The following is a 57,671-nucleotide window of genomic DNA, read 5'->3' on the forward strand; positions in this document are numbered from 1 at the left end:
CATGTAAATCGTCAGTGATTGCCCCGCATGGAAATACCACATTTCATCAGCTGTCAGACGATGGAAATGGGAAACCTCTCCCGTACGCAGCAAAAAATAGATACTGCTCCATAATGCCCGAGTCTGATCAAATGCCGTTTCTGAACGATAGGATGAGCGGTAATAACCGCCTTCAACATGCTGCTCTAGCGCTAAATGTTCAATAAAATCATCTGCAGTATGCATTATAAATCCCTGTGTAAAATTAAAACCACAATTAAGGCCCTAGATTCTACTCGAAAATCATCTGTCCACTAAACACCGCAATGAAGCTTTTTGAACATAAGCACAAACGCTAAAGTTCAAGACATCACGACTGACTTGATACGATCGCAGGACTTAGATTTTAAGCCTCAACAGGGATACAACTCTGCGCCATCGAACGCTCTGATGCCTTGGTAAAATCGCGACGACAAATAAATTGTACGGCATATTGTTATGGTTTGTTGTTACCCACAAAAGCGGCTAAATTGTAATGAGTTCGCAGGATGCATTCGCGGCTAAAGCGCCAAAGAGTAGTTTATCTATGATAACTTGGACACGCGGACTTAAGGTTGGGTGATTTTCCACAGGGATTTTAATCGATGATCAAAATAGAAGAAATGGCTTTAGTCCTTGATGCACTTCCTGATCCTACTTTTGTTCTGTCAAAAAGTGGTAAATACATTGCCGTCTTCGGTGGTAAAGATGACCGTTATTACCACGATGGTAGTGGCCTAATCGGCTTGTATCTTAGCGATGTGTTAAAGGCTGATAAACTCAATTACTTTTTACAGGTTATCGAAAGTGCATTAACCAGCCGAAAATTACTGATCGAAGAATATGAATTGAGCAATAAAGATGTCAAAGGCTTACCCGATATAGGCCCTGAACAACCCATTTGGTTTGAGGGACGCATTCAAGCACTAGACTTTCTGGTTGATGATGAGCCTGTGGTGCTTTGGGTCGCCAGTAATATTTCCAAGCGGCATGAACTTGAACTGCAACTACGTCAACTAAGCGATACCGATCAGCTGACAGGGCTGTATAACCGTCGCCGCTTAGAACGTGATTTAACCTTTCAATTCGATATATTTCAGCGCCACCGTATTCCCACCTCAATCTTGATCCTCGATTTAGACCATTTAAAGTCCATCAATGATCAGTTGGGTCACTATGCTGGCGATCAAATCATCATCGCAGTTGCCGAAACCTGCCGAACTCAATTTAGAAAAACCGATAGCGCGTATCGTTTTGGTGGCGATGAATTTGTGATTGCCCTACCTGGGGTAGAGCATTCGCAAGCGGTTGAATTTGCAGAATACCTCTGCGATTGCTTTTACACTGAACTGCAAAAATATGCGGTCAATGGCTTGTTTGCTACCGTAAGCATTGGAGTCGCTTCTATCGAACCATTGGATAAGTCCTATGAAGAAACGCTTAAGCGGGCCGATGCGGCCTTGTATCAAGCTAAACGTAACGGTAAAAATCGAGTTATATCAAATACAGCCTAAGCGGGCTGAACATTTCAAACCACACATAGCAATAACAAGCATCCTTAATAAGTGATAGCCACAAGTGCTCATAAGAAGCGCGAATCAAAAGAGCAACAAACAAAAAAGCGAACCAAAGGGTTCGCTTTTAAACACATTAAGCTAATGCCAACTAACAGAATTAATTCAGATTTTTCGCAGCTCTACGGGCTTGATGCAGCTTCTTATAGCTTTCAATCAATCTTAAATGCGGCTCAATACCTTCAAGCTGCATGCTGGTCTTAGTTAAGCCATAAAAACGCACTTTACCTGTGACTGAACCGACAACATTGTCCATCACATCTTTACCGAACATACGGTTGAAGTTATGGATAAAATCATCAAGTTCTAACTCTTCATCTAAAGTCACTTCCAGCACAGCATTCATGGCTTGGTAGAACAGGCCACGTTTAACGGTATTGTCGTTAAACTGTAGGAACTCACCGACCAGCTCAATCGCGTCTTCGTGTGCACCGAGTGCTAAATAAATCAGGATCTTAAGCTCAATAATCGTCAGTTTTCCCCACACGGTATTTTCATCAAATACAATGCCGATTAAGGTGCGAATATCCGTGTAGTTATCGAGTTGGCTTTCTTCTAAACGGTTGACCAAATTAGCCAATTGCTTAGTGCTTAACGAATGCAGATTTAAGATATCTTCACGGAACGCCAGCGCTTTGTTGGTGTTATCCCAAATCAAGTCATCAACTGGATAAATTTCAGAGTAATCAGGTACTAAAATACGACACGCCGATGCGCCTAAATCGGTAAACTCGGCGATATACACCTCTTTACCTAACGCTTCTAAGATCCCAAACAGGCCGTCGGCTTCTTCTTCGCTGGTGCCAGAAAAATCCCATTCGCAGAATTCATAATCAAATTTACTGCTGAAGAAGCGCCATGAAATCACTCCTGTTGAATCAATAAAGTGCTCAACAAAGTTTTCTGGCTCGCTGACCGCCATGCTGTTAAAGGTCGGTTTTGGCACATCATTTAAGCCTTCAAAGCTACGGCCTTGCAGCAATTCAGTTAAGCTACGCTCTAACGCCACTTCAAAGCTTGGGTGCGCGCCAAAGGAGGCGAATACACCGCCAGTTTTCGGGTTCATCAGGGTGACGCACATCACTGGGAACTGGCCGCCGAGTGAGGCATCTTTAACCACAACTGGGAAGCCTTGCTCTTCTAAACCGTTAATGCCCGCGAGGATGCTTGGGTACTTTTCTAGTACAGACATAGGCACATCGGGCAGGACAATTTCTTGCTCAATAATTTGGCGTTTTACAGCGCGCTCAAAAATCTCTGACAAGCACTGCACATGGGCTTCTTGCAGGTTATTACCCGCACTCATACCATTGCTTAAGAATAAGTTTTCAATCAGGTTCGACGGGAAGTAAACCGTTTCACCGTCAGATTTACGGGTGTAAGGAATCGCACAGATACCGCGCTTAACATTACCCGAATTAGTATCAATCAAGTGCGAGCCACACAGCTCGTCGTCTGGGTTATAAATCTCTAAGCAATAGTCATCGAGAATACCCGCTGGCAGCGCATCGTCTTCCTCTAACGCAAACCACTTTTCATTGGGATAATGCACAAATTCGCTATTGGCGATTTCAGTCCCAAAGAATTGATCATTATAGAAAAAGTTGTTATTCAGACGCTCAATAAACTCGCCGAGTGCCGAGCACAGCGCGCTTTCTTTGGTCGCGCCTTTACCATTGGTGAAACACATTGGCGAAGCGGCGTCACGAATGTGCAGTGACCACACGTTCGGCACGATATTGCGCCATGATGAGATCTCTATCTTCATTCCAAGATCGGCGAGCATGCCCGTCATATTGGCAATGGTTTGCTCCAGCGGCAGATCTTTACCCAGAATAAAGGTGCTCGATACGCCATTAGGCTGGCCCATCAACATGGCATTGGCGTCTGAATCTAGGTTCTCAACGGTTTCAATTTTAAATTCTGGGCCCGTTTGCACCACTTTTTTAACCGTACAACGGTCAATCGAGCGCAGAATACCTTCGCGATCTTTCTCCGAAATATCTTCGGGTAACTCAACTTGAATTTGGAAAATCTGGTTGTAGCGATCTTCTGGATCGACAATATTGTTCTGCGACAGTCTAATGTTATCCGTTGGAATATCACGGGCTTTGCAATATACCTTCACGAAATAGGCCGCACACAGGGCTGACGATGCTAAGAAATAGTCAAACGGACTAGGGGCAGAACCATCCCCTTTGTAGCGGATTGGCTGATCGGCGGTCACGGTAAAATCATCAAACTTGGCTTCAAGTCTAAGATTGTCGAGAAAATTAACTTTGATTTCCATTGAATATGATTTCCACTAAATATGCGAGTCTGTAGCAGCCCATCGACCAAGTCGCGTCATTGGTAATGAGTCATTAAGGGTGAATTATCGGTGTTTTTGGCCCATTAGTCTTGGGTTAATTATGTTAAAAACCATAATCAGGGCATTTACGGCTGAGCTTGACGGTTTGAATAGCAGGGTTAAGCGAGTACTTAGATTGAGTCTCAAGAAGGCGAGGAAACCAATGAGTCGCAGAGTAACACTCTGCGCAAAAACGCATTATGGATGTTTTTCAGTTTCTCGCTTAACCAACAGAAAGGTTAAATACATCTTAGTCGGTAATGACAAGGCCATGCCAAAGGCGACACACATAGCGCTGATAATAATCCCTTGCACGCCCATCGCCTCAACAGTTTCATTAAAGTTATGCAAGTAGATGCCCAACGCAATAAGACAAATGCCTACAGTAATGCAGATTTTCAGCGTTAGGATCAACTTTTCATTCGTCACAACCCTGCCCTTACTGTTCGCCACTATCTACACCAGGCTGCACCAGCTCTAGCTAATTTTGCATCAATTTTAGCTAATATAGTGAACTCATTGGGCCCATATAGTGTTGATAAAGATCAAAAGAAAGGCCTAGATTCACAGCATAGTTAACAATTTTGGAATAAATCAACAGCGCGCATTTTATCGATTTCCATTACATTTTTGTTAACTTAAACACTTAAGAATGCGGGAAATTAGCTATACTGCCCTGCAATAAAAGAGATGTTCATCATGGAGTCGTCAAGCATGTCTAATTTCAGCCTACGTAATAAATTACTGCTGTTGTCGTTATTCCCTTTAATTTTTACTTTGTTCGTACTCATGACAGTTTCTTACTATGTCGAAAAAGACGCCCTTGCAGATGAAGTGACGACCTTTAGAACTAAGCTCATAGGTGAACGTAAAACACAAATAAAAGAAGCCACCGAAATTGCCGCAGGAATAGTGCAGTATCAGTTGTCTTTAAAAGAAAATGGCAATGTAAACCAAGCGCTACGTGATATCCGTTTTGGCAGTTCTGGTTACTTCTTTATTTACGACTCCCAAGGTAAAAACCTGTTCCATGCCGTCATGCCCAACCTCGAAGGGCAAAATAAAATTGATATGACAGATCCCCGCGGCACTAAAATCATTGTCGGTTTACTCGATGCCGCTAAAAAAGGGGACGGTAACTTCTCGTTCTACTTTCAAAAACCCAATACCAATGAGCAAATTGAAAAAATCGGTTACTCCATGATGATCCCTGGCACAGACTGGATGCTAGGCACGGGAGTCTATATCGATGATATCGACACTGTCGTTGAGGATTATCGTGCGACGGTCACTGAGCAGATGATCGAAAAATCCTATGCCATTCTGTTAATTGCGCTGTTACTCGCCGCGATTACTGTCGCTGTTATTCTGATCACCGCCCAACGTATGGTCGCGCCAATTAAAAATATGGCGAATAACTTAAACGATATAGCTAAAGGCGAAGGCGATTTAACCAAACGTCTTATTGTGAAAGGTGAAGATGAAATTGCACAACTCGGCCAATCCTTTAACCTGTTTGTCGATAAACTCCAAACCATCATAGGCGATGTGGCAAACGCGACGGCTAAAGTTAAAACCGCCGCCAACGCGATTCACGATCAAACCAAAGTCATGTCGAGCCAACTCATCAGTCATAACAATGAAACTGATCAAGTGGTTACCGCTATTACTGAAATGTCAGCCACCGCCAGCGAAGTAGCGCAAAATACCACGCAAGTGGCTGAAGCGACTCACGCTGCCACTGGCGATGTAGCCAATGCTCAGCGCTGCGTCGATGCTTCTTTAGAAGAAATTTCGGCACTCATGGCGCAAATCAACAATGCGGCGGGCAGTATTCAATCCTTGAGCGAACAGTCTAAAAAAATCAACAACGTGCTGTCAGTGATTGGCGGTATTGCTGAGCAAACTAACCTATTGGCATTAAATGCAGCCATCGAAGCGGCCCGCGCCGGAGAACAGGGCCGAGGCTTTGCCGTGGTGGTCGATGAAGTGCGTAACTTAGCGAGCCGAACGCAATCAAGCACTTTAGAAATCAATGAGATGCTATCTGAACTGCACAAGCTTGTCGCATTGGCAGTAAAAACGATGGAAGAAAGTCAGCAAAGCTGCGTGCGCTCGGTAGATTCATCTCGCGCAATCTCAGAAAGCCTAGGCTCAGTGACATCGGCGGTCACGGCAATTAACGACATGAGCACCCAAATTGCGACGGCGGCCACGGAACAAAGCTCTGTGACCGAAGAAATCAACCGTAATGTGTTCGCCATCCAAGAGATAGTGAATGAGTTACTCCATTCCAGCGAAGATGCTGCCAGAGTCAGCCAGACCGTGTCGCAGGAAGGAATTAACTTAGGTAAGCTCGTCGGTCAGTTTAAGATTTAAAATATTTTCAATGGGTTGTAAGCTAAATAAGACATAGCAACCCATTAGTTTGCTGCAAATGTAAGATAAGGTCTCAGCCTTACTGAGGCCGATGGCTGTGGAATTGAGAATTGTGAGATTGTGGGATTTTTTAATTTCAAAAAGTAAAACTTAAATCCCATTGCCTACGTATATAAGTCCAAATACCCAATCCAATAGAAATGGCCATGTTCTCAATATTTAAGAAAAATCCCTTAAAAAAATTAACTCAGCAATATAACGCCAAGCTTGAACAAGCTATGCATGCCCAGAGAAAAGGCGATATTAGATCCTACTCACTGCTGACCGCTGAAGCCGAGCAAATTGAAAATCAAATAAAAGTGTTAGAAAAAGCAGCCCAGCAATAGAGGCGCATAGCGAGAGCGAGAACGCGAAACAAGCAAACTACCAAGAGTCGGCTTGAAAACGTGCCAATCTGGCCTCTGTGACTGTGCATTGGGTCAATTGCATCAACTCACCTAAGGTAATCGCAGGGTTGTCTGTGATAAGCCGAATCAGCTTAGCGTCTAATGGTTCAAGTTTGTCCGCATGTTGCAGCAAGGCTGACTCCAACTTTTTGATAAGATAACCAAACTGGCCATCTTTAGCTGTTAACTGCTGCGCCAGCAATGGCTCACTTTGTAAATGCGCACAGCAGGATTGGATCTTGAGCGCCGCGCCAACAATGCACCAATTCCTTGAACGCCGCACACGCTTAAGCTCGCAATCATATTGGATTGCAATCGCTTGAGCTTGTTTAACCGCCTCCCGCCCAATTCGATGAATAAGCGAGGGCAGCGAGATACTAATGTCGTCGTTCATAACGCTTGGTTCATCGCCGCTCTTTTATGCCTGCATGGTAAAAGCCTGCTCGACTTTACATTCAAATACAAAAATTCAATGCGCGGCAGTGTACTCTGCCTCACTTTATTCTAAAAGCTCCGCCCTCTGCCGGATAAGATTTGATGCGATGACGCTTTGATACCAATCGTATTAAATATCTGTTCATTCAGCGGGAGTTCAACGCGCTTTAGACAAGGCGAAGGCTTGAAGGCATAGTGGTGCTCTGTCGAAAGCCTTAAACGCAGTATAAAGCGTGTTGCCATGAATTTAACATCGGCCGCCCTTCGGGAGCCTCACAGGCATCCCACTCCCGTGTTGCATTGACTTAAAAGGGAATGACCATTTCTGCGTCAATGCGCCTTGGATTGAAATGCCTGTGAGGCTCTGAACTGATTAGATATTTAATGTGATTGGTATGACTCATTAACCCACATATTTTGAGTGAGTTTCGCACCAAGTTTGTAGCTTATGTTGTAAATCGCGCAGCTTCTTTGGGTAATGGCTCTGCTTGGCATAAACCATATACAACTCATGTGGATAGCATAGCCATTGGGGAACGAGCAAAGTGAGTTTGTGTTGAGCGATATCCTCCTCTACCAAATAATAAGGCAGGCTAGCGATACCTGTACCACTCAAAGTAAGCAGATGTGTAGTGGCATAGTTTGAACTACACAGTGCAGGCTCAAAAGTGAGTGTGAGACTGTCCCCTGCGAGCGGTTCAAACACCCACTGTGTTTCGCCCGAAGACAATAGACGATAATGGCGTAAATCATCAGGGTGACGAACTTCTGCGGCTGCGGGATGTGCAGGTGAAACCACTAAGACATGACGAATTCTGCCAAGATATCTGGCGACCAGATTATCGCTGTGCGCAATGCTTGTTCTTAAGGCGAGATCAAACTTGCCGAACTCAACATCTTGAATATTCTGCTCAAAACACAGTTCGAGTTTCACTTGAGGATACGCAGCAATAAACTGAAGCAGCATAGGACTCAGCAATTTTTTGCCCAGTTCCGTTGGAGCGGTGAATTTTAAAGTGCCACAGGAGTCCTGCATTAAATCCTGCACTAAACGTCCAGCTTCATTGGCTAGCCTCTCGATTTCGCAGGCTTTACCATATAACGCTTGCCCTGCTTCGGTCATTGATACTCGCCGAGTGGTTCGGTGGAGTAATTGACAACCCATTTCATCTTCAAGGGATTTAACATGGCGCGACACTAAGCCTTTAGATGCGCCGAGTTGTTCAGACGCAGCGCTAAAACTGTGCATTTTGGCAACCAGCATAAATGACTGCAGATGAGTGAGATTCATCAATTAAATCCATTAACGAAACAATGTGGTGATTATATGCGCTTTTTCTATTTAATTAACCAGACTATCCTCAATTCGTATTCAATTTAGGAGCATGTCATGAAAATAGTCGTAGTGGGTGCATCAGGCACAATCGGACAAGCCATAGTCCGCTTATTTCATTCAACTCAGCATGAAGTGATTCAGGTAGGGCGAACAACGGGGGATGTCCTGATAGACATTCGGGATGAACATTCACTCCATCAAGGGCTAGAAAAAATCGGTAAAGTCGATGCAATGATTTCGGCCATGGGTGACGTCGTGTTTAAACCCTTCAACGCTATGACCCAAGCAGACTGGTATACAGGGCTCCAAAGTAAGTTATTGGGGCAGATACAGTTAGTGCAAATAGGTAGCCAATACCTCAACACTGGGGGCAGTTTTACGCTAACCAGTGGCATTATTGCCGATGTCCCAGTAAAAGACGGCATCAGTGCCGCCACAATCAATGGCGCACTTGAGCATTTTGTTACCGCCGTCGCGGGTGAATTACCTGCGCAGCAGCGGATAAACATTGTCAGCCCAACAGTATTAAGCGAGTCGTTAGCGAGCTATCAGGACTATTTTCCCGGTTTTAGTGCAATCAATGCCGACACATTAGCCAAGGTTTACTTGCGCTCAGTCCTGGGCAGAGAAAACGGCCGAGTGCTGAAAGCCTTTTCCAGCTGCGGCACAGTGTCCTAACAGCAGTGTCCTAACAGGACAACCTAACCTTGTAACGCAAGGCGCGTAATCAGTCACAGTTAAAGTCTTGAGCGTTGCGCTGGGATTGCCTACAATAGCGCACGCTTTTTCACTATAGACAACGACAGATCACGACCATGACCGACACAACATCATTACCCGCTTTACCGGATCGCCTTTCCGTTAACCCACGCAGCCCACACCATGTGGCAGAAATTTTCGAGCACGATATCGGTATTAAGCTCAACGGCAAAGAGCGTTTTGATGTCGAAGAATATTGCATCAGTGAAGGTTGGGTAAAAGTGCCAAGCAAATCCTTAGACCGTCGCGGCCAACCTCTTTTGCTCACAGTAAAAGGCACAGTTGAAGCATTTTATCGTTAAGCTTTAGCGCAAAGAGCTGGATCATAACAACGGCCAATCTAATTGGCCGTTTTTGTATGCCCAGCAGCAAGTGATACTAACTCAATACTACTTGCTGAAACTGCACCAGTGTACTGGCCTACTATTCGGAACAGCTATTTAGTCGATTTTTGGCGAAATGGATTAAATCAAATAGCATTATGCATGCCTACTTATTTGAATATCATCAAGTTTATTTGGGGATTCGCTAGAGAAAGCGTTAGAGAGAGGAGAAATAGTTGATGTCTCGGTAACTCCAATATATAAAGGTCCTTCCAGAATACCGGCAGGTATAACAGTGAATGCTCAAGGTAGTGGTGGTTTCTTTGAAAACATTACTCTTCTTAATCCTCGTGGAATGTAGATCATGACCCTATCTGTATTAAATAGCATTTTAGTTCCCCCTAACATCCCTAATGAATCAGGGATTGGTAACGTTTGGCCTTCTATAGATGAAGGTCTTAGTTTTCCCAGTGATTACATTGCGTTTATTAATCGTTATGGCACAGGAAGAATTGCCGATTTTATTGCGATATTCAATCCATTTACTACAAATTATGACCTTGATTTTTTTGAGCAGAAGAAATCAATCATTGAGGATTTCAATTACCTTAATAATGAAGAACCAGAGTATTTTAAATATAACCTCTATCCAGAAATTAATGGCCTTTTACCAATAGGCGTAACGGATAATGGTGATTGCATATTTTGGGTTGTTTCCGATCTAAAAGACAGTGAGACATGGGGCACTGCAATAATCGCATCTAGATCGCCAGATGTAGAATATTTTGATGAAAATATAACCTCTCTATTGACTGGTTTATTGTTAAGAAAAATAAGATCAGGATCATTACCTAATAGTTTCCCTCCTAAAAATGTTACCTTTGAAAAAATTTAAACAAAAAATAAATGGTCATCCGCAATAAATCATGGACCGCCGCGGCCAACCTCTTTTGCTCACAATAAAAGGCACAGTTGAAGCCTTTTATCGTTAAGCTTGCAAAGAGCGAGATCATAAAATAAGTAAAAGGCTAGCGATGGGAACCCTAGCTAGCCTTAGATAACAAACACAGTCTTCCTTACGTTATTGTTTGCGCACTAGTTTATCCGCAAGATAGTCAGCTAATTCAGAAAGAGGGATGTGTGTCATCACACCGTCTTTGCGGCACTTAACTGACACACACTTCTCGGCCTCTTCTTTATCCCCAACCGTTAAGATATAAGGCACTTTTTGCTTGTGAAAGCGTTTCATTTTGCGGGCAACTGAGTGTTGACTGATATCAACCAACACTCGCATGTCTCGTGCTAAACATAGTGCGGCTAACTGACGGACAAATTGGCTGTTTGACTCATTTACAGAGGCAATAGCAACAGGTACAGGATGTAACCAATCCGGCAGGTTACCCTGTGAGACTTCCAAGAGAATCCCCAACCAACGCTCGATAGAGCCATACATAGCTTGGTGCATAATCACTGGCCGTTCGAATTCACCTTGCTCATTTGTGTACTGAACATCGAATCTTTCAGGCAAATTGAAATCAAACTGGATAGTGCCACACTGCCAGCGTCTTCCCATAGAATCTGTCAGTGACAATTCAATTTTGGGACCATAAAAAGCCCCTTCGCCAGCTTGATACTCGGCATCAAAGCCCTCAATCTGGCAGGCTGAATCCAATAGCTTTTGTGCTCGGCACCATTGCTCATCGCTGCCTAATGCCTTCTCAGGTTTAGTCGATATTTTTACGTCTAAATTATGGTAGCCGTAATCACCATAAACCTGCTTTGCACGCTGGAGAAAACCACATATCTCCTCCTCTGCCTGAGACCAACAGCAAAAAACATGGGCATCATCCTGAGTGAACTGGCGTGCGCGCAGGCAACCATTTAACGAGCCTGAGGATTCATTACGGTGCACCAAGCCAAACTCAAATAGTCGCAGTGGCAAATCTCTATGGCTATGTACCCCGCGCTTAAACAGCAAAATATGGGCAGGACAAGACATAGGTTTTAAAACATATTCATCCATGTTTTCCTTTCCGCCACCGAAAAACATGTTCTCTGCAAACATGTCCATATGCCCAGACGTTTGCCATAACTCCTTCTTCATAAAAACAGGCGTGTTCACTTCCTCAAAACCATTTCGGCGATACACGCGCCTCATGTGCTCTTGAATGTCTCGGAATAACGCCCAGCCATTCGGGTGCCAAAAAATCATACCCGGCGCCTGTGGTTCAGAGTGAAATAGGTCAAGTTGTTCTGCAATTTCGCGATGTGTTTTCATCATTCTCTCCTAAGTAAAATCTGAGCGAAATACAAAACCAAGGTATAAAAAAACCCTCTGGCGATGTCGCTCAGAGGGTTTTTTTAAAGACGCAAAAAACTACCCCCCGAGAATTCTCGTGGTGGTAGTGGTGGTGTTAATTGCGCTTACGTATATTTTTTTCATGCGCCAGTAATAACAAATCATCCCTATCGCAGCAAGCATTTTGTTTATAAAAAAAATAAATGGCAGACAAAATAAAGACAAAATAAATGGCCATCTATAATGAATTATTAGACCGCCACGGCCAACCTCTTTTGCTCACAGTAAAAGGCACAGTTGAAGCCTTTTATCGTTAAGCTTTAGCGCAAAGAGCGAGATCATAACAACGGCCAATCTGATTGGCCGTTTTTGTTTGCCTATTCTACTTCTGCGGCTAAACCATAGGCCTGGTAAATCTGTTTTACACGGCCCGATGCAGCCATATCAAGCAGCGCCCGATTAAGTTCATCGAAAATAGCAGCATGGGTAGAGTTACGGGACATACCAAAATAATGTTCGTTCCGATTCGACTGACGGTAATCGGCATAGCTAAAACGATCGTAACCGAGCTGCTTGAAGGCATTCTCAATGGCGGCACGATCGAGCACTACCATAGTGTCAAAACGCCCCATGATAAACATGCGAGCCATGTTTTCATCATCGGTAGACTCAATTTTACGTAGCGCGGGATCCGTATTAAAACGCTCAAAATAAACTGTGCCCCGTTTAACCCCTACAGTAACCTGATACAAATCCTCATAGGACTTAATCCGTCCTTCCTCGCCGGCTTTTACGAGAAACAAAATATCGCGAGTCTGAGTGCCGATAGGACCAAGAAACCGTACAAATGCCTCTCGCTCTTCGTCTCGTATCGTGCGCGGCACAATGTCGACCGTGCCTACCCGCAACTCATGAATGCTGCGTGCAAAAGGACGCGCGCTCCATTCGACGCGATAACCGACCTTAGCCGCCGCTTCCTCAAGAATATCCTTTAACGGACTCGTCATAGTATTAGTTCGCTCATCAAGCACCATCTCAGGAGGACGATGCCGAAAATCGGCACGCAACACGTTAGAAAAAGTAGCCGATTGCACCTCAGCGGCGACAATGATGCCCGCGAAAAAACCACAACCAAGTACACACAAAATTGCGTAAACAGAAGGCAACGAAACAAGGATACTTTTAAAATACATAGAGATACCCGCAAATTTATATGCTGCATTTAGCATAACTCAAAAAATCGAAAACTAAAGTGCATAAAACATTAAAATAAATGGCCATCCATAATGAATCCTTAGACCGTCGCGGCCAACCTCTTTTACTCGCAGTAAAAGGCACAGTTGAAGCGTTTTATCGTTAAGATGTATGCGTACTGATAATATCGGTACGACTGTTGATGTAGTGGCTAACAAGATGTAATCACTACACTCAAAGACTCATTATTTTTGGCATAAAAGTACTAGCAGCTAACGGATATGTACTTAGCAAGTTATAATGACAATACTAAACAAGGATGTAATGATGAATTCGAATCAATTAATACTTATCGGGCTGGGTTTGGCGATTATCATTTTCGTGCCGCTACTCTTACGCATTTTCACTAATCTGCTTATCCCATCTTCAGATAATAACTATCGCTACCGTAAACAAGACGCCCTATTTTCCAGTGCTGAACGCTCCTTTCTCGGGATATTAGATCAAGCTGTAGGCGAACAATTCCGAGTTCTGGGCAAAGTGCGTATCGCCGACGTTATCACCCCAGAAAAAGGCATGAACCGCAAACACTGGCAAATTGCCTTTAATAGAATTTCAGCCAAGCACTTCGATTACTTACTCTGCGACAAAAACACACTTAAAGTTATCGCCGCCATCGAACTCGACGATAAAAGCCATAAGCAAACACGTACTCAGCAACGCGACCTCCTCATCGAGCAAGCCTGCGAAAGCGCCAAACTGCCATTAATCCGCTTCGATGCCAAACGCAGCTATCAGCTAGAGCTTATTCGCAGCACTATACATGCAGCCTTACCAGCAAAAACTCACGCATCTGAAGAGTCGCCACTCATACTGACCGCGGACTAAACATAAACTAAATCCATGAACACTACACATCCTGAGTTTGAGGATGTTAAGCTTGACTCGATTTTTTACCCTTATGCTGCTTTTTGAATTCATGTACATCATGTAAGCTGGCAGCGCTTACTCGTCTAACAGCGCTTGAGATTTAAAGCGGCCTTCCCCAAACGCATCTTTAATACTTGTCTTAACGATTGGCCTTGTGAGCAATTTCTTCAATAAAACAAAGCATAAGCTAGCTAATACTACTTAGCAGCTCATTCTACTCGGCGAGCAACACGTCAAGTAACATGATTTCACCACAGTTCAAAGTATCAGCATTATTCGGGCAATTTAACAGCGGTGCTAAAAAATGCAAAAAGATGTGGCTTTACTGGCTTAAATTACAACGGACTCAATTTACTCATGGAAGTAAAGCAGCTTTGACTGGCTTACCTCCATATTATTGATTATTTAAAGATATATTTAACCAAAATATCTTACTCGCCGACTATTCTGTTAATGACGATTAAAAAAACCTGTTTCAATAATCTTATCCGCAAAAACTTTATGCACGGCAGTCGTTGGATGAGTGATCCCCCAAAACAGATACTTATCAGAGCCATAGTAGGCACAATCTTTTGTTAAGCTGTGTGACAACAAATAATCCTTACTACTATCTCTATTGATATCTAAGCAAGCATCTGTGACATTAACAAAACCATACTCTTTAGGATTTTGAATAATTTCATCAAAGATAGAATGAGCATCAAACAACACAAGATCTATACCTTTTGCTTGATACAACAGAGCCTGCTGTTTAATAAAGCCATTGAACTCTTCAATTTTTGATTTTATTTTTACAATGTATTCTTGAGTAGAATACTTGAACTGTGGTGCGCGCGTAGCATCAGGCAACGTGAATAAAATAATATGCTTAGCTCCGCCTTCATCAACTAAACGTTTTAACCCATCACTTAAGTTCTGACTCACATCTTTAACCTCACGACTATAATTCATAAAATCATTAAGGCCAATTTCAAGTGTAAATAACGTATTTGCAGGCTGGTAATTTTCAGCCTTTTTTAAATAATGAAAATAGGATTGTATTTGATGACCTAAACCGGGCAGAATCTTATATTCATCAATACCTGCTGCCCCGCCAACCGACCAATTATACAGAGGAATATTCTGCGATTTAGCCAAATATTCCGGCCATACAAATCCATTAGAAAAATGACCTAAAAACCAAGAGTTAGGATTTGGAAATCGCCACTCAGAACCATTAAATAAATTTCCCGTATCAGACAAACTATCACCAAATGCGATAATTTTGTTAATTTTATTCCCTTGTTCCGCCTTATCTTGCGTCCAGATAGTCTGATTAAATGACAATTTTTCATTAGCAGCAAAGAAGGTGATATCTGCGACTTCGTTACTTGAAACCCCTAATGTATCGACACACCGTTGCATGATTTCATCTTGTGACGTCTCTGTATAAAACATATTTTTACCCGAAAGCTTATGTCTCCAAGCGCCTTGAATAGAATAATATTCATCACTGTCCTTTTGCTTTGCCCATCTATGTTCAGTTGCAGGATTATTATGCGTTTGATCTAATCTATACCAACAACGAATATAAGTATGACTGTGACCAGCTTCCAAATGGTTATCTGGACCATCTGTCTCATCTATCTCATCTATCTCATCGATATCCGCAGATCTAAGCGTTTCCAATATGCTAGCTTGGCTCTCCATATCATCCCTAAACGTTTCATTAGCAGCCCAAGCAGCTGAAAAAGGTAGGGTTAATGAAAAAAATAATAAAGCCTTATTCATACATTTCCTTAACAAAAATAAAATCAACACATATAAATTGGCCATAAAATTAAAATTGAGAAACCTAGTAATTCAACAGACTAATAAGTTTTGTCACAGCCAATATCAGAATAAATATTAAGTATGGGAGAATAATGATAAAAAACTCAAAAAAATATTATAATTAGGATGTTGACACCTAAAACTGGTCCGATGAGGTAATATAAAATATCCTTACTACGGGCAGTTATTTCCATGAAGTGCTTAATCTTGTTTAACACTTGTGTAGATCGGCAAGTTTAGTAAGGAAAAATATCAGAATCTAAAAACGCGACGCGACAAATGATGCCTATCAGATCTTTTCCCCAGAGTAACTTGTATACAAGTTGTTATTTAAAATACGTTTTTGTGATAAACATCATTGATTAAACCGTATAGAGCGGGTTAAAGTGTGACCACTTAAGGAAAATGCAGGGCAAACTCGAACTCAATCATCGAGCACGCCATTTAGGGAAGAAGAAGCAAATCAGCAATGTGCGCCCAAACTCTAAGCAGACAAGTCTGCCACCACTTTCCAAAATAATAAGTACATTTTATTAGCGGGTTATGTCATCGGGTTAACTATTGACTCGCATTACTTCAGGGACGTAAATGACCGATTTCAGCAGCATTTTTTTATCCTACGGGATACTTCTGTCTGGCCTTCTTGTCACAGTGGGTGTGATGTATGTGTTGCTCAAACATCGCGATGCAACCGTCAAGCTGCCCGTTGATCGTGAGCAACTGAACCGTATCCCCGCCTATGGCTTACAAGAGCAAATCCATGATCTGCAATTAGATTTAATCGGCTGCATGATGATGGGACTATTGATTGTTTGCCTTCCATTTGCCGCCAGCAGCATCCAAGCGCATATCACAGTCGGAAAATTCCCTTGGTTGTTCGCCTTAACAGGTTTAATAGGAGTAATTTACTTCGGCATTAAAACTTGGAAACTCTTTTCCAAGCTCATCAAATTACGCCTCGGTCATACAGCAGAAATCGCCACAGCCAATGAGCTCATAGGCTTACAAGCATTAGGTTATCAAGTGTTTCACGATGTCCAAGCCGACGGCTTTAACATCGACCATCTTGTCGTAGGCAAAAATGGCGTATTCGCCATTGAAACCAAAGGCCGCCATAAGCGCAACAAAGACCTACTCCAAACCAATGGAAATGGCTCAAGCTCTGGCAAAAAAGGCTATCAAGTATTTTACAAAGACGGGCGCTTAAACTTCCCCTCGTGGACAGAAACCAAACCAATCGAACAAGCGCTGCGCCAAGCACTCTTGTTAAGAGAACGGGTCAGCCAATGGTTAACCAAGGCTACAGGGACGCCAGTATCCTCAACCCCAGTACTCGTATTCCCCGGCTGGTATGTCACGAGTCAATCAAAACCACCGTTCCCGATCCTCAACCACAAACAATTAGTCGGCACTATCCCAACCCTGCGAACCCAAGCACTTACCCAGCAACAAGTAGACACCATCATCTACCAAGTCGCCCAAAGATGCCTGAGTAAAAGCGAAGTCGGGAAATAAGTAAATTCGAGGAGATTAAAGACAATGATCCAAAAAATACAACAACTTAACGAGAGAAATTACGCCTTAATACTAAATAAAGCCCAATAATTGCGACTACGATTAACCTAATATATAAATGGAGGTTATTTATGAAAGTTCCATCTATTATAAATAACGATGAACTTGAGATTTTATATGAAAAACTAGGAGATGATGTAATGAATCTCCCCCAGAGCTTTAAGAAGTTACGTTTAGGATTACTACCTAGAATTTGTCAATTATTTATTACCTCAATGAAGTTTAACCCTAATAAAAAGATAAAATTTTTTCAGTTTGAATCATCTAAAGAAACCGCTGTAAAAGAATTACTTGATTCTCCACATAGCCTAACAGCGTTATTAATGTCTGATAATGTTTATGAGAAAGATGATATTGAAGATGGACAAAAAATTGCCGTAGAACTTAAATCTAAAATAAATCTAGATATACAATCTCGCCTGAACAAGTCAATTTATAGAACAGGCCAATGTGTACAATTATTTGCTGTTGACCATTCAATAAAAAAATATGCCTATCCTAGTTGTTTCTATACTTCTGAGGGAAATAACGCTTTAAGACAAAGTCAGTTTTACACAAATTTATTGAATAGAATTATTGAGTTAACACCAACAACACAAACAACCGTTTGTGAAGAACACATCAAAGACTTGGGCCAAATCTTATACGAACTTATCGAAAATACTGAACAACATGCAAAGCATGAAATAAATACAGGAAGAACCAACAAGTCTGTCAGAGGACTCGTTATTGAATACAAATTGATCAGTAAAGAGCAAGAATCTGCAAGTATTGGAGGTACTAATTCAGCGATAACTCAATATCTTGAAGGTATTCGAAGTTTTAATAGAACAGTGCACATATTGGAGATTTCAATTTTTGACAGCGGCGAAGGTATTTTCAAATCCCTTTCATCTGAAAATAAATTTGATATAAGTATTGAAGATGAAGTTAAAGTTGTAGAAAACTCATTTTCCAAAGGAACAACTTCAAAAGCTGATTCTCAAGGATATGGTAGAGGGTTGTTTAATGTACGCAGTATTTTAAATAAACAAAAGGGGTTTATATCATTAAGAACAGGAAGAATTGGCGTGTACCATGATTTTAATTTACATCCGGTTATAGAGTCTGAAAAAGAATCTTTATCTCTATACGATGAAGTTAGCAAGTTAAATAAAAACTATCACAAACAGGCTTCTGTAGAAGGTTTAGCTTGTAGCATTTTGGTGCCTTTACGATGAAAAATTTCTACTTTTACCAAACGGACATTAACGTAAACAGACCTAATGTTATGGTTTGTTTTTACTCAGGTGATATTTTCTCCACAGAGGAATTTTTTAACGAGGTAGTCACAAAGTTTAAATCTTCTATTTTTATTAGAGATATAATATTTATCACACAAGAGTTTAACAAAGAAGAAATAACAAAAAAACTCCTGAACAAAAAATCACAAGAAACAATAAAAGATAGAATAAATAGTTTTCAAACACTTGAATTCCACACTTGCTTTGTCAAACGTGACGGTAGTCTTGATTTAAATACTTTTGACAGTTCTTCATGTAATATAAAAAAATCTGAAATGATAAAGATTATTGATTTCGGGCTATATGACATAATAAAAAACAGAAATCTAATTATTGAAGCTCACTCCAATATTCACTTCATAAAACCATCAGGAAAACACACAAGCAAATTTATTGATGTAAAAAACATTCTTGAGTCTTCAGCTGAAATTGCATTTATTGCAACGAGCATTTTAAAGCTGTTACCTAGTGAAATAAATAAAATTTATGTAGATACATCAGGAATTTACCCATTAGCTTACGAAATATGCAACATAATAAAGGCTTTTGAAAAAAGTTCAAGAATAATCCCAATTGACTCCTTCGGGAGTTATGGAGGAATAGAAGATTATAATTTTAGCTCTGATGAAAAAACACTTATATTAATATCTGCATCTACAAGTAATAATTTATATGAAAAATTAAAGAGAAATAGCTATCTAGAGCAGGCATCAATTGTTTCCATAATAATGGCACAAATAAATATCAATAAACAAAATGTTCTAATTGAGTTCGAAAAATTTAAAGAAAAATTATGTAAATCATACTTCCAACACTTTCAATCATACAATGAAATTGAATGCCCAATGTGTTTAAGGGAGTATTCAATTCCAATTGCATTAGATAAAAGCAAATTTATTTTTGAGGCACCTAGAACCGAAGCTTACTTGCCTTTATCTGTAGATTCAGATGAAAACCTAAGAGATTTAATTCACAAATATAAAGATCTTGATGCTTTCCGCTGCTTGTTTGATGGTGTCGATGGAACAAAAACACCAACACCTGAATACTTCATAGATGTAAGTAAAATCATTAAAAATAAAGAATTTGAAAATCTGTTGGTAAGCAAAATTCACCGCTCTTTCCCTTTAAATACTGACTGCATTATTCATTGCAAAGATCAAGGTGCCAAAGAGTTAGCAACGCTTATTAAGAATAAAATTTCAGAATTAAATCTACATGTCGACTTATATGATGGAATGGCCCCTGAAGATAAAACACCTAATAAAGGAATAATTGTTGTTGCAGGCTCTATAGAATCGGGAAAGTCTCTTCTAAACATTAGCAGAGCATTAAGAAAATTTAACAATTTGCCAATTACTTATATAGTAGGGTTTGCTAAGTACAATAGTGATAATGAGTTTGGTAAATTACAAAAAGATTTAACATTTTCAGAAGGTCCATGTGGTCCACATCAATTTCATTTCATAGAAAAAATTCTTTTACCGATTAATGAACACAAGGAAAACAGTTGGGAAAAAGAGATTGAAGTTCTAAAGTTATTAACGGAGAAATATAAAAACAACTCAGATTTAAAGCCAATAATAGAACAGCGCCTCATTCAGATAAAAGGGGCTTCATCAATTAATACAGGAGGATTAGGAGAGCATATTTTCCTAAAATCACCTGCAGGCAAAGACTTAGTATTGGGTAAAACCTTTGCATTCTGGAACAAAGGCGATAATGATCATGAGTTTAAGCACCAATCTACTGTATATTTTACTATATCTTCTGTCTTACAACGTTTAAGAACAAAAGCTAAAAATAATGGAACAATTCCTCTAGGCTCCGGATACATTATTAGACAGTTAGATCCACTGTTATTTGATAGATTCAATGAAGGTATTATCCAAGCTAGCGTATTAAGATCAGCAAAACCTAGAGAGCTTGATTATAGCGCAGATGACGCTAAAAGTAGGATTATTGGTTCTTTAATAGAACGAATGCTCAAATTACCTGAAACGGAAGAGTCAACTGGTTTACCGGAAATATTATTAGCTTTGTGCACTAGAAAACTGCAAATAAAGAAAGATCATCTACTTGGTTTTGACACTCATTCTCTAGATAAGGTTAAACATCCTATGTCCTGGATGCTGGTTGAGTATGTTAAACAACTACTACTAAATGGCAATACTGACCAAGGAGTTCTAAAAACTGAATCAGTTACCTTTTAACCAAATGTTTATTAAAAAGCGAACCATTATTTCGCTTTTTAAGGAATAAATGGCCATCCATAATAAATCAACAACATAACCTGCTTGTGGCTTGCCTACGTCGGCAATGGCTAAAATTGCTTAAACGAGAGCCATCAAACGTGGCAAGGAGTGCATCTGAGATAATAAATTGAGCTAATTCGTTCAATTTTTTTGTATTTCGGACGCTCAAGGTAAAATGATTAGTACTATTTTCATTAAGTTTTAACGGACAAAATGCCAACTTGAGAATGGGACATTAAGTGAGGAATTAAAATTGAATAAAGAAACAAAAACAAGCTTCGTCAATAGAACCTTAGGACTGTCTTTAGGGTCAACTCAAGGAGGGTACTCATATTGTAGTGACGCAAAGATGCAAGTTCTATTTAGTTTAGGCGCCCAGAATGGTGACACCATTCTAAGCCCTAACTGGTCAGCGAATAGTTATGCTCGAGCAATTAAACATATAAAAAAAATATCTGATGAAGGGTATGAGCTTTTAGTCTTTAGGGTATGGACTAAGAAGAACAGCAAAGGTGAAACGAGAACTGTTGGATTTGACCCTGTTACCGAGAAAAGAAAGCTAATAGATGTCGATGGTAAAACATTTAGAGCTGTTCCTTTAGATTATGAAGAATCAGAACCTAGCAATAACACTCGCGCCCAACGCAAAAATCAGACAATAGATAGGATCATACGTGACACCAAGATTTCAAAAAAAATCAAAAATTTGTATCAGAATTCATGTCAAGTATGTGGGGTTAAGCTAGTCACCCCTGACGGGGATTATTCTGAAGGGGCTCACATCATTCCCTTAGGTGCACCACATCACGGGCCTGACAAGGAATCGAATATCTTGTGCTTATGCCCAAATCATCACGTTCTATTAGATAAACTTTCTATTACGTTCGCTGCCGACGGACAAGTTAGCGGAAATGAAGGTCATAAAATGACATTGTTGCATGACATTTCTGAAACTAGCATTCGTTGGCATAACACCATGTATTTAAATGCAAAAAAAGTGTAATGGCAAACATGCCTCTTCACTCAATGGTTACACCAGAACTGGCATTGTTGCACCAGTGACCTTCTAAAACAGGATGTTTTAGTAGAGCCTACAGGGATGTATCTACGGCGAGTCACTGGTGTAACAGTGCGAAAGCCTGCGGCAGGCAATTGGGGAATACAGTTGCCAGAAGCCACAAAATTGGCCCATTCGCACCACTAAGCTCATCAGAGAGAATACGCATAAAACAAAAAAGCGACCCTAAGGTCGCTTTTTTATGTCCATAATTGCGTTGCTGGCGAAGCTAATGCAAGGCGGATTGAAAGCTTTCGCGCGGAGTTGACTCCTGTCAAACTCTCTATTTCGAGCTATGCGAAAGCCTCATTCAACGCCGCAGTAGCTAGCCTAAGCAGCAATTATTACTCGTAGTCTGATAATGGTGCACACGAACACATTAGGTTGCGGTCGCCGTAAACGTCATCGATACGATTCACGGTTGGCCAGAACTTGTTAGTGCGTACTGATGCACTTGGGAACACGGCCACTTCACGGCTGTATGGGCGTGAATCAAATGCTGGGTCCATAATATCGGCCATAGTGTGCGGCGCGTTGTGCAGCGGGTTGTTGTCCGCTGGCCATTCACCCGATTCTACTTTGGCGATTTCGGCACGGATTGACACCATAGCGTCGATGAAACGATCGAGTTCCACCTTAGACTCTGATTCCGTCGGCTCAATCATCAGGGTTCCCGCAACAGGGAAGCTCATGGTTGGCGCGTGGAAACCGTAGTCATTCAAACGCTTAGCGATATCCATTTCGGTCACGCCTGAGGCTTCTTTCAGTGGGCGTAGGTCGATAATACATTCGTGCGCGACGCGATCGTTACGGCCACGGAACAATACTGGGTAGTGTTCAGACAGCTTCTTCATCACGTAGTTAGCGTTTAACAGCGCAGTTTGGGTCGACTTTTTCAGACCTTTTGAACCAAGCAGCTTAATGTACATCCAGCTGATCGGCAGAATGCCAGCGCTACCGTAAGGTGCAGCTGAGACGGCGCCGTTGTTGTCGCTCACGCGGCCCGGTTTCACCACAACGTGACCCGCAACAAATGGGGCTAAGTGTGATTTCACGCCGATAGGGCCCATACCTGGACCACCGCCGCCGTGTGGAATCGCGAAGGTTTTATGCAAGTTAAGGTGTGATACGTCGGCACCAATAAAGCCAGGAGACGTTAAGCCGACCTGAGCGTTCATGTTAGCGCCGTCTAAGTACACTTGACCGCCGTGCTGATGCACTATGTTGCAGATTTCGCGGATAGATTCTTCATACACACCGTGGGTCGATGGGTAAGTGATCATGATGCAAGACAGGTTTTCAGCCACTTCGGCAGCTTTCGTCTTCAGATCTTCTAAATCGACGTTACCTTGCTTGTCACAGGCCGTCACCACCACTTGCATACCGGCTAATTGCGCCGATGCAGGGTTAGTACCGTGGGCTGATTGCGGGATCAAACAGATGTTTCTGTGCGCATCGCCACGTGACTCATGGTATTTCTTGATGGCTAACAGGCCAGCGTATTCACCTTGAGCGCCTGAGTTTGGCTGGATGCACACAGCGTCGTAGCCTGTGATGTTCACTAACCAAGTCGACAGCTCTTCAATCAACTGAGTAAAGCCTTTGGCTTGGTCCAGTGGGCTGAATGGGTGCATGTTGGCAAATTCAGGCCAGCTCACAGGGAGCATTTCAACCGCTGCGTTTAACTTCATGGTGCATGAGCCCAGTGAAATCATCGAGTAGTTAAGCGCTAAGTCTTTGCTTTCGAGACGTTTGATATAACGCATCATCTCGGTTTCGCTTTGATAGCGATTAAACGTTGGGTGGCTTAAAATCGCATCTTGGCGCACGAGTGCCGCCGGAATTGATTGGCTACCTTGGCTGACGATTTGCGCATCTAACGCAGCAACATCTAAACCATGGCCGGCACCTAAGATCACATCGAACAAGGCTTCGATATCTGTGCGCAACGTGGTTTCGTCTAAGCTCACGCCCACAATACCATCGGCATCGAAACGTAGATTCATTTCAGCAGCCAGTGCGCGTGCATTGACGGCAGCAACATCTAAGCCTTTGATGCTAACAGTATCAAACCAAGTGCTGTTGACTAAGTTCACGCCCTTCGCTTTTAAGCCTGCCGCTAAAATGTCGGCGAAACGGTTAATGCGTGACGCGATAGTTTTCAGGCCATCTGGGCCGTGGAATACGGCGTAGAAAGACGCCATGTTCGCTAACAAAATTTGTGCAGTACAAATGTTTGAGTTGGCTTTTTCGCGGCGGATATGTTGTTCGCGAGTTTGCATCGCCATACGCAGGGCGCGGTTACCACGGGCGTCTTTTGACACACCAATGATACGGCCAGGCATAGAACGTTTGTGTTCGTCACGGGCAACGAAGAAAGCCGCGTGTGGACCACCAAAGCCCATTGGCACGCCAAAACGCTGTGCACTACCAAATACCACATCGGCGCCCATAGAGCCCGGTGATTTCAGTAATACCAAAGACATAATGTCGGCTGCAACAGTCACAACCACATTCTTCGCACGCAGAGTTGCGAATAATTCAGTGAAGTCAGTGATTTGACCGAAACGGTTAGTATATTGGAACAAAGCACCAAACAGCTCATGGTTAACGGCCTCAGATGCAGGGCCAACCACCACTTCAAAACCAAAACACTCAGCGCGGGTTTTCACTACGTCTAAGGTTTGCGGGAACACATCATCGGCAACGAAGAAGATATTGGCTTTTTTCGCTTTAGAAACGCGCTTTGCCAGCGCCATCGCTTCGGCAGCAGCAGTTGCTTCATCTAACAAAGAAGCAGAAGCCAAATCTAAACCCGTTAAATCCATCGACACTTGTTGGAAATTTAGAATGGCTTCTAAACGGCCTTGGGCGATTTCTGGCTGATATGGCGTATAAGCCGTGTACCAACCTGGGTTTTCAAATACGTTACGCAGGATCACGTTTGGCACTTGAGTGCCGTAGTAACCCATACCGATATAGCTCTTAAATACTTGGTTTTGTTTCGCTAAACCACGAATGTAAGCAATGCCTTCGGCTTCGCCGCAGGAATCACCAATGCTCAGATCTTGGCTTAAACGGATCGACTCAGGCACAATTTGCGCGGTCAGATCGTCCAGAGACTCAGCACCAACATAGTTCAGCATGGCTTGCTGTTGGCTGCTATCTGGGCCGATATGACGACGTAGGAATAAATCGTGCTGTTCTAACTGAGTGAGGGTTTGCTTGGTCATGATAAACCTTGTTCCAGATTTGCCGAAATTCAGAACTGTAGGGTACTGATTAACGGACTGTTGTTATGTCAATCTTGCGCTAAAACAAACGAAGCCCCTTAGGGCTTCGTTAGCGTCGACGATTATTCTTCGTCGATGACAGCTTGGTAGCCTTCAGCATCCAGCAGAGCGTCGACTTCTGATTCGTCAGAAGGCATTACGCGGAAGAACCAGCCTTCGCCGTAAGCACTGCTGTTAACGAGTTCTGGCGAATCTTCCAGCGCTTCGTTCACGGCAATCACTTCGCCAGAAATGGGGGCATAAATGTCAGACGCCGCTTTTACTGATTCAGCTACAGCACAGTCTTCACCCGCAGTCACAGTGTCGCCAACTTCTGGGAGCTCAACGAAAACCATGTCACCTAACAGCTCTTGGGCGTGCTCAGTGATACCTACTGTGTAGCTACCGTCTTCTTCCTTGCGGATCCATTCGTGTGAAGAGGCGTATTTCAGTTCTGTCGGAATATTGCTCATTGTTCTTGTTCCTTGTTCCGTTTTTTTAAAATGCTTGTTTACCGTTGCGCACAAAGTTTGGCGCCACTACTCTAACAGCCACACGTTTTTTACGCATTTCGACTTCCGCAGTATCCCCAATCGAGCTAGGAACACGTGCCATCGCAATAGAATAGCCCAATGTTGGCGAGAAAGTCCCGCTGGTGATCACGCCTTGTTGCTCTACACCAGCTGAGTCGGTGAAAAATACTGGCATATCATGGCGTAACACGCCCTTTTCTTCCATCACTAGACCAACAAGTTTGCTGGTTCCGGCATCGCGAAGTGTTTCGAGGGCTTTACGGCCGATGAAGTCACGGTCGTTTGGTTCCCATGCAATAGTCCAGCCCATGTTGGCGGCCAATGGGTTGATGGTTTCGTCCATGTCTAAGCCGTAAAGATTCATACCAGCTTCGAGACGCAGCGTGTCACGGGCACCAAGACCACAAGGTTTAACCCCTTGATCTAACAATGCTTGCCACAAGGCTTGGGCTTCATCTTCTGGGACGATAATTTCGTAGCCCGCTTCGCCTGTGTAACCCGTAGTCGCAATAAACAGTGAGCCAGCTTGCTTACCGAAGAAAGGTTTCATGCCTTCGATGGCGGCGTTTTGCTCGGCACTGAACACGGCAGCGGCCTTCGCTTTTGCGTTAGGACCTTGAACGGCAATCATCGCCAGCTCAGGACGCTCAGTCACAGTGACATCAAAACCTTGGGATTGCTTGGCGATCCATGCGAGATCTTTTTCGCGGGTCGCTGAGTTCACTACCACGCGGTAGTTAGTGTCAGTGAGGTAATAAGTGATGAGGTCGTCGATGATACCGGCATTGTCATCTAACATGCCGCTGTATAAGGCTTTACCTGGCACTTTAAGTCTAGCCACATCGTTCGCCAGCAACTTACGTAGAAATGCACCAGCGTCGCTACCTATCACATCAACCACAGTCATGTGGGATACGTCGAACATACCCGCGTCTTGACGCACAGCGTTGTGTTCTTCGATTTGTGAACCATAGTTGAGGGGCATATCCCAACCGTGGAAGTCGACCATCTTAGCGTTTGATTCTAAGTGCTTGTTAAACAGAATAGTTTTGTTAGCCATTGTTATCCCTTTTTGCGGCCTTTTTCAGGTCTCTGCCTAGTGTAGGGTGTAGATACTAGGGTCTAAAATGCGGCGAAATTATACCTTGCGTCACAAATTTGTATACAGGAGATTTTTCTAATCCGAAGCCATTGTCATTAGATTTTCTCATCTTCAACATGTAATTTTTTTACATGCGAAGGCCAGATTTGCGCAGCTTGCAGTCAAATTGCTGATATTGTCAGCAATTCTGATCACATTAGCGCAACCTAGGCTAACGGCACAACTTAGGCAGTGCCGACTTATTACCCATGGCCTGTTGTATGAACACTGTTTTCAGCCCAGCGACATTATCAACGAGATTTAATCCCAGATCGCGAATCACCTTTTTGACTGGGTTTGAACCTTCGAATAGGCGTTTAAAGCCCTCCATCGCCGCGATCATCTCCATTGCATCGGCTTTGCGCCAACGTTCAAGTGCACGCAACTGCGCATAATCGCCGATATCTTTACCCGCTTGCTGTAATTCGCTGATCACTTCGATAATGCTGGCCGCATCTAAAAAGCCGAGATTCACCCCTTGGCCAGCCAGCGGATGAATAGTATGGGCAGCATCGCCTGCTAATACTAAACGGTGACGGGCAAAATGGCGGGCGTAACGCATCCGTAATGGAAAAGCGTGGCGCTCGCTTTCCAGCTTGCAAATCCCTAAACGACCGTCGAAAGCCGCGGTTAAGTTGCGCTCGAATTGCACTTTGTCCATCGCCAGTAATTCAGTGGCGCGCTCGGGCGGCACCGACCAGACGATGGAGCAGAGATTGTCTTCATACAAAGGTAAAAATGCTAACGGGCCGTCCTGCAAAAACACTTGACGGGCGGTGGCAAGGTGCGGCATTTCAGTGCGAATAGTCGCGACGATCGCGTGGTGGCCGTAATCCCAAAAGGTCAGCGGAATTTTGCACTGCTCGCGCACCCAAGAGTTAGCGCCATCGGCGGCAATCACTAGGGCGGCACTGACGCTTTCTATGTCAGAATCGCCGCCATTGGCAAGGGTTAACCAAGCTTCGCGCTCACCAAAGGCGATGCGTTCTAAGCGTTGGTTTTGGATATGGGTGATATTGTCAAACTCACTGGCACGCTTGGCGAGGGCAAAACTAATGGCATCGTTCTCGATAATCGCCCCTAGGCTGGTTTCACCTATACTGTTGGCATCAAAGGCAATTTTGCCGAAACCGTCTTTATCCCACACCGCAATTTTTTGATAGGGCGTAGCGCGAGCAGTGTCTAGATAAGCCCAAGCACCTAAGTGCTCCAACAAACGCTGGCTCGCCTTATTGATGGCGCTCACCCGCAGGCGCGGCTCACCGCTCACGACCTCAGTGTGGCCCGCATCGATAACGACGACATTCAGATCGGCCTGCGCCAATCCAATCGCGGTGGCGAGTCCCACCATGCCGCCACCCACAATGGCGATGTCATAGGCTTGTGAATTTAACATGGGTACATCCTTTTCGCGTTGCGATACCAGTAAATTACTGAGTTATTTCCAGCCCATTGCCTTTTGAGCGACGGGGGTTTTCAGTGGCGGAAACCAAGACAAAAGCCGTAATCCTAAGTTACGCCCCAGCGCCATCGGCCAATATTGGTTTGAAAAGCCACGGACTAAAAATTCGATATTTCGGATAGTGCTGTTTCTGTCGTGCTCGCGGGCATTAAGGTACGCATGGGTCACAGCGGCGGAGCCGATATCTTCGCCCTGTGCTAGCGCCTTTTGGATCACCTCGAGCAAACTCACCACATCCCTCAACCCTAAGTTAAATCCTTGCCCCGCAATCGGATGCAGTGTCTGCGCCGCATTGCCGATAAACACACATCTGTGATGAATTGGCCTTGGCATATAGGACAAATTAAGCGGATACGCATGGCGCGCGCTGACATCGATAAACGTGCCCGCACGATAACCAAAGGCCTGTTGCAGCGCCGCTAAAAACTCGGCCTTAGGTGCGTCTTGCATCTGTTTAGCCCGCGCATCATCGAGCGCCCAAACGAGAGATAATCGAGGTTGACCTTGGATATCGGCCATAGGCAACAACGCTAAGGGACCTGTTTGGGTAAAGCGCTCATAGGCCCAATGTTTGTGAGGCCTATTGGTTGGCAAATCGGCAGTTTGAATATTGGCAATAATGGCCGTTTGCTCAAAGGCCACTTGGGTCACAGGCAAATTAAAACTGCTGCGCACTTTGGATTGCAAACCATCTGCGGCAACCACAAGTTTGGCTTGAATTCGCTCGCCCGTATCGAGCACTAAGGTGTGACCTTCAACGGCGGGTTCTACTTGGGCAAGCTTGGCGGGGCAATAGAGTTTGACACTACTCTTATTCAACTCGTTAAACAGCACTTGGCCAACCCGTTCAAGCTCAACCACTTGGCCTAGGGCATCTAAATGAAACTGCGCCGCATTGAGTTCTGTCATGCCAAAGTGGCCGCGATCCGACACATGGATATTTTCAATCGCCGTGCCCAAATGGGCGAGCTTTTGCCATAAACCTAAACGGGATAATTCGAAAATCGAACCATGGGCGATAGCAATAGAGCGGGCATCGAACCCGGGGTGTTGCTTATCGGGAAGGTGCGCTTCGATTAAGGCGATAGAAGGTGGCCTAGCTGCGGATAAAGAAAGACGCGCGAGAGCTAACGCTAGGGTCGCCCCCGCCATCGCACCGCCTACAATTGCGATGTCGACGTGTTGAACTGAAGTATCCATGTGATTTGTGGCCGTCATGGGGATCTCATTCAAGCTTTGGCATAACACTAAGGCATGTAAACATAAAAGATGTAAACATCAATGCTATGCACTCAAAAACACCAGTGCTATGGACTCAAAGGCAGGTTTGCCCACCTTTGACATCTAATGAAGCCACTACTGTGTTAACTTATTGAACATTAAACAACTGCGGTAAATTAATGCACAACCGCAGTATCGTCAGCCTCGCCATGGGGAAGCTCAGGACCAAACTCCGAGTAACACATGATGGCTGCAATACGTACAAACTCGAGTAATTCAGTGTAAGCGGCTTCGGATTCTTCATCGTCGGCAACATCAAATTCCACTTGGGCAATTTCCGCCAAGTCTTTGATCACTTCACGTACTTCTGCCGAGGCTTGATTCAGTTTCGGCTGAATAATCGCCATGCCAGTCAAAAAACTCTGGGTCCACAGGGACAAGGCTTCAACACGTTGGCTGAGCGGCTCTTCTTCTTCTGGCAACAGCGGCATGAAACCAAATTCAAAATCCACTAAACGCGTCACTGAATCGTTAAACAAATCACACACTAATTGGTGCAACTGCGCTGGCAAAGGTTGACCATCGTTCATCAGGTCGAATAAAGGCTTGATCCAAGTGTCGCCAGTTTGCTCTACACCACCGCAGATTAAACCGACTAAAGCACCGTGAACTTCTACCGGATGCTGGCCGATTTCAGCCGCATCTAAGGCGAGTTTTAAGCTGTCGATACGTAACGAAGGAGGGGTTGCCATATCAGATCCCAATAAGATTTTTCCAGCAGCAATGCTAGCAGAGATAAAGACTTGAACCAATACTGAATCCCAATAATGGCGAAATCGGCCACGCCCTGATAAAAAACTATCCAACTGCTCACACAAACAGCAAACAAAACCGTCAAAGACCAATCCATTTGCGGCTTACCTTGCACTTTTAAGATCAGCCCTATATAGTCCGCCCTAAGAGGCTAACGAAAGGATCACCCGCGACATGAGTAACAGTGCTGTTGAAATTACCCTACTTGGGCGCACCTACTCTATCGCTTGCCCGAAAGGTCAAGAGGATGCCTTACGTACGGTAGCGTTAGGAGTTGAACAACAACTCAGTGCGTTAAAAACCCGAACCAATAGCCTAAGCCGTGAAGAAATTGCGATTATGGCGGCGCTGAATATTGGACACGAATTGTTCCAAGAAAAGCAAAAAAATAAGCACTACATGCAACAGATGGACGACAGGATCAGCTTGCTGCAGTCGACCCTCGAAAGTGCCTTAGTTGAGCGTTCAACTAAATAGATTTAAACTGTGCACCTTAGTGATTTAACACTCATTGAGTTAAACCAACTGACGCACAGTGAATGGCTAAACTGGCTTATTTAAATAAACCAATGCTTTAGCGATTCAATACCGTTTTGCTCCCTGGGATGCATGCCAACTGGTAATGTCCCTGTGCCGATAATTTTTATCTCAGGGTGAATGCTTTACTGACATTGTGCATGCTCGGCTTGTACCGAGAAGCCTTAGGAGGTAATCATTTACCCGCCTTGAACCTACGGTTCAAGGGCTACACCGGTAGCGGCATTCTGGGGAGCATCTTAATTCTATGTCTACATCTTCCAAACTTTCTCATTTGAATGCCAAAAGCGACACGGCGCACCTTGCCGTAGAAGTCGCTGATGTCGTAGATGTTGCAAGCTATGCGGCAAATATCGCACTCCATACAAAAGAAAGCCGCAATCTGTTACGCAAAACCATTCGCACCGCCCGTAAATCTCTCTCCGAAATAGAACAAACCCAAGCAAGTTTAAACGCCTGCCAGCGAATGCTCGATGCATTACAGGCCAACAAAGCGCAACATGTGGCGCTTTATTTAACTCACGATGGCGAACTCGCCACGCCGCCGCTGATCGCTGCGCTGTGGCTGTTGGGCATAAACACCTATCTACCTAGGTTGCATCCCTTCAATGCCGGACAATTGTTATTCCTGCATTACACGGCTGACACCCCCATGCAGGCAAATCAATTCGGCATCTTAGAACCTAAATTAGATGTGCGGGCCATTATCCCAGTGACTGAGCTAGATATCGTTATCACACCGTTAGTGGCTTTTGATTTAATGGGGAATCGCATGGGCATGGGCGGCGGCTATTACGATAGGACACTGGCGAACTGGCAGCTTAAGGGTAAACCTTTGCCTATGGGTTACGCCCACGACTGTCAGCAAGTGACGAGTTTACCCTGCGAGTATTGGGATGTGCCTTTACCCTTTATCATCACCCCAAGTCGCGTACTGACGTTTTGAAAAAGAAGGATCGAGAAACTAGAAGCTAGGGCGCGACGCTGCTAGAAAAAGCAGAGCGTCGCTCCATAACTGCTCCTGCACTCTTTCTATTAAAGAATTCTACCTCCTACATCTGACCACTATGGAGGGTGAAAATGTCATATTTGGTATGAAACAAAATAGATCATGCAGTCGTTCGCTCCTTCTAGAATCTAGAGCCATGCAGTGGCGTTCTAGAACCTTCTCTACCTTAAATGCCGGCCACCATCGACATTATGGCAACGACCGGTGACGTAGCGGCTATTCAGCAGATATTCCACTAAGTCGATAATTTCCTCATTCCCCGCCTCTTTCGGCAACAGCGCTTTGGCTAAGGTTTTTTGCTGATAGGCAGCATCATCACCCACATTAAATAGGATCATCGCTGGCGCAATCGAATTCACTTTGACCTCGGGCGCAAACTTGGCGGCAAAGGATAGCGTCATATTGTGCAGCGCAGCTTTACTGGCGGCATAGGCAATATGCTTCTGACTGCCCTTCTCTGCCACATAGTCAGTAATATGAATCACATCACTGCCGCCGATTTCATCGCCAGCACCCGCACGTAGCTGCGCCTCTAAGGCCAAGTTCAACTGATAGGGTACGCTCACATGCACTTGCATCATGCGCTGCAGCACTTGGCTCGGCGCAAAAGTGGTACTCTTTAAAGACTCATTCTTTGTAAGCACAGGATCAGGCAGCCAGTCCGAGGCATTGTGAATAATGGTGCGAACTTGAGGCTGTTGAGTTAACTCATCAATTAAGGATTGCACTTGGGCATCGTCATAAAAATCGCAGGGATACAGAGTCGCACCTAAGGCGTTCAGCTCATCAATGCTAGCGTAATGGCTGCGATAAGTACCAATCACGCGCTGACCTTGGGCGAGAAAATGTTTGGCTAAGGCGTAACCTATGCGTTTACCCACGCCTGTAATTATGATGGGAGATGTCATACCTATCCTTTTGAGTCGTTATTTGTCAGGCTTTACCTTGTTCACTTAAAAATCAGCAATCAAGTTAAACTGATTAATAACCAAGATGTTACTGCACTCATTTGAATTTAACCTAACAAAAAGCCAAATGAGGGGCTGATCAGTTCTACAATCGCTTCGATCTAAAACCCTTTCTTCTGCGTATAGGGTAGAAGAAAACCAAGCTTGAGTACTCACTTCAAGTATTGTGATCAAGTCATCAGAGGTAATACCGATGGAACTGCGGATTTTTTACGATGGGAATTGTCCATTATGTAGCGCCGAAATGCGTCAACTGAAAGCGCGCGATCCGAAGAACTTGATTGCGCTTGAGGATTTAAATGCGCCAGACTTTAGTGAGCGCTTCAGCCATATCAATAAAGACTACGCCAATACGATTCTACATGGCGAAACCGCAACGGGCGAAGTGTTACTCGGGTTAGATGTCACTTGTAAAGCGTGGGCACTGACAGGGACGCGCGCCTGGATCCAACTGTTACGCCTGCCCGTGATTAAAACTGTGGCCGATTGGTGCTATCTCAGATTCGCAAAACACAGATACCGCATCTCCTATTTACTGACGGGCAAAGCCCGCTGCGATGATAACTGCCAAATTCCCACTAAGCGCCGCTGATCGACTGAATTCGCTTGGTAAAATGTAAAACCCAGGCATAAAAAAACGGAGCTCATGGCTCCGTTTTTAATTCGGCATAATCTAAAAAGATTATCCGAAATATTATTTAACGAAATCAACGCCTAGTTTGATATCGCCTTTCAGCGTATCTAACATAGAATCACGAGCGTTAGCTTCGAATGCACTCACTTCACCGTAAGGCAGTACTTTTTCAATACCGTTTTTGCCTAACAGCACAGGTTGTGCGAAGAATTCAGCATGCTCGCTGCCGCCGTCAACATAGGCGCATTCAACGATGTTAGCTTCGCCTTGCAGACCACGAACCAGAGACAGACCGAAACGGCAAGCCGCTTGACCCATAGACAGAGTCGCGCTTCCGCCACCGGCTTTAGCTTCAACCACTTCTGTACCCGCGTTTTGGATGCGAGTCGTCAGACTTGCCACTTCTTCGTCAGTGAAAGTCGCGCCTTCAACTTGAGACAGTAATGGCAGAATGGTCACGCCGCTGTGGCCGCCGATCACATTGACTTTAACGTCAGCAACGTTCAGGCCTTTTAATTCGGCGATGAAAGTTTCAGAGCGGATCACGTCTAGAGTCGTGATACCGAACAGACGGTTTTTATCATAAACACCCGCTTTTTTCATCACTTCTGCAGCGATAGCTACAGTCGTGTTGACTGGGTTAGTGATAATGCCAACCAAAGCCGTAGGGCAAGTTGCCGCTACTTTTTCGATCAGGTTGCGAACGATACCCGCATTAATATTGAACAGATCTGAACGATCCATACCAGGCTTACGTGCAACACCAGCAGAAATTAGAACAACGTCAGCACCCACTAGGGCAGGCGTTGGATCTTCACCAGCAAAACCTTTGATTTCAACAGCAGTTGGAATGTGGCTCAAGTCAACCGCAACACCCGGAGTTACCGGTGCGATATCATATAGAGACAATTGTGAACCCGCAGGCAATTGAGTTTTTAACAGTAGGGCAAGAGCCTGGCCGATACCACCAGCAGCACCAAGTACAGCAACTTTCATAGTTATCTCCGTTATTTCTCGGATATGTGTGACATGGATCTAATTTGCGTTGGCGTCACATTACTGGAATGTCACAACAATTTCAATTATCCCTTAGTCGTGGGACAAAAGAATTCCGGAATAACGTAGAAGCAATGTAGAACAATTACTCAAATTGGTATTTTTGAGCACACCACAAACGCTTAACCACAGTGACTTAGTGAATTTTTATTCAACCAATCTGGTTATTTGTTGACAATTTTTCTAAAAATATTCAAAATGGGCCTGTTTTTTTGAATAACGAATAATAATATTATGCAAACGACCAAGAATCAGGATGACCTTGTTAGAATTTTTAAGTCGATTTTAAAAGAAGAGCGCTTTGGCTCTCAGAGTGAAATCGTCACCGCCTTGCAAGCTGAAGGCTTTGGTAATATTAACCAATCAAAAGTGTCACGCATGCTCAGCAAGTTCGGCGCAGTGCGGACTCGCAACGCTAAGCAAGAGATGGTGTATTGCTTACCAGCCGAATTAGGCGTACCCACCGCGGGTAGCCCACTGAAGAATTTGGTACTCGACGTCGATCACAACCAAGCTATGATCGTCGTGCGAACTAGCCCAGGTGCCGCGCAGCTTATTGCCCGTTTATTGGATTCTATTGGTAAACCAGAAGGCATTTTGGGTACGATTGCCGGTGACGACACTATCTTCATTTGCCCATCGAGCATCCAAGATATCGCCGATACCTTAGAAACCATCAAATCTTTATTCAATTACGCAGAATAAAAAAACAGGTCAGTGAGCTGACCTGTTCTATTTTATCTGTACATTTTGAAGTGCAATATAGCGCTGGTTATTTGGCCATTGTCCCGATTACGTTACACATTCCAGCACAATATCTAACTCACAATATCTAACTCAACTATAACGATATCAGTAAGCCACACTGATGCGCTGGTTTGGGTGAGCGCCCTTTTCGGCTTCATCTACCATGGCTTTTGCGTAATCTGTAACAGAAATGCGGCTGCGACCATTGGCATCGGTAAAGAAGCTGTCGCCACCAAGACGGTACGGGCCTTCACTCTCACCGGGATAAATTTCAGCGGCTGGGCTCACAAAGGTCCAATTGATTGCAGTTTGCGCCGCACGGAATACCTGCAAAGCTTCACCCTGAGCTAACGCCTCATCTTTATATGCTGCAGGGAAATCTGGGCTAGAGACCAGCGCCACACCCGGCGCCACTTCTAAACTCCCAGCACCACCGACCCACAATAAACGTGGCACGTTAGCGTTAGGCAGCACATCCAGTAAATGCTGAACCGTACTCGCCACTAGACCATGATTTTGTTGGGCGCGGCCACCAACGGCGGCAATCACGACATCTACGCCAGCAAAGGTATCGGCGACCAATGGCTGCTCTAAATCCACGGCACGTACTGCCACGTCAGCCACGGATAACTTGCTTGGATCACGCACTAATGCTGTCACTTGATGTCCACGACTCTGTGCTTCTTTTAAAATTGCACCACCAATCCAACCCGTTGCACCTAAAATTGCGATTTTCATTTCATTGTCCCACTCAGATGATTTACATTGGATCCAGTTTACTTGCAGTTTTTCACCTAATAAACATCAATAATTGAGCATGATTGTTTCAATATAGGATACTAATGTGGATAAAATTGCCGCAATACGCAGTTTCGTCGAAGTCGCAAACTGTGGCAGCTTTACCAAAGCTGCCGAACATTTAGACCTCAGCCGCCTGCAGGTTTCCCGTCATATTCAAGAAGTGGAGCAGTGGTTGAGTTTACGCTTATTACACCGCACCACGCGCAGCGCCAGCTTGACTTTGCAGGGTGAGGAAGCGCTACAATTTTGCCAGCGGATCTTAAGTGAAGTTGCGGCCATGGAGAGCCGTGCCCACAGCCATAACAGTGAACTGGTAGGCAGTATTCGTATCGCTACGCCTATTGGCCTAGGGCAGCACAGTCTGTTTGATGTCGTCGATCGCTTTATTAAAATTCATCCTAAGGTCAACATTCAACTGGTGATGTCGGACAGTTTTGCGCAATTGGTAGATGAGCGAGTCGACGTGGCGCTACGTTATACCGAGCAACCCGATGAGAATCTCATAGCTCGGCGTTTGATGACCATAGATGCGGTACTTTGCGCGGCGCCGAGCTATCTTGATAGCGCAACGCCACTCCTCGAACCCATTGATCTGCTCGCCCACAACTGCCTCATACACTCAGCGCAACAAAACTGGCCTTTTCTAAAAGAACTGCAAGCTGAGCACGTCAAAGTTACAGGGAATCTTAGGGCTAACGATATGGGAGTGTTGGTCAGTGCGGCGCTACGTGGACATGGCATAGTGCGTTTACCCTGTGACTTAGCTAACCAGTACCTTGCCAGTGGTCAGCTCAAAGAAGTCCTACCCGAATTTACGACACCAGGCCAAACCCTGTGGGCGGTATATTTGTCCCGCAGTTATCAGCAAAATCTAGTGCGCGCCTTTATCGATTTCACCGCCCTGCAATGGCAGCTCGATATCAAAAAATGGGTTCCCGCGCATTAGTATAAAAAAACGCACTTAGGCGTTAGCTTAAGTGCGTCTCGATTGATACTAATTCGGCTTGATTATAGAAAGCTTATTCGTCGAACTGCAGCATAAAATCCAGTGCGGGGGCAAAGAAAGATGAACCTGTCATCGCCTTAGTAAAATGCATCAAGTGATCATGATTGCCTTCGCCATCACCAAACATCATGCTATGCAGCATCTTTTCAAAATGTTCTGGCGTGCGGCAGTTAGAGATAAACATTAATCCCTGCTCCTTCAGCGAACCATAGGGCATACTCTGACGCAGGATCTCCATTGACTTACCATCGGCATCTTTAAGATTAACGCGCTTGATATGGCTGGTCAGTGGCTTATCTTCAGATTCATACTCGATATTATCTTGCTTAGTACGGCCGATAATATCTTCTTGTTTTTTAACTGGTAACCTATGCCACTTACTTAAGTTATGGGCATATTTTTGCACATGAATATAGCTGCCACCCTTAAACTCAGGATCCTCATCACCCACAAGTGCCACTTCCTGGCGGTGGCGCCCCTTAGGGTTTTCGGTACCATCGACAAAACCAGTCAAATCACGGCTATCCATAAATCTAAAGCCACGCTCTTCTTCAACTAACTCCACTAAATCTTCAAACATTTGGCTGATTTCATTCGCCACTAAATGCAGAATATCGTAACGATCACTGCGAATATGCACGAATAAATCATATTCAATTGCAGGTGCTTCACGACTGCCCACTTGCATCGCAGGGAAAGGTTTAAGCAGTTCTGGGCGAGCAGTAGGATAGAGGCTATCCCAATAATTAGCACCAATACCAACAAAACCATTGAATGCACTGTCGGAATATTGATCTGTCAGCTCATAAATATACTGCGCAACGTTGGCAAGACAGGGACGTAATTGCGACTCGACATTGTCATTGGCATTAAACATCAAATAGACACTGTGTAAGTTCCCCTCTGCACACACACCCAACTGTTCACGCGGCATATTTTGAATATCCATTTGGTTATCACCCTTTTTCTAAATTCATTTTCGGCAATATTATCCGCAACTTTACCTAAAAATGACATTAACTAACGCACAGTTTGCTCTGATCTGTTTATGATAATGCCAATAGCGGAGCATTATCCCACCCCAGACCCTTAAACATAAAAATTGACGAGACCATTAAAGTCTCGCCAATCAGTTAAATCGAATCAATGACGTCAGGTTCACTCAGTGTTGAGTTTACCTTAGCATTTATCTTAGTGTTAATAGCCTGCGGCGTGACCATCCTTGCGACTCTCAGAGGCCGCACGATATACGCCGGTTTCGGCATTAAATCCAATGGCTTGATAGCCACCAAACTCCCCAAGTCCATCACGCAGTACATGGCCTTTCTTAATCAACTCACGACGGGTTTCTACCGGAAAACCTGATTCCAGACTAACGTAGCCGCCATCATTCATCACTTCGCCTGTGGGCTCGGTTGACCCCATATGCAAAATTCTGGGGGCATCGCCCGCTTCTTGCAAGTTCATTTTAAAATCAATCAGATTCATTACAATCTGCGCGTGCATTTGTGGTTGAGTCGCGCCGCCCATCACCCCAAAGCTCAGCCAAGGTTTACCGTCTTTGGTCACAAAAGCCGGAATAATGGTATGGAATGGACGCTTGCCCGGTGCGTAGGTATTAAAACGCCCTTCCGTTAAATCAAACATCTGCCCGCGGTCTTGCAGCACAAAGCCGAGATCCGGCGGTGTCATCCCTGACCCCATACCACGGTAATTACTCTGAATGAGTGACACCATGTTGCCATCTTTGTCAGCGGTAGTCAGGTACACAGTATCGCCATGTTGCAACGCTGGATTACCCGCATCGACACTCTTGGCGGCTTTTGTAAGGTCGATCAACTTAGCGCGATCATAGTTATATTTCTGTGAGATAAGCTCGGTAACGGGCACTTTATTAAAGGCCATGTCGGCATAAAACTTAGCTCTGTCAGCAAAGGCGAGTTTCTTTGCTTCGACGAATAAATGGACATATTCAGGACTATTAAAGCCCATGGCAGCCACATTAAAGGGCTCCATAGTTTTTAAGATTTGTAGCGCCGCAATGCCTTGACCATTAGGTGGCAGTTCCCACACATCGTAACCACGGTAGTTCACCGAAACGGGATCTATCCAGTCGCTAGTATGGCTCGCTAAGTCATCATAACTTAAATAACCACCTTGGGATTTCATGTACTTATCAATACTTTTGGCAATATCACCTTTATAGAAAGCATCGCGGCCGCCCTTGGCAATTTTCTCATAGGTGTTAGCAAGCGCGGGATTTTTAAAGATTTCCCCTACGGTAGGCATCTTACCATTAGGCATATAGGTTTCTTTAAAACCGGGGAATTTAGCCAGTTTTTTACCACTGCCATCAAGGTAATAGGCAATCAACTCTGACACAGGGAAACCATCACGGGCATAATGAATGGCAGGTGCGAGGTTATCGGCCATAGCTAATTTACCAAACTTATTATGCAGCTTATACCAACCGTCAACAGTGCCCGGTACAGAAACAGGCAAAGGTCCAAGCGGCGGTAAATAGTCTAATCCGAGGGATTTAAGCTTTTCTAAACTTAAGGATTTGGGACTGCGCCCCGATGCATTAATACCATAGAGGCGTTTATCTTTTGCGCTCCAGACGATAGCAAATAAGTCCCCACCGACACCCGAGCCCGTTGGCTCGACTAACCCTAACATAGCGTTAGCGGCAATCGCTGCATCGACCGCACTGCCTCCCTGTTTGAGTATATCAATAGCGACTTGCGTGGCTAAAGGCTGACTGGTCGCCGCCATCCCTTGGGTTGCATACACTTCTGATCGCGTTGCGAAGGCTTTACCTGTGATCCTATCCATGGCCATCACTCCTGAAGACGATATTGCCGTTGCTACAATAACGAGGGTGCAAATTGAATTTATTGTTTTTATCATAATTCCTCCAAAACCAGAGGATAAAAGTAGCAAGGATGGTCGAAAATATCACCAACCAATACCGCATAGACCCAAGTTAAACGTAAGCAAAAATGTCGTACTTTAGTTGGCTATGTCATATCTGCATTAAATAATTACTCATCGCTTAGATTGGGTCCCCACAGTTTGAATATGCTGAAGATTCAAACAACACGAGCGAATGCGGCTCAGTCGTTACCCCAACTTTTTGGCCGATAGTGAGCTGCATCATTTGGCTACGCACCTCCACATAATAAGCATGGGAAGCGGCTTCAATTTTGACCCAATAATGACAAAAGGCGCCTAAGAAACGTCGCTCAGTGATAGTACCAACGCCCTGTTCATCGGCGCTGAGCGTCAATTGCTGTGGTCGCAAGAATACTGTTCCGCTGAACTCGCTAGGCAAATTTAATGGCGTGAGGCTGGTTAAATGACCTATGGGAGTGACAACACTGTGCCCATCAAACACTGCTGCAGGTAAGTAATTACCGCTACCTAAAAAGTCCGCCACATAGCGGCTGTTTGGGGCGGCATATAAGGCTTCGGCACTACCATGTTGCACTATGATGCCTTGATTAAAGATGGCTAAAGTATCTGCAAATACAAAGGCTTCATCCTTGCTATGAGTAACAAACACCGCGCTGACATTACGCTGTTTTAAGATGCTGCGAATTTCCGCCATCATCTCATAGCGCACTTGGGCATCAATATTAGAAAAAGGCTCATCGAGCAGCAATAACTGCGGCTCATAGGCAAGTGCCCGCGCAATCGAAACTCGCTGCTGCTGACCGCCAGATAATTCATGGGGATAACGCTGTGCCAACCCTTCAAGTTTGACCAAGGCTAGCATTTCATCCAAACGTGCCTGACGTTCTGCGCCCGACAATCTAGCCACCCCAAAGAGGATATTTTCCGCCACAGTCAAATGAGGGAAAAGCGCATAGTCTTGAAAAATCATGCCGATGCCGCGCTGCTCGCTAGGTACAAACTGGCTATCGCCACTCACTATGCGGCCATTAATCTGGATTTCACCTTGGCTTATGGCCTGTAATCCAGCAACTGCACGCAATAAGGTCGTCTTGCCACAACCGCTTGGGCCTAACAACGCCAGGATTTCCCCTTGGGCGAGCGTTAAACTCAAACCTTTAAGTACTTGCTGGCCCTGATAATCGCTATGAATTTGCTTAAGCTTGAGCGTACTTGTCATCAGCTGTGATGCTCCAATGAACGGTTTAAATAAATAAGCGGCACTAAACCCACCAGTACAATCACAATAGCAGCTAATGCGCCGTGCTCGAGTTTTTCATCGGACGCAAACTGGAATACATAAGTTGCAAGATTCTCAAAGCCGATAGGCCGCAGCAATAACGCAGCGGGCAGTTCCTTCATGCTTTCGATAAACACCAATAAAGCGCCCGCAAACAATCCCTTGGCAAGTAAAGGCAAATGCACCCGCCGCAAAAGTTGCCTAGGAGTTTGCCCCATGGTCAGGCTCACCATGTCTAGCGATGGCGAGATGCGTTTATAACTGCTTTCAACACTGCCAATCGCAATTGCCACGAAACGCACACAAAAAGCAAAAATCAATGCCATCACACTGCCTGTAAGGATAAGGCCTGGGCCTGCTATGCCGACAAGATCCGCCAGATCGTTAATCGCAAAATCTAACATAGTTAAAGGCACTAATACCCCAATAGCCAGCACAGTGCCTGGTAAGGCATAGCCCGCCGAAGCTAACCGTGAGGGCAAAGCATCACTCTGTCTTGGGCTTATCCGGCGAACGAACATAAGCAGTAAGGCGATTAAGCAACAGAGTAAACTGGTGATCAGCGCAAGACTGAGGCTGTTAAGACTCAATTGCCAAAAACTCTTATCCCAGCTTTGTTCAAAGTAACCAATCGCATAGGATAATAAAATCCCGAAAGGTAACAGAAAGGCTAATAGCAATAGCATGCCGCAAAAGCTGAGTGCGACCAAGGTTTGAGTCATCGAGAGTCGATACAAGTCAGTGACTTGTATACGTGATTGTTTTTGGAATAACTGCTGTTTACGACGGGCAAAACGCTCAAATCCAATCAGACTAAATACCACCAGCAAGATAATCGCCGATAACTTAGCGGCGGCGGTCAAATTGCCATAACCCAACCAAGTGTCGTACACGGCTGTCGTTAAAGTAGGCACGGCAAAATAGTTAACCGTTGCAAAATCAGCGGCCGTCTCCATCGCCACTAAAGCCACCCCAACGGCGAGCGCAGGCCTTGCCATAGGCAAAGATAAACGCCAAAAACTTTGCCACGGTGAACAGCCCATAATGCGCGAAGCATGCGCCAAACTTAAGGATTGCTCCATAAAAGCGGTACGCGCCAAGAGATAAATATAGGGAAACAATACCAGCGACAACATACACGCCGCGCCGCCTAAGGTACGAATATCGGGGAAGAAATAATCCTGCGGTGAGTCCCAGCCAAATATCGAACGAAGACCGCGCTGCACTGGCCCCGCATAATCGAGTAAATCGGTATAGACGTAGGCAACAATATACGCAGGCATAGCGAGGGGCAATAATAGCGCCCATTGCAAATATCGCCTGCCGACAAAGTCACAACGAGCCATCAACCAAGCGCAGGGTAACGCGAGTAATAACGCCCCCAGACTCACCCAGAAAATCAGCAATAAACTATTAATGATATATGTCGGCAGAACCGTTGCCATCAAGTGCCCAAACACGGCTTCGTCAGGCTGAAAAGCTTGAAATATCAACGCAAATAGTGGCAATACCAGCAAGGCGGCCACGGCATAACCAGCAAGCGACCAGCTTCTGGCTAATCCTAAAATCATGTCAATCCTTAAAACGTCACAGCGCCAATCACTGGCGCTGATCACCTAAATCTACATTTTGTCGCTAGCACTGGAGCTAGAGATCAAACTGCACTTCATCTAATAGCTTAACCGCCGCTTGGTGATATTCTGCCAATTTAAAAATGGGCAATTGATCTGACTTAAACTTACCCCATGAGGCCACTAAAGATGAAGGTGCCACATCGGCTTTCACTGGATATTCCATATTCACATCGGCATAGGCCTTTTGAGCCACATCGGCGGATAAGAACTCCATCAATTTGATCGCATTGGCTTTATTAGGCGCATGGCGAGTTAGTACCATACCAGACACATTCACATGGGCACCGCGGTCAGCTTGGTTCGGGAAGTTGAGCGTCACAGCTTCGGCGATCGCCTTTTGCTCAGGATCCTGCAACATATTGCCGTAATAGTAGCTATTACCAATGGCGATCTCACACACACCTTCTTTTACTGCGGCAATTTGCCCCCTGTCGTTCCCCTGAGGTTTGCGGGCTAAATTAGTTTTCACGCCTTGTAACCAAGTTTTTGCCTCAGCTTCACCGTGATGAGCAATCATAGATGCGACTAACGCTATGTTGTATGGATGCTTACCACTGCGAGTACAAATCTTTCCTTTATATTTGGGATCGGCTAATTCTTCATAGGTCAATTGCTGCTGGCCTAAACGATCCTTGGCTGTATAGAGATTTCGCACCCGCATAGTCAGGGCATACCACTGGCCGTCGGGATCGCGATACTGCGCAGGAATATTGCTCTCTAGCAGGGGATTTTTGACTGGAGAGGTTAGATCTTTATCCACTAATTCAACTAAACGTGAAAAATCAGACGTCAGCACAAGATCCGCTGGGGATAAACGGCCTTCACGGACGAGACGCTCGGCAATACCGTCTTTAGCAAATACCAAATTCACACCTATGCCAGTTTCTTCGGTGAAACGCGTCAGGATAGGCTCCACCAAGAAAGCTTGGCGATAAGAATAAACGGTTAATTTATCATCTGCATTCGCTGAATGCCCAACCGACATTAACCCAAAAACAGCCGCGCAAGTTACCCATTTCATTACCGAATTCTCCCCAAAGTGATGACGTGTTCTGCAAAATTAGAACACTAACGCATTAATGATAATGCTTATCAGTTTCGCAAGAGTAATAGATACGGAACTTGAGAGCAAGCAGCTAATTAACTTTATGTTTTTAATGGTATTAATCTGAAAATTTGAGATTATCTCAAATCAAACTAAACTGAACCTTAATTTGATAAAAATGCTTTCAGGAGGCGTTATGTTAACTGTTTTGCTGCTAGGCGTAGCCGCAATTGCGCTATTTGGCTTATTCAAACTCAATAGTCGTCCCAAAAGACATAAACACTCTTCTCAAGCTGCTGATCCCAGCATTAATAAGACTCACAGTTTTCACAGTGTGAGCATTGTGAATAACGGCAGTTGCTGTGAGCAGATTGAAGCGCTTTCTGGAAAACGATTTTTATCGAAAGATGCGCCCGAAATTCCGATGGAAGAATGCACTAAGGCAAACTGCCAATGCCGCTATCAACACCATGAAGACAGGCGACAGCTAGGCAATGATCGCAGAGTAGAATATGGGGTTACTCGTGAGTTATTCGGCGCTTTTGGTGAACAAAATCGCCGTGATAGGCCAAAAGGAAGACGCGCAACCGACGGTTGAGCATCCTCTGCGGATTATTGGGGACGAGTTTGAATAAATGCAGGTAAATCACGCATTTCACTGAACCAAAGTGCTGTCGCAGGTGCAACCTTACGCCAATCTAGCTCTGGATGTCTAAAATCCACATAATCGAGTAAGCAAATCAAGGCTAATTGCGGTGCTTGAATCGTGGTTTGGGTGATCACAGTTTGAAGCTCAATCTGCATAAGGCCGCGCAGCAGTGCTTGTTCAAAACGTGCAGTCCAAAATACTGACCTCACGCCTTCTTCTTCACGCATTTGCTCTTGGCGTAATTTCACCGCGCTATCGATTAAGCCTTTGACTAAAGAATACTGACACTCCAGCACCCAGTTATTATTTGAGATCCCAAACATCTTACGATCGCCAAGCTCTGCATCTAGGTAACGCATGATCACTTCACTATCGAATAGTGCTACACCATCGTTGGTAATAAGACATGGGATCTGTCCTAACGGGTTAGCATCGAGTAATTCTGCGCTGTTTTCAAAGGGATTAACTAACTGCTCTTCAATATTGTTAATCCCTAGATACTGGATTAAAGCTCTTACACAACGGGCATAGGGCGAAGCTTGAGAACTTAACAACTTCATCAAAAATTTCCTTTTGTTTGCATTAAACGCTATGGCTTTTTAGGGGCAAGAACGGAAACAAGTTTACTCTCGCCTTCTATGTAAAATTGAGATTACCAGTATTTTTCAACGGTAATTTGCCCAGGAGCACGGCGTAAATTCTTCACTAACCCTTTATCGAGTAAAGCGGCTTGCGCACCGTTAATCATACCCGGATTGCCGCAGATCATAACTTGAGAGTCAGCAGCGTTTAAGGTTAATCCTGCCTTTTTTTCGATTTCACCCGAGACTATTCCCTCGGGAATGCGACACTGCAAAGCATCGGCAAAGGGTTTACGGGTCACACTCAAGACTAATGTAAATTGTTCAGGGTATTTGTGTTCTAAATTACGCAACTTATCAAGATATGCCAAATCCTGTGCTTCGCGCACGCCATACACAAGCACGACTTTTTCAAAACGCTCCCAAGGTTCATCGGTGTCTAGCATAGACAAAAATGGCCCTACCGCAGTTCCTGTGGCTAAAAACCACAAATGCTTCCCTTGGAGTTCCCCCTTAGGTATTTCAGCTAAGGTCATAAAACCGGTCGCGGTTGAGGTAATTTCAATTTCATCGCCTATTGCAAGATTATGTAATTGAGGCGATAACAGGCCATCCTCTACCGCAACGGCGAGCACCTCGGCATAGGGTTTATCGGGCGAATTAACTAAGGAGTAGGCTCTAGCCACACGCTTATCATCTTGCATTTGACTTAACTTGATAAACTGACCAGGAATAAATGGAGCTAACTCGGCAGCAATGCGCAATGAGAATAACTTATCACTCCAATCAATACGTTCTATCACTTGTCCCCTAATCCACATAACTTGCCCTCAAGCGAAACGTTAAATAGGCTTCCAGCATAGACTTTTTTCTGCACAACAAAAACCCCTTATATAAGGGGCTTATGACTATAACACTGAATATAGAACTGAAAATACTGAGGTATTAACTCGGACTCGATGCTGTCTCATCAGTCTTCTTGTTAAAGCTATCTCTAAAGGCTTGCAGCCCCTCTTGCACTAAGCTGTAGGTTTTATCGACACCATCGGCAATATCACCCTGCAATACTTTAAGGCCGGACAGAATATCTTTAGCCTCTTTAAAGCCATTGTCGATGGCACCGCCAATAATCCCCATAAAGCTATCGAGTTGATCACTTAGACTCATACCCGAATTTTGTTGTTGGTGAATGCTAAAAAACTGCGTCGCAAAACTCACGATACGATCTGCAGTCGCTTCTGGAGAAGTATCTACGCCATTATCGTAAGCCGTCTGAATCGCGTTCTCGCCCATAGTGGGCGCTAATTCTTTATTAATCGACTCTATCGCTGCGCGATAAAGCAAGGCCATAGACTGATCGCCTGACTTGATATTCACATCTTGCTGTGCCGATAAAATCGCTTGATTCATCAGCTGCTTGCTCGTTTGCTGCGCAGTTTGCTTCGAGGTTACTTCTGTGGCTTTCGCGTCCTTCGAATCACTCACGTCGGTGCTCTTAGACGCCGCGTTTTCAGCATATTTTTTTTGTGGCAAAGGAGTACTTTGCACTTGAGAGGGTTTATTGATTTCCATGATGACTATCCATTCAATTCGGGTCGACTTAATTATCGACCAAAATTTAACCAGCTTTAGTAATTTTTAGAATTGAAGTACCATCTGACCACAAGGCCATGATAAGGCCCACATAAATTAAGTGGGTTCATTCTTTAATAAGGTGCATAAAGCGCCAACCCACCGCAATGCAGATCATTACTATCGCTGAGCTTAGACATAAGCCAATAGAAAAGGATGTTACACCATGGCAGCAGGCCGCAGTTTGAGTCATTTCCGCTTTCACGGGTTTACACTAATCCTTAAGCACTATTTTAAGCATAATGTGGTCATCAATATGAAACGCTTTAGCCTGCTAACAATCCTCGTCATATTCACTTGCCTCGGCTTTACTCCCATTAGCCAAGCTCATGCTGAAAGCAGACTAATTATTTTAGTCAGACATGCGGAAAAAGCCGACACGCCAGCCAATAACCCGCAGTTATCACCCAAGGGAGAAATACGCGCAGCATCACTGATCACTGCCTTGAGCCGCACGCCGCTGTCGCAACTTATTGCGACTCAATACCTAAGAACCCAGCAAACACTCGCGCCCATCGCCGAGGCTCGCCATTTACCTGTGACGATAGTAGAAGCTGCCAAACCTATCGAAGGACATATCCAACATATTGTTGAACAAGTGCATGCTGTAAAGGGCAATACACTCATCGTTGGGCATTCAAACACTGTCCCATTGATCATTAAAGCCCTTGGTGGACCTGAGATCCAAGCGATCAGTGAAGATGACTATAGCCAGCTGTTTTTACTCTCTCTTAATGATGACCAACCTGCGAGCTTGATCGCCACCCGTTACGGACAAGAATAAGGATAAATAACATGAGTGAACTCAATTGGTTTATGTGGGGACTCGATCTATTTTCAGGGCTGTTTTTAATTGTAATAGGACTCGCAGTACTCGCGGTTATTTACATGTATATCGCAGATAAAATGCAGACCAAACAAGCGGTAAGACATAACTATCCTGTAATTGGTCGCTTTCGGTATCTGTTCGAGAAACAAGGCGAGTTCTTTAGACAATACTTTTTCGCCCAAGACAGAGAAGAACTGCCATTCAACCGTGCAGAACGCAGTTGGGTTTACCGCGCGGCTAAAAATGTTGATAGAACTATCGCCTTTGGTTCGACTCGCCCCTTAGATAATGCTGGTACCATTATGTTCATGAATACCGCCTTCCCAACCCAAGATGAAGAGATCACGCCCATTCATCCACTGACAATTGGCACCAATTGCCGCCAACCCTATACGACTCAAGCCATTTGTCATATTTCAGCCATGAGCTTTGGGGCTCTATCGCGCCCAGCAATTACCGCCCTTTCCCACGGTGCAGCGCAGGCGGGTTGCTGGCTTAACACAGGTGAAGGCGGCTTGAGCCCTTATCATCTAAAAGGTGGCTGCGATATCGTCTTTCAAATTGGAACGGCCAAATACGGTGTACGTAATGAGCACGGACATTTAGACGATGAAAAGCTCAAGTCGATAGCCATTCATCCCGAAGTCAAAATGTTTGAAATTAAAATGAGTCAAGGAGCTAAACCGGGCAAAGGCGGCATTTTACCAGGGATCAAAGTCACAGCTGAAATTGCCCATATCCGCGGTATTCCTCAGGGTTATGACTCTATTAGCCCTAATGGTCATATTGAATTCAAATCCGTGAACGATATTTTGGATATGGTTGAACGAGTACGTGAAGTTACCGGTAAACCAACGGGCATTAAGGCCGTACTCGGTGACGTACAGTGGCTCGAAGATTTATGTGATGAAATCGAACGTCGTGGCGAAGACTCTGCCCCCGACTTCTTTACCTTAGACAGTGCCGATGGCGGCACAGGCGCTGCACCACAACCTTTAATGGATTATGTCGGATTACCACTGAAGGAAAGCTTACCTATCCTAGTTAATGTCTTGATCCAACGAGGCTTGCGTAAACGCATCAAAGTCATCGCTTCGGGTAAACTTATTGTGCCATCAAGAGTCGCTTGGGCTTTGGCATTAGGTGCCGACTTCATCGCATCGGCCCGTGGCAATATGTTCGCCCTCGGTTGTATTCAAGCCTTACAGTGCAATAGAGATACCTGCCCAACGGGCATCACAACGCACAATCCCAAGCTACAACAAGGACTCGATCCTAGGGATAAATCGGCTCGTGTTGCTAACTATAATCATAATTTACACCATGACTTAGCCTTAATTGCGCACTCTTGCGGAGTGACAGAACCAAGACAACTCAAACCTTCACATGTCCGAATTGTGCTCGATAGCGGTTTATCCATTTCACTCGATAAATACTATGCACATATGGATAAGTAGCCGCGAACCCTCGCGGTTAATGGCGAATACAACTTTCGTCTATATAGGGTTTACATAAGGTATATTTGAATGCGTATCACAAAAGAGGTAAGATCCGTGACGTGAGACATTATTCAAATGTCTTACCCACAATTGAACTTAAGGAAACACTTTGAAATCTAGCTTCGTAAGCCAACTGCCCGCCAGTAAAACTGTAAGCACTAGCTGTAAGAGCTGTAATCGCCTGACCGAGATCGAAGGTGAACTGGTGTGTTTTCGCGAAGGGCAGATCATTCGACTCACTTTGATAGATGAGTCAGTACCTAAATTGAATCTTTTATGTGAAGGTTGGAAAGCGGGGAAGCTGAACGGCGTAGCTTAATTCAGCCATATTTTATCTCTGGAGTCTCTCTAGAGCATCAAGAAAAGAGGCTCACCTCTATTCTCGGACGTTCTCACCTAAACTGTACTAAAGCACTAGCGAACACACCTAACGCATACCCATAAAGTCACTTGTCGGCGCGTTCATATCGCGGATGACACCTGCCAGCACCATTTCTGGATTGACTTTAGCCAAGGTAAGTCGCCGAGTGGTAACCAACAGGCCCGCATTCAATTCAGCATGAATACGTTGCAATGAATCATAATCAACACCACGTTTTTTCAATGTCGCCATGATGGCATACCAATCAGTGGCGACTTTTTCTTCTTTGCCTTCAATATTAGCTCTCAGTGTAATATTTTCCATGCCAGATCTCTTCCGATTGATGTGTTGACATTGAGTATAGAGAGCCGAAGCTGAATAAAGACTGAACTGTATTACGCTATTAACTGCTCAGAGGAGTATGTTGTTGCTCATTTTGTATCCGCCATAATTTGGCATAGAGACCATTTGCCAACAGCAAAGTCTGATGGTTACCTTGCTCAACTATTTCTCCTTGGCTTAATACGACTATTTGATCGGCATCAACTATCGTCGATAGCCTATGAGCCACCACTAGGCTAGTGTGCCCCTTAGCGACTTCCCGCAGTGCCGACAAAATAGCTTGCTCGGAGCGACTATCAAGTGAAGATGTCGCCTCATCAAACACCAGCACTGGCGAGCCCTTCAAAATGGCCCTTGCTATCGCGACCCGCTGTTTTTCTCCGCCAGAGAGTTTTAAGCCGCGCTCACCCACCTTTGTGTCCCAACCAAGGGCAAGTGATGCAATAAATTGCTCTAAGTGCGCCAGTTTTATCGCGTTACGCACCTCTTCATCCGTCGCGCTTGGGCGACCATAACGTATGTTTTCGACTAATGAATCGTTAAACAGCACAGTATCCTGCGGCACTATGGCAATGGCACGCCGCAGCGCATCTTGCGTGAGATGGCGGATATCTTGTCCATCGATTTTAATCGCACCTTGGTCCACATCGTAAAATCGAAATAGCAGTTTAATCAGGGTCGATTTACCTGCACCACTATCACCTACAACAGCCACCTTTTTACCAGCTTCAACCTTAAAACTCACGTCCCGCAGAATTTGCCGCTCATCGTAGCTAAAATTAACATTTTCAAATATCAACTCACCCTTAGTGGGTTGAAAATCGAGTGCTTGGGGTAAGTCGACTATCATAGGATGTTTATCGAGCAAGCTAAACATGCGCTCAATATTGGCTAACGCGCCGCGAATTTCGCGATATACAAAACCTAAGAAGTTAAGGGGTAAAAAGAGCTGCATCATAAACGCATTAATCAACACAAAATCACCTAAGGTCATATCGCCATAGGTAACTCGGTAAGCCGCCAGCGCCATCATAGCCGTCATCGCCAAAGCGATAATCACAGCTTGTCCACCATTGAGCGCAAACAAAGATAAACGATTCTTACGCTTAGCTATCTCCCACTGTTCAAGCGCTTGGTCATAGCGCTGCGACTCATACTTTTCATTATTAAAATACTTTACCGTTTCATAGTTCAGCAAGCTGTCGATGGCGCGGGTATTCGATAACGAGTCAGCCTTGGCCGCATCACGAACATACTCAGTACGCCATTCGGTCGCGACCACAGAAAAAATAATATAAGCCAGCACAGCAACAAAAGTGATTGCAGCAAACGCAATGCCGTAGTTATAAAAGAAAATGCCAATCACCATGACAATTTCGAGCAAGGTCGGCACTATGTTGAACACCATAAAACGCATGAGGAAACTCACGCCGCTGGTGCCGCGTTCAATATCACGGGATAGGCCGCCGGTTTTGCGCTCTAGATGAAAATCGAGGTCCAGTCGGTGTAAATGGTCGAATACTGCTAAGCCTAAACGGCGGATCGCCCGCTCGGTTACGCGGCCAAACAAGGTATCGCGGATCTCCCCCGTAATCGCCGTTAGTAAACGTACCGCACCATAGGCCAACACTAATCCTACGGGCACACTGAGGGCTTGCGCGGTTTTATCGGCATCTAAGGTGTCGACCAAATGCTTCAGAATAAAAGGTAGAGCCACGCTGGTCAGCTTAGCGATGATGAGGCATGACATCGCCAGCGCAATACGGCCTTTGTATTCCAATAAGTAAGGCCAAAGCAGTTTCATGACGTGCCAGTTTAATTTATCGACTGGACCTTCAAAATATAACGTTGGGCGCATAAGACATAACCTTGAATGAGTTATGCCAATTGTAACAGTTCACACCGAACATAAGCTAAGCGAAACTAGCAAAGTCTGAATAAAATCAATCAGATTTTCCTGACAGACAAATAGACTTATTCACGACATACTCAGCTGCTATTTTGATTGCATTTAAAGTCAAAACATCATACTTACGCATTACACTGGCGTATTCACAATAAATGAATTTATACTGATTTGTGTTCAGGCATGTACCGTTTTACTTAACCTCAGAGCCGTATGTAGGAGGATAAGAGTGCAATGGAAGAAGGCTTGGCACAGAGTTGCTGCTGTTGATTATTTTTGCCGTTTTGCCCAAAATGCCATGGAGGCGGTTATACAAATCAATAGAATTTGTTAACCTCTACGCGCTAGATTTTGCGATTCATACGCCCAAGTTCTAGCGAGAACATTAAGACAAACAAATTAAATTAAGATCAAAGGAAGCTTTATGTTGGATTCTGCTAAAGTTCAATACCCGCCATTACCACTGATCCAAACTTGGGTGTGGATGATGATCGAATCAGGCAATCCAGAGATACAAGATAAAGGTAGAAACAACCTTATTGCCGCCTTTGGTAGCTTAGCCAAAGCAAATGAATACATTGTTGAAATAAGCAATAAATAGATAAAACAAAGGCGCCGGGATAGCGCCTTTGTTTTTACTTAACCCGCAATCGTTAACGGCTAACTCAGGTATAGTTGCGGCTTATGTTCGCTCGAGCAGACAATTAAACCTGACGGCGTTCGATAATGCTTTGGTTCAAAATGGCTAACAGACGCTCGGTATCATCCCAACCAATACACGCATCGGTAATACTCTGCCCATAGCATAACTCTTGACCTTCAATAAGATCTTGACGACCTTCCACTAAATGGCTTTCTACCATAACACCAAAAATAGCAGTATTTCCCGCCGCCACTTGACCAGCGACATCTTCAGCAACCACTAACTGACGTTGATACTCTTTACTACTATTCGCATGGCTAAAGTCGATCATGATGTTGTCGGCAAGCTTTGCTTTTAACAATTGCTGGCTAATCTCAGTGACATGCGGCGCGCTATAATTAGGCTCGCGGCCACCCCGTAAAATAATGTGGCAATCAGGATTGCCCTTAGTCGAAACGATCGCCGAATGGCCCAACTTAGTCACAGATAAAAAATGGTGTGGTGCATTGGCAGCACCTATCGCATCAATAGCAACTTTAATCGTGCCATCTGTACCATTTTTAAAGCCGACCGGACAAGAAAGACCCGAGGCTAACTCTCTGTGTACTTGAGATTCTGTCGTACGGGCGCCAATGGCTCCCCAGCACATTAAATCAGCCATATATTGTGGGGTGATCATGTCAAGAAACTCACCCGCGGTTGGCATACCGCTGTCGTTCAAATCCACTAATAATTTACGGGCGGTGCGTAAACCATCATTGAGTTTAAAGCTGTTATCCATGTAAGGATCGTTAATCAGCCCCTTCCAACCCACTGTGGTTCTTGGTTTTTCAAAATACACTCGCATCACAATTTCGAGTTGATCTTTATAACGTTCACGCAGTGAGACCAAACGCTGTCCATATTCCAACGCAGCTTTGGGATCGTGGATAGAACAAGGGCCAATCACCACTAAGAGACGATCATCAGACTTAGCCAGAATATTATGGATACTATTACGCGCATTAAACACAGTCGCAGAGGCTTTTTCGGAAGCAGGAAATCGTTCAAGAATCGCGATAGGTGGAAGTAACTCTTTTACTTCTTTAATGCGAACGTCATCATTTTGGTAATACATAATTTTACTGCTCCAACGCTGGTGTTTTAGGCTATTTCTATCGCTGCGATAAGGGATCTCAACTGCAATACTGGGTTCAATTTATCGAGTCTCAGGCGCCAATGCAACCAAGTTGTCTCCATTTCAAAAAATCAAATATAACTTATTGTTTTAATATATTTTAAAAAAATAAAAATTCAAATATGCCAGCTAACTCACAGCCTTGATGAACAAAATCGAATATGGCGGATAAAAAGGAATAAACATATTTGCTGCAAGTGTATTTAGGTGCCCTATGTTAGCAAGCAAAGATGTTTACCCGTAATAAGCATAATTGATGACCAGCTCTCCATAGAAAAAAGCGGGCAAATGCTAATGCTGTAACATGACTTGTAACTTGCTCTGATAGCGTTGACGATCTAACTCATCTCGGCTCAAAGCCAAGGCTTTATCCATATTCAGTTTGGCACGCTTTTCGTCCCCCAGCGCCCAGTAGGTTTTAGATAAACCGAAGAAGAACTCATGACGATAATCCGCTTTTGCCAACGCCCTTTGATACCAAGCCAAGGCCTCGTCGTATTGATGCTCATCATAGGCTTGCTGCCCCATGTCATAGTAATAATAGGGATTACGTATTCGCGCTAATTCAAGCACTTTATTAATTTCGGCCCATTCATCAAGCCGCCCCTGCTCCCCTAAAATCAAGGCTAAGTTATAAAGCGTTGTCAGATTTTTCGCATCAAACTTGAGTGCATAGCGATAAACCTGTTCGGCCCGCTTTTCATCACCTTTATGCCGGTAAATAATGGCGAGCGTGTTGAGTGAAGGAACAAACTGGCCGACTTTTAAACCCACTTTAATCAAGGCATAGGCCCTGTCTAAATCACCGTTCACCAAAGACTCTGCCGCCATATTGTTGTAAAACATGCTGATTAAGGTCTGCCGATCCACTTGGGTTTTACCGTATCCCCGTAGAGCTCGCTCTGGCATAAAGTCCACTAAAACTGCGGTAGATGACACATAAACTGAATGTGCGTTTTCAGGTGGAAATAAACGTAAATTCACATGCCCATTGATTAAATAGAAATCACCTTGCTTATCCCATACCGGTTCTATCGCAATATCTTGATACTCAGCACTCACATTCAATATGTCCGCTAACGCAGAAGTCATGACCACTAAAGACATGCAATTACCCGCCCTTTGGGCATAGGTTTCACGGGCAATTTGGGTCAGATTATCTTGATATCGAAAATCAATGTTAGCGCTATTGGTTTGACTCACATTGATATAACTAGCTAACCATTCATTGGCTAACATGTTGTTATTGTGTGACAAAGTGTATATCCCATAGCGACGTTTTACGTCTGTCACGACCTCGGGTGGCAGATAAAAAATATCCGCAACAGAAGGAATATCGGCCACAGGGGTAAACAGTGAATCGGCAAGTAACGACTCAAGATCCGACGAATTAGGCTCAATGGTCGTCGAGCTACAAGCAAACAATTGACTGAATACAACGCTCAAGATCGTACTCAAGTATACGGCTCGGAATAGTTTCGACATACGCCCTCCCACACCATTAGCTCCTATTTGAGCTTATTACAAATGGCGAAAAAGACGACATAAAATGGTTACAAAAAATGATAATCGCGATCGATTGAAAATAATCGCAAATAATTTAACGAATTAACTATTGCGAAGGTCGGTCAACTTCTATGTATAACTCACGCTGCTGATAATGATACGGCCGATAGTTATGCTCTCCACAGGTAAAATGTCGATAGGGTTTCATGACCGCAACGCAACCTGAGGGTAAAGCCTGCAGAATTTGGATTTGCTGCTGGCGACGAAGCGACTCCTGCCATTCAAAATCCTTGAGCACTTGATCACGCACGGCAAAGGCATCGACAGGCTCACTTGAGCGATTAACGATCACTTCTCCTGCAAAGGCAGAAACCGATATCCAGCCAGAAATGACGATAAGACTTAGTCGCGAAAATTGACCTATTGTTTTTATATTCAAGCTCATAGAACACTCCTTAATTTATGCAAGAAAACAGAATTGCTCAGTAATTAAGCTTATGACCCTGTACTTAAACTTCAATCACAGTGATTACCCATAAAAAAGCAGAGCCTAGGCTCTGCTTCACTATCCCTCGATCCAAGCTAAGCATCAAGGTGAATCACGCATTAGTGTGCAAGTTTAATCAGCCCGCATTTTTGACCGTAACAAACTCAGGATAGGCATCAATACCGCAGTCAGAAGCATCCATACCGTTGTATTCTTCTTCCTCAGTCACACGGATCCCCATGGTTATCTTAATCACATACCAGACAGCAAATGATGAGCAGAATACCCAAGTGAAAATGATCGCTGCCCCCGTCAACTGTCCGGTAATAGTTGCATTGGCATTGGATAATGGCACACACATTAAACCAAGGAAACCAGCCACACCGTGTACTGAAATCGCACCGACGGGATCGTCGATCTTAATGCGATCTAAGCCCACAATCGAGAACACCACCACGCCGCCCGCCACTAAACCAATCACACCCGCCATTAACAATGAAGGCGAGAGAGGATCGGCCGTAATCGCCACTAATCCAGCCAAAATACCGTTAAGGATCATGGTCAAATCCGCTTTACCCCAAATCATCTTACACACGATAAGCGCAGAGATAGCACCAAAAGCCGCTGCAGTATTGGTATTCACAAACACTTTCGCCACTGAGCTTGCATTCGCCGCATCCGACACCATTAATTGCGATCCGCCGTTAAAGCCAAACCAGCCCATCCACAGAATAAACATACCTAAGGTTGCCATTGGCAAGTTAGAGCCTGGAATAGGATTCACTTGGCCATTAGGCCCGTATTTACCCTTACGCGCACCGAGCAATATCACGCCAGCAATCGCCGCGGTCGCCCCCGTCATATGCACAATACCGCTACCAGCAAAGTCTACAAAGCCCAGTTTAGCGATAAAACCTTGGCCCCAAGTCCAATAACCTTCTACTGGATAGATAACCGCTGTCATCACCACAGAGAAGAACAAGAAAGCCCACAACTTCATCCGTTCCGCCACAGCACCAGAGACAATTGACATCGCCGTTGCCACAAATACAACTTGGAAGAAGAAGTCAGATTCTAATGCATGGCTCGCATCTGCTGATTGCGAACCAATTAAGGTGCCAATTGACGGTAACCAGCCACCTTCTGTGTTATCCACATACATGATGTTGTAGCCAACCAACAGATACATCACACAGGCAATCGCGTACAGCACAACGTTCTTAGTTAAAATTTCAGTGGTATTTTTAGAGCGAACTAAACCCGCTTCTAACATAGCGAATCCCGCCGCCATCCACATGACTAAAGCGCCAGAAATCAAAAAGTAAAAGGTATCGAGTGCAAAGCGTAGTTCAGTGACTGTGCCGCCTAATTTCGTTAATTCTTCCATTGTCAGCCCCTTATAGCGCTTCAGTATCAAGTTCACCCGTACGGATACGGATAGCATGTTCTAAATCAACGACGAAGATCTTACCGTCACCAATTTTCCCCGTATGGGCCGCAGTGGTAATGGCCTCAATCAACATGTCAAGATTTTCAGCCTTAGTGGCAATTTCTAGTTTTACTTTTGGCAAAAAATCCACCTGATACTCGGCGCCGCGATACAACTCTGTATGCCCTTTCTGACGGCCAAAACCTTTCACTTCGGTCACCGTCATGCCCTCAATACCAATTCCGGCGATAGCTTCACGGACATCATCCAACTTAAACGGCTTGATGATAGCGCTGACTAGTTTCATCCTGACCTCCAAAAAAACGCGATTGTTATTAACTTGTATCAAAGGTAATTCAATCATTAGGCCAACAATTTAATCCATTGATTATTATTGATTTAAATTGTTTAACACTATTTTTTAAGGTTAAAAATGCACCATAATCGAGCACTAACTGGTGCGATGCACTCTTTTAGTGAGCAGTTTAAGTGCGACAGCTATTCGACCTTAGGCCTATTGGTAACAAGGTT

The 57,671-nt window shown here is 44.4% G+C and carries 53 protein-coding genes, 1 other RNA gene and 2 pseudogenes (1 of these 56 cut by a window edge); 24 read left to right on the plus strand and 32 right to left on the minus strand.

What is annotated here, in order from left to right; genetic code table 11:
- Positions 1-225, minus strand: the 5' portion of a protein-coding gene (locus tag L5M37_RS08410; RefSeq protein WP_173242850.1) for a cupin domain-containing protein. The gene continues 246 nt to the left of window position 1, outside the view; only the first 225 of its 471 coding nucleotides appear in the window; its start codon is at positions 223-225; its stop codon lies off the left edge, out of view.
- Between the two features lie 398 nt (positions 226-623).
- On the opposite strand from L5M37_RS08410, the gene L5M37_RS08415 reads away from it, so the two are divergent.
- Complete coding sequence (locus L5M37_RS08415) at positions 624-1,532, plus strand: GGDEF domain-containing protein (protein WP_131523762.1); 909 nt, start codon at positions 624-626, stop codon at positions 1,530-1,532.
- 160 nt (positions 1,533-1,692) lie between these two features.
- On the opposite strand, the gene L5M37_RS08420 is transcribed toward L5M37_RS08415, so the two are convergent.
- Together L5M37_RS08420 and L5M37_RS08425 are read right to left on the minus strand one after the other, a co-directional pair.
- Positions 1,693-3,882, minus strand: a complete 2,190-nt coding sequence (locus tag L5M37_RS08420; RefSeq protein WP_263200088.1) for an OsmC domain/YcaO domain-containing protein — start codon at positions 3,880-3,882, stop codon at positions 1,693-1,695.
- Positions 3,883-4,140: 258 nt separating this feature from the next.
- The gene (locus L5M37_RS08425; RefSeq protein ID WP_113939077.1) at positions 4,141-4,371 is read right to left on the minus strand and encodes a hypothetical protein; all 231 of its coding nucleotides are present in this window, start codon (positions 4,369-4,371) and stop codon (positions 4,141-4,143) included.
- A gap of 285 nt (positions 4,372-4,656) precedes the next feature.
- Between L5M37_RS08425 and L5M37_RS08430 the strand changes: the two genes are divergently transcribed.
- Both L5M37_RS08430 and L5M37_RS08435 read left to right on the plus strand, forming a co-directional pair.
- Positions 4,657-6,321 (plus strand): methyl-accepting chemotaxis protein, encoded by a 1,665-nt coding sequence (locus L5M37_RS08430; protein WP_263200090.1) that lies wholly within the window; start codon positions 4,657-4,659, stop codon positions 6,319-6,321.
- Positions 6,322-6,527: 206 nt separating this feature from the next.
- Entirely contained in the window at positions 6,528-6,707 is a 180-nt protein-coding gene (locus L5M37_RS08435; protein ID WP_263200092.1) for a DUF6435 family protein, read from the plus strand.
- 37 nt (positions 6,708-6,744) lie between these two features.
- Here the strand turns inward: L5M37_RS08435 and L5M37_RS08440 are convergent, their stop codons facing one another.
- Positions 6,745-7,161, minus strand: coding sequence for a ribosome recycling factor family protein (locus L5M37_RS08440; protein ID WP_263139639.1), 417 nt, complete (start codon positions 7,159-7,161; stop codon positions 6,745-6,747).
- A gap of 444 nt (positions 7,162-7,605) precedes the next feature.
- Positions 7,606-8,493 carry a LysR family transcriptional regulator gene (locus L5M37_RS08445; protein WP_263200094.1) on the minus strand — a complete coding sequence of 296 codons (888 nt, stop codon included), beginning with the start codon at positions 8,491-8,493 and terminating at the stop codon, positions 7,606-7,608.
- A gap of 99 nt (positions 8,494-8,592) precedes the next feature.
- Between L5M37_RS08445 and L5M37_RS08450 the strand changes: the two genes are divergently transcribed.
- The 3 genes from L5M37_RS08450 (at position 8,593) to L5M37_RS08460 (ending at position 10,515) form a co-directional block, all read left to right on the plus strand.
- Entirely contained in the window at positions 8,593-9,216 is a 624-nt protein-coding gene (locus tag L5M37_RS08450; protein ID WP_263200096.1) for a short chain dehydrogenase, read from the plus strand.
- Between the two features lie 137 nt (positions 9,217-9,353).
- Positions 9,354-9,599, plus strand: a complete 246-nt coding sequence (locus L5M37_RS08455; RefSeq protein WP_006080205.1) for a DUF3297 family protein — start codon at positions 9,354-9,356, stop codon at positions 9,597-9,599.
- A 385-nt stretch (positions 9,600-9,984) separates the two neighbouring features.
- Entirely contained in the window at positions 9,985-10,515 is a 531-nt protein-coding gene (locus L5M37_RS08460) for an SMI1/KNR4 family protein (RefSeq protein ID WP_263200097.1), read from the plus strand.
- A 186-nt stretch (positions 10,516-10,701) separates the two neighbouring features.
- Here L5M37_RS08460 and thrS read toward each other — a convergent pair whose 3' ends face one another.
- Positions 10,702-11,901, minus strand: coding sequence for a threonine--tRNA ligase (thrS, locus tag L5M37_RS08465; RefSeq protein ID WP_263200098.1), 1,200 nt, complete (start codon positions 11,899-11,901; stop codon positions 10,702-10,704).
- Between the two features lie 269 nt (positions 11,902-12,170).
- On the opposite strand from thrS, the pseudogene L5M37_RS08470 reads away from it, so the two are divergent.
- Positions 12,171-12,236 (plus strand): annotated as a pseudogene (locus L5M37_RS08470) (DUF3297 domain-containing protein); the annotation flags it as partial.
- A gap of 60 nt (positions 12,237-12,296) precedes the next feature.
- On the opposite strand, the gene L5M37_RS08475 reads toward L5M37_RS08470, so the two are convergent.
- A complete protein-coding gene (locus L5M37_RS08475; RefSeq protein WP_263200099.1) occupies positions 12,297-13,112 on the minus strand; it encodes a substrate-binding periplasmic protein in 816 nt (271 codons plus the stop codon).
- Between the two features lie 86 nt (positions 13,113-13,198).
- Between L5M37_RS08475 and L5M37_RS08480 the strand changes: the two are divergent.
- Positions 13,199-13,279: pseudogene (locus tag L5M37_RS08480) on the plus strand (DUF3297 domain-containing protein); the annotation flags it as partial.
- Between the two features lie 158 nt (positions 13,280-13,437).
- Positions 13,438-14,001, plus strand: a complete 564-nt coding sequence (locus tag L5M37_RS08485) for a DUF2726 domain-containing protein (protein ID WP_263200102.1) — start codon at positions 13,438-13,440, stop codon at positions 13,999-14,001.
- Positions 14,002-14,493: 492 nt separating this feature from the next.
- Here the strand turns inward: L5M37_RS08485 and L5M37_RS08490 are convergent, their stop codons facing one another.
- A complete protein-coding gene (locus L5M37_RS08490) occupies positions 14,494-15,813 on the minus strand; it encodes an SGNH/GDSL hydrolase family protein (protein WP_263200103.1) in 1,320 nt (439 codons plus the stop codon).
- A 630-nt stretch (positions 15,814-16,443) separates the two neighbouring features.
- Here L5M37_RS08490 and L5M37_RS08495 point away from each other — a divergent pair.
- From L5M37_RS08495 to L5M37_RS08510, 4 genes are all read left to right on the plus strand, one after another.
- The gene (locus tag L5M37_RS08495; RefSeq protein ID WP_263200104.1) at positions 16,444-17,370 is read left to right on the plus strand and encodes a nuclease-related domain-containing protein; all 927 of its coding nucleotides are present in this window, start codon (positions 16,444-16,446) and stop codon (positions 17,368-17,370) included.
- Between the two features lie 131 nt (positions 17,371-17,501).
- A complete protein-coding gene (locus tag L5M37_RS08500) occupies positions 17,502-18,650 on the plus strand; it encodes a hypothetical protein (protein ID WP_219253312.1) in 1,149 nt (382 codons plus the stop codon).
- The gene (locus tag L5M37_RS08505; protein WP_263200106.1) at positions 18,647-20,926 is read left to right on the plus strand and encodes a hypothetical protein; all 2,280 of its coding nucleotides are present in this window, start codon (positions 18,647-18,649) and stop codon (positions 20,924-20,926) included. The genes L5M37_RS08500 and L5M37_RS08505 overlap by 4 nt, the downstream gene beginning before the upstream one ends.
- A 295-nt stretch (positions 20,927-21,221) precedes the next feature.
- Entirely contained in the window at positions 21,222-21,971 is a 750-nt protein-coding gene (locus tag L5M37_RS08510; RefSeq protein WP_219253308.1) for an HNH endonuclease, read from the plus strand.
- A gap of 398 nt (positions 21,972-22,369) precedes the next feature.
- Here the strand turns inward: L5M37_RS08510 and gcvP are convergent, their stop codons facing one another.
- The 6 genes from gcvP to L5M37_RS08540 form a co-directional block, all read right to left on the minus strand.
- Positions 22,370-25,258, minus strand: a complete 2,889-nt coding sequence (gene gcvP / locus L5M37_RS08515; RefSeq protein ID WP_263200110.1) for an aminomethyl-transferring glycine dehydrogenase — start codon at positions 25,256-25,258, stop codon at positions 22,370-22,372.
- A gap of 122 nt (positions 25,259-25,380) precedes the next feature.
- Positions 25,381-25,770, minus strand: a complete 390-nt coding sequence (gcvH, locus tag L5M37_RS08520) for a glycine cleavage system protein GcvH (RefSeq protein ID WP_011845766.1) — start codon at positions 25,768-25,770, stop codon at positions 25,381-25,383.
- Between the two features lie 25 nt (positions 25,771-25,795).
- Positions 25,796-26,890, minus strand: a complete 1,095-nt coding sequence (gcvT, locus tag L5M37_RS08525) for a glycine cleavage system aminomethyltransferase GcvT (RefSeq protein WP_212599688.1) — start codon at positions 26,888-26,890, stop codon at positions 25,796-25,798.
- 253 nt (positions 26,891-27,143) lie between these two features.
- On the minus strand, positions 27,144-28,367 hold the full coding sequence (locus L5M37_RS08530; protein ID WP_263200112.1) for an FAD-dependent monooxygenase: 1,224 nt from the start codon (positions 28,365-28,367) through the stop codon (positions 27,144-27,146).
- 42 nt (positions 28,368-28,409) lie between these two features.
- Positions 28,410-29,651 (minus strand): 2-octaprenyl-6-methoxyphenyl hydroxylase, encoded by a 1,242-nt coding sequence (gene ubiH, locus L5M37_RS08535; RefSeq protein WP_263200115.1) that lies wholly within the window; start codon positions 29,649-29,651, stop codon positions 28,410-28,412.
- Positions 29,652-29,830: 179 nt separating this feature from the next.
- Positions 29,831-30,406, minus strand: a complete 576-nt coding sequence (locus tag L5M37_RS08540) for a UPF0149 family protein (RefSeq protein WP_105252998.1) — start codon at positions 30,404-30,406, stop codon at positions 29,831-29,833.
- 235 nt (positions 30,407-30,641) lie between these two features.
- On the opposite strand from L5M37_RS08540, the gene L5M37_RS08545 reads away from it, so the two are divergent.
- The 3 genes from L5M37_RS08545 to L5M37_RS08555 all read left to right on the plus strand — a co-directional run bounded on the left by L5M37_RS08545 (position 30,642) and on the right by L5M37_RS08555 (position 31,950).
- A complete protein-coding gene (locus L5M37_RS08545) occupies positions 30,642-30,944 on the plus strand; it encodes a cell division protein ZapA (protein ID WP_105250206.1) in 303 nt (100 codons plus the stop codon).
- A 117-nt stretch (positions 30,945-31,061) separates the two neighbouring features.
- Positions 31,062-31,242: non-coding RNA, 6S RNA (ssrS, locus tag L5M37_RS08550), on the plus strand.
- A 9-nt stretch (positions 31,243-31,251) separates the two neighbouring features.
- On the plus strand, positions 31,252-31,950 hold the full coding sequence (locus L5M37_RS08555; RefSeq protein ID WP_263200116.1) for a 5-formyltetrahydrofolate cyclo-ligase: 699 nt from the start codon (positions 31,252-31,254) through the stop codon (positions 31,948-31,950).
- A 224-nt stretch (positions 31,951-32,174) separates the two neighbouring features.
- Here L5M37_RS08555 and folM read toward each other — a convergent pair whose 3' ends face one another.
- Complete coding sequence (gene folM, locus L5M37_RS08560; RefSeq protein ID WP_263200118.1) at positions 32,175-32,921, minus strand: dihydromonapterin reductase; 747 nt, start codon at positions 32,919-32,921, stop codon at positions 32,175-32,177.
- Positions 32,922-33,174: 253 nt separating this feature from the next.
- Here folM and L5M37_RS08565 point away from each other — a divergent pair, with 253 nt between their 5' ends.
- A complete protein-coding gene (locus L5M37_RS08565) occupies positions 33,175-33,573 on the plus strand; it encodes a thiol-disulfide oxidoreductase DCC family protein (protein ID WP_198571919.1) in 399 nt (132 codons plus the stop codon).
- A gap of 102 nt (positions 33,574-33,675) precedes the next feature.
- On the opposite strand, the gene mdh is transcribed toward L5M37_RS08565, so the two are convergent.
- Entirely contained in the window at positions 33,676-34,611 is a 936-nt protein-coding gene (gene mdh / locus L5M37_RS08570) for a malate dehydrogenase (RefSeq protein ID WP_105250210.1), read from the minus strand.
- Positions 34,612-34,905: 294 nt separating this feature from the next.
- Between mdh and argR the strand changes: the two genes are divergently transcribed.
- On the plus strand, positions 34,906-35,376 hold the full coding sequence (gene argR / locus L5M37_RS08575; RefSeq protein WP_006080175.1) for a transcriptional regulator ArgR: 471 nt from the start codon (positions 34,906-34,908) through the stop codon (positions 35,374-35,376).
- A gap of 147 nt (positions 35,377-35,523) precedes the next feature.
- Here the strand turns inward: argR and L5M37_RS08580 are convergent, their stop codons facing one another.
- Positions 35,524-36,156, minus strand: a complete 633-nt coding sequence (locus tag L5M37_RS08580) for an NAD(P)-dependent oxidoreductase (RefSeq protein ID WP_113939096.1) — start codon at positions 36,154-36,156, stop codon at positions 35,524-35,526.
- 106 nt (positions 36,157-36,262) lie between these two features.
- Between L5M37_RS08580 and L5M37_RS08585 the strand changes: the two genes are divergently transcribed.
- Positions 36,263-37,165, plus strand: a complete 903-nt coding sequence (locus L5M37_RS08585) for a LysR family transcriptional regulator (protein WP_113939097.1) — start codon at positions 36,263-36,265, stop codon at positions 37,163-37,165.
- A 73-nt stretch (positions 37,166-37,238) separates the two neighbouring features.
- Here L5M37_RS08585 and L5M37_RS08590 read toward each other — a convergent pair whose 3' ends face one another.
- The 5 genes from L5M37_RS08590 to L5M37_RS08610 form a co-directional block, all read right to left on the minus strand.
- A complete protein-coding gene (locus tag L5M37_RS08590) occupies positions 37,239-38,174 on the minus strand; it encodes a Dyp-type peroxidase (RefSeq protein WP_113939098.1) in 936 nt (311 codons plus the stop codon).
- Between the two features lie 248 nt (positions 38,175-38,422).
- Positions 38,423-40,135 carry a gamma-glutamyltransferase gene (ggt, locus tag L5M37_RS08595; RefSeq protein WP_263200120.1) on the minus strand — a complete coding sequence of 571 codons (1,713 nt, stop codon included), beginning with the start codon at positions 40,133-40,135 and terminating at the stop codon, positions 38,423-38,425.
- 145 nt (positions 40,136-40,280) lie between these two features.
- Complete coding sequence (locus L5M37_RS08600) at positions 40,281-41,360, minus strand: ABC transporter ATP-binding protein (RefSeq protein WP_105250215.1); 1,080 nt, start codon at positions 41,358-41,360, stop codon at positions 40,281-40,283.
- Positions 41,360-42,991 (minus strand): ABC transporter permease, encoded by a 1,632-nt coding sequence (locus L5M37_RS08605; protein WP_263200123.1) that lies wholly within the window; start codon positions 42,989-42,991, stop codon positions 41,360-41,362. Before L5M37_RS08605 ends, L5M37_RS08600 begins: the two co-directional genes overlap by 1 nt.
- Positions 42,992-43,067: 76 nt before the next feature.
- Positions 43,068-44,075, minus strand: coding sequence for a Fe(3+) ABC transporter substrate-binding protein (locus L5M37_RS08610; RefSeq protein ID WP_113939101.1), 1,008 nt, complete (start codon positions 44,073-44,075; stop codon positions 43,068-43,070).
- 220 nt (positions 44,076-44,295) lie between these two features.
- On the opposite strand from L5M37_RS08610, the gene L5M37_RS08615 reads away from it, so the two are divergent.
- On the plus strand, positions 44,296-44,697 hold the full coding sequence (locus L5M37_RS08615; protein ID WP_173247449.1) for a hypothetical protein: 402 nt from the start codon (positions 44,296-44,298) through the stop codon (positions 44,695-44,697).
- A gap of 14 nt (positions 44,698-44,711) precedes the next feature.
- Here L5M37_RS08615 and L5M37_RS08620 read toward each other — a convergent pair whose 3' ends face one another.
- The 3 genes from L5M37_RS08620 to L5M37_RS08630 form a co-directional block, all read right to left on the minus strand.
- Positions 44,712-45,308 (minus strand): glutathione S-transferase N-terminal domain-containing protein, encoded by a 597-nt coding sequence (locus tag L5M37_RS08620; protein WP_131525196.1) that lies wholly within the window; start codon positions 45,306-45,308, stop codon positions 44,712-44,714.
- Positions 45,309-45,400: 92 nt separating this feature from the next.
- On the minus strand, positions 45,401-46,150 hold the full coding sequence (locus L5M37_RS08625) for a ferredoxin--NADP reductase (RefSeq protein WP_263200125.1): 750 nt from the start codon (positions 46,148-46,150) through the stop codon (positions 45,401-45,403).
- A 124-nt stretch (positions 46,151-46,274) separates the two neighbouring features.
- Positions 46,275-46,901 (minus strand): DUF5610 domain-containing protein, encoded by a 627-nt coding sequence (locus L5M37_RS08630; protein WP_263200127.1) that lies wholly within the window; start codon positions 46,899-46,901, stop codon positions 46,275-46,277.
- Between the two features lie 226 nt (positions 46,902-47,127).
- Here L5M37_RS08630 and L5M37_RS08635 point away from each other — a divergent pair, with 226 nt between their 5' ends.
- From L5M37_RS08635 to L5M37_RS08645, 3 genes are all read left to right on the plus strand, one after another.
- Positions 47,128-47,745, plus strand: coding sequence for a SixA phosphatase family protein (locus L5M37_RS08635; RefSeq protein WP_263200128.1), 618 nt, complete (start codon positions 47,128-47,130; stop codon positions 47,743-47,745).
- 11 nt (positions 47,746-47,756) lie between these two features.
- Positions 47,757-49,247 (plus strand): FMN-binding glutamate synthase family protein, encoded by a 1,491-nt coding sequence (locus tag L5M37_RS08640; protein WP_105250223.1) that lies wholly within the window; start codon positions 47,757-47,759, stop codon positions 49,245-49,247.
- A 151-nt stretch (positions 49,248-49,398) separates the two neighbouring features.
- Entirely contained in the window at positions 49,399-49,608 is a 210-nt protein-coding gene (locus tag L5M37_RS08645; protein WP_105250224.1) for a hypothetical protein, read from the plus strand.
- Between the two features lie 108 nt (positions 49,609-49,716).
- On the opposite strand, the gene L5M37_RS08650 is transcribed toward L5M37_RS08645, so the two are convergent.
- Together L5M37_RS08650 and L5M37_RS08655 are read right to left on the minus strand one after the other, a co-directional pair.
- Positions 49,717-49,974 carry a hypothetical protein gene (locus L5M37_RS08650; protein WP_105250225.1) on the minus strand — a complete coding sequence of 86 codons (258 nt, stop codon included), beginning with the start codon at positions 49,972-49,974 and terminating at the stop codon, positions 49,717-49,719.
- A gap of 79 nt (positions 49,975-50,053) precedes the next feature.
- Positions 50,054-51,850 (minus strand): ABCB family ABC transporter ATP-binding protein/permease, encoded by a 1,797-nt coding sequence (locus tag L5M37_RS08655; protein ID WP_113939107.1) that lies wholly within the window; start codon positions 51,848-51,850, stop codon positions 50,054-50,056.
- 472 nt (positions 51,851-52,322) lie between these two features.
- Between L5M37_RS08655 and L5M37_RS08660 the strand changes: the two genes are divergently transcribed.
- On the plus strand, positions 52,323-52,499 hold the full coding sequence (locus L5M37_RS08660) for a hypothetical protein (RefSeq protein ID WP_105250227.1): 177 nt from the start codon (positions 52,323-52,325) through the stop codon (positions 52,497-52,499).
- Positions 52,500-52,602: 103 nt separating this feature from the next.
- On the opposite strand, the gene aroG is transcribed toward L5M37_RS08660, so the two are convergent.
- From aroG to L5M37_RS08685, 5 genes are all read right to left on the minus strand, one after another.
- Positions 52,603-53,658 (minus strand): 3-deoxy-7-phosphoheptulonate synthase AroG, encoded by a 1,056-nt coding sequence (gene aroG / locus L5M37_RS08665; RefSeq protein ID WP_131525191.1) that lies wholly within the window; start codon positions 53,656-53,658, stop codon positions 52,603-52,605.
- Positions 53,659-54,009: 351 nt separating this feature from the next.
- The gene (locus tag L5M37_RS08670) at positions 54,010-55,203 is read right to left on the minus strand and encodes a tetratricopeptide repeat protein (RefSeq protein WP_263200129.1); all 1,194 of its coding nucleotides are present in this window, start codon (positions 55,201-55,203) and stop codon (positions 54,010-54,012) included.
- 127 nt (positions 55,204-55,330) lie between these two features.
- Positions 55,331-55,669 (minus strand): hypothetical protein, encoded by a 339-nt coding sequence (locus tag L5M37_RS08675; RefSeq protein ID WP_263200131.1) that lies wholly within the window; start codon positions 55,667-55,669, stop codon positions 55,331-55,333.
- Positions 55,670-55,847: 178 nt separating this feature from the next.
- The gene (locus L5M37_RS08680) at positions 55,848-57,098 is read right to left on the minus strand and encodes an ammonium transporter (protein ID WP_028761801.1); all 1,251 of its coding nucleotides are present in this window, start codon (positions 57,096-57,098) and stop codon (positions 55,848-55,850) included.
- 10 nt (positions 57,099-57,108) lie between these two features.
- Positions 57,109-57,447, minus strand: coding sequence for a P-II family nitrogen regulator (locus L5M37_RS08685; protein WP_028761800.1), 339 nt, complete (start codon positions 57,445-57,447; stop codon positions 57,109-57,111).
- Between the last annotated feature and the right edge of the window lie 224 nt (positions 57,448-57,671).

The organism is Shewanella sp. SM69 (assembly GCF_025653985.1).
Lineage (GTDB): Bacteria > Pseudomonadota > Gammaproteobacteria > Enterobacterales > Shewanellaceae > Shewanella > Shewanella oncorhynchi.

Excerpts from the sequence above, each read along its gene's own strand:
- L5M37_RS08455 (WP_006080205.1), top strand. The coding sequence starts at position 9,354 with ATGACCGACACAACATCATTACCCGCTTTACCGGATCGCCTTTCCGTT.
- L5M37_RS08650 (WP_105250225.1), bottom strand. The coding sequence starts at position 49,974 with ATGGAAAATATTACACTGAGAGCTAATATTGAAGGCAAAGAAGAAAAA.
- L5M37_RS08590 (WP_113939098.1), bottom strand. The coding sequence starts at position 38,174 with ATGGATATTCAAAATATGCCGCGTGAACAGTTGGGTGTGTGTGCAGAG.
- L5M37_RS08450 (WP_263200096.1), top strand. The coding sequence starts at position 8,593 with ATGAAAATAGTCGTAGTGGGTGCATCAGGCACAATCGGACAAGCCATA.
- L5M37_RS08475 (WP_263200099.1), bottom strand. The coding sequence starts at position 13,112 with ATGTATTTTAAAAGTATCCTTGTTTCGTTGCCTTCTGTTTACGCAATT.
- ubiH (WP_263200115.1), bottom strand. The coding sequence starts at position 29,651 with ATGACGGCCACAAATCACATGGATACTTCAGTTCAACACGTCGACATC.
- L5M37_RS08440 (WP_263139639.1), bottom strand. The coding sequence starts at position 7,161 with ATGAACGACGACATTAGTATCTCGCTGCCCTCGCTTATTCATCGAATT.
- L5M37_RS08610 (WP_113939101.1), bottom strand. The coding sequence starts at position 44,075 with ATGAAATGGGTAACTTGCGCGGCTGTTTTTGGGTTAATGTCGGTTGGG.
- L5M37_RS08445 (WP_263200094.1), bottom strand. The coding sequence starts at position 8,493 with ATGAATCTCACTCATCTGCAGTCATTTATGCTGGTTGCCAAAATGCAC.
- L5M37_RS08670 (WP_263200129.1), bottom strand. The coding sequence starts at position 55,203 with ATGTCGAAACTATTCCGAGCCGTATACTTGAGTACGATCTTGAGCGTT.
- L5M37_RS08415 (WP_131523762.1), top strand. The coding sequence starts at position 624 with ATGATCAAAATAGAAGAAATGGCTTTAGTCCTTGATGCACTTCCTGAT.
- L5M37_RS08615 (WP_173247449.1), top strand. The coding sequence starts at position 44,296 with ATGTTAACTGTTTTGCTGCTAGGCGTAGCCGCAATTGCGCTATTTGGC.
- mdh (WP_105250210.1), bottom strand. The coding sequence starts at position 34,611 with ATGAAAGTTGCTGTACTTGGTGCTGCTGGTGGTATCGGCCAGGCTCTT.
- L5M37_RS08505 (WP_263200106.1), top strand. The coding sequence starts at position 18,647 with ATGAAAAATTTCTACTTTTACCAAACGGACATTAACGTAAACAGACCT.
- L5M37_RS08685 (WP_028761800.1), bottom strand. The coding sequence starts at position 57,447 with ATGAAACTAGTCAGCGCTATCATCAAGCCGTTTAAGTTGGATGATGTC.
- L5M37_RS08630 (WP_263200127.1), bottom strand. The coding sequence starts at position 46,901 with ATGGAAATCAATAAACCCTCTCAAGTGCAAAGTACTCCTTTGCCACAA.
- L5M37_RS08555 (WP_263200116.1), top strand. The coding sequence starts at position 31,252 with ATGTCTACATCTTCCAAACTTTCTCATTTGAATGCCAAAAGCGACACG.
- L5M37_RS08640 (WP_105250223.1), top strand. The coding sequence starts at position 47,757 with ATGAGTGAACTCAATTGGTTTATGTGGGGACTCGATCTATTTTCAGGG.
- L5M37_RS08635 (WP_263200128.1), top strand. The coding sequence starts at position 47,128 with ATGGCAGCAGGCCGCAGTTTGAGTCATTTCCGCTTTCACGGGTTTACA.
- L5M37_RS08680 (WP_028761801.1), bottom strand. The coding sequence starts at position 57,098 with ATGGAAGAATTAACGAAATTAGGCGGCACAGTCACTGAACTACGCTTT.
- L5M37_RS08495 (WP_263200104.1), top strand. The coding sequence starts at position 16,444 with ATGACCGATTTCAGCAGCATTTTTTTATCCTACGGGATACTTCTGTCT.
- ggt (WP_263200120.1), bottom strand. The coding sequence starts at position 40,135 with ATGATAAAAACAATAAATTCAATTTGCACCCTCGTTATTGTAGCAACG.
- aroG (WP_131525191.1), bottom strand. The coding sequence starts at position 53,658 with ATGTATTACCAAAATGATGACGTTCGCATTAAAGAAGTAAAAGAGTTA.
- L5M37_RS08580 (WP_113939096.1), bottom strand. The coding sequence starts at position 36,156 with ATGAAAATCGCAATTTTAGGTGCAACGGGTTGGATTGGTGGTGCAATT.
- L5M37_RS08460 (WP_263200097.1), top strand. The coding sequence starts at position 9,985 with ATGACCCTATCTGTATTAAATAGCATTTTAGTTCCCCCTAACATCCCT.
- L5M37_RS08485 (WP_263200102.1), top strand. The coding sequence starts at position 13,438 with ATGATGAATTCGAATCAATTAATACTTATCGGGCTGGGTTTGGCGATT.
- L5M37_RS08500 (WP_219253312.1), top strand. The coding sequence starts at position 17,502 with ATGAAAGTTCCATCTATTATAAATAACGATGAACTTGAGATTTTATAT.
- L5M37_RS08540 (WP_105252998.1), bottom strand. The coding sequence starts at position 30,406 with ATGGCAACCCCTCCTTCGTTACGTATCGACAGCTTAAAACTCGCCTTA.
- L5M37_RS08675 (WP_263200131.1), bottom strand. The coding sequence starts at position 55,669 with ATGAGCTTGAATATAAAAACAATAGGTCAATTTTCGCGACTAAGTCTT.
- L5M37_RS08490 (WP_263200103.1), bottom strand. The coding sequence starts at position 15,813 with ATGAATAAGGCTTTATTATTTTTTTCATTAACCCTACCTTTTTCAGCT.
- gcvP (WP_263200110.1), bottom strand. The coding sequence starts at position 25,258 with ATGACCAAGCAAACCCTCACTCAGTTAGAACAGCACGATTTATTCCTA.
- L5M37_RS08435 (WP_263200092.1), top strand. The coding sequence starts at position 6,528 with ATGTTCTCAATATTTAAGAAAAATCCCTTAAAAAAATTAACTCAGCAA.
- L5M37_RS08430 (WP_263200090.1), top strand. The coding sequence starts at position 4,657 with ATGTCTAATTTCAGCCTACGTAATAAATTACTGCTGTTGTCGTTATTC.
- argR (WP_006080175.1), top strand. The coding sequence starts at position 34,906 with ATGCAAACGACCAAGAATCAGGATGACCTTGTTAGAATTTTTAAGTCG.
- folM (WP_263200118.1), bottom strand. The coding sequence starts at position 32,921 with ATGACATCTCCCATCATAATTACAGGCGTGGGTAAACGCATAGGTTAC.
- L5M37_RS08625 (WP_263200125.1), bottom strand. The coding sequence starts at position 46,150 with ATGTGGATTAGGGGACAAGTGATAGAACGTATTGATTGGAGTGATAAG.
- L5M37_RS08620 (WP_131525196.1), bottom strand. The coding sequence starts at position 45,308 with ATGAAGTTGTTAAGTTCTCAAGCTTCGCCCTATGCCCGTTGTGTAAGA.
- L5M37_RS08545 (WP_105250206.1), top strand. The coding sequence starts at position 30,642 with ATGAGTAACAGTGCTGTTGAAATTACCCTACTTGGGCGCACCTACTCT.
- L5M37_RS08565 (WP_198571919.1), top strand. The coding sequence starts at position 33,175 with ATGGAACTGCGGATTTTTTACGATGGGAATTGTCCATTATGTAGCGCC.
- L5M37_RS08605 (WP_263200123.1), bottom strand. The coding sequence starts at position 42,991 with ATGATTTTAGGATTAGCCAGAAGCTGGTCGCTTGCTGGTTATGCCGTG.
- L5M37_RS08600 (WP_105250215.1), bottom strand. The coding sequence starts at position 41,360 with ATGACAAGTACGCTCAAGCTTAAGCAAATTCATAGCGATTATCAGGGC.
- gcvH (WP_011845766.1), bottom strand. The coding sequence starts at position 25,770 with ATGAGCAATATTCCGACAGAACTGAAATACGCCTCTTCACACGAATGG.
- thrS (WP_263200098.1), bottom strand. The coding sequence starts at position 11,901 with ATGATGAAAACACATCGCGAAATTGCAGAACAACTTGACCTATTTCAC.
- L5M37_RS08655 (WP_113939107.1), bottom strand. The coding sequence starts at position 51,850 with ATGCGCCCAACGTTATATTTTGAAGGTCCAGTCGATAAATTAAACTGG.
- L5M37_RS08660 (WP_105250227.1), top strand. The coding sequence starts at position 52,323 with ATGTTGGATTCTGCTAAAGTTCAATACCCGCCATTACCACTGATCCAA.
- L5M37_RS08530 (WP_263200112.1), bottom strand. The coding sequence starts at position 28,367 with ATGTTAAATTCACAAGCCTATGACATCGCCATTGTGGGTGGCGGCATG.
- gcvT (WP_212599688.1), bottom strand. The coding sequence starts at position 26,890 with ATGGCTAACAAAACTATTCTGTTTAACAAGCACTTAGAATCAAACGCT.
- L5M37_RS08420 (WP_263200088.1), bottom strand. The coding sequence starts at position 3,882 with ATGGAAATCAAAGTTAATTTTCTCGACAATCTTAGACTTGAAGCCAAG.